Below are 55909 nucleotides of genomic sequence, written 5' to 3'. Positions count from 1 at the left end.
TAGCGCGCCACATCGGCGGTGCCGGTGAGCACGCCGTCCGCAAGCCCCTCGGCCATCGCGCGAATGCCCGCCAGCGGGGTCCGCAGATCGTGACTCACCCAGGCGACGAGTTCGCGGCGGGAGCGTTCGGCCATCCGTTCCTGTTCGCGGATCTGCTTCTCCCAGACAGTTTTTCGGGCCTGTTCCCGCCCGAGCAGCAGGGCGGCGGGTACGGTGACCGCCGCGACCACCGCGAGTACGACGGCGGTGCGCTCCAGTTCGTCGGTGAACATCAACCCGCTGACCCCGATGACGCCCGCCAGCGTGGACAGGGTCGGGATCAGCACCAGCACCGCCATGCTGGTGGTCATGGAACGATTGCTGGTGGCGCGCAGGATCACCGCGCCGACGGCGACGATCGGGAGCGAACAGGCCAGCGCGTAGGCAATCAGTTGGACGGTGTCTTCAGGCACTGGATTCTCCATTCCGGCCCCAGATGTAGCCGCGACCCCACACCGTCTCGATCCGGTGCCGGTCGCCGAGTTTCGCGCGTAACCGCTTGATATGCACAGTGACGGTGGACAAATCGCCGAAATCCCAACCCCACACCTTGGCCAGCAATTCCTCGCGGCTGAACACCTGGTGTGGATGGCGCAGCAGGAAGACGAGCAGATCGTATTCGCGCGCGGTCAGATCCACCGGCACGCCGTCCACCAGCGCCGACTGCGAATCCGGCCGCACCTCGACGGCACCGTCGCGCAGCACCTCCGTGCCCGGCTGCCGAATCGCCTGCGAACGCCGCAGTACCGAGGCGACGCGCAGCGCAAGTTCGCGGGCGCTGAACGGTTTGGTGACATAGTCGTCGGCGCCCGCCTCCAGGCCGAGCACCCGATCGTCCTCGTCGCCGAGCGCGGTGAGCAGGATGATCGGAGTGTCCGGCCGCGGCCCCGAGCGCACCGCGCGGCAGATCTCGATGCCGTCGGGGGCGGGCATCATGACATCGAGGACGGCCAGTTCGACGGGGTCGCCGGTGGGGTCGGTGAGTTGGGCCATGGTCGATGGGCCGTCCGCGGTCTCCACGACGGTCAGCCCGTCACGTTCGAGATAGCGCCGCACCACATCACGGACCAATGGGTCGTCGTCGGCGATCAGAATGCTCATGGCTTACCAATTCGTCAGGATCGTGTGGGCGAGTACCAGGGTGCCGAGCGCTTGGACGAACAGCCAGACTCGGACGGTGGACCGCGGCAGAAACGCGGTCGCGGCCATGAGCCAGATGTCGAACGGCAGCCAGATGCGCTCGGTCTCCGCCTTGCTCAGGCCACTGAGGTCTGCCACCAATATCGCGCACAAACCCGCCGCCACCAAGAGCGCGGTCGGATCGCGTGGTTTGCGCGGGTGCGATAGCGTGCCCGGCAGCCCGGCGGCGGTGGCCAGGCCGACCACACAGACGGTGGCGGCGAGGTTCGCCCACACCCAGTACCCATAGGGACGCTCGGCGGCGATGCCCTGGTAGTAGCGCTCGACCACCAGGTGATATCCGTCGAGCCACCAGAAACCGGCCGCGGTGAAGGCCGCCACGACGAGCAGCGCGCCGAGTAGCGCGGGCAGCAGCGGTCGGGCGGTTCGGCCCGCGATCAGCACCGCGACGGCCGGTACGGCCATGATCACGAGGCCGTAGCTGAGATAGATTCCCAGGCCGAAGAGCACACCGGAAGCTACGGCGATCCACCGGCGTCGCGGCTGCCCGACCGCGATGGCGAGCAGCGCGACCGCCCACGCCGTCACACCGGCGAACACCGCATCGGCGGAGACCGCGATCCATACCGCGGCCGGCGCTATCGTCAAGAACGGCAGAGCCTTTCGGGCCCGATCCTCGGCGCCGAGCGTGCGCAGCGTGACCGCGACCGCGACAATCGCGCTCGATCCGATGAGCAGGCAGGCCAGCCCGGCCCAGCCTCCGCCGCCCAGGCCGATGCGATCGAGCAGTACGAAGAACAGCAGTGCGCCGGGCGGATGCCCGGACACGTGGGTGGTCCACGAATCCGGTTGGAAATCCAGGATGCGGCCGGAGAAGCCGCGCAGCATCGCCGGGATATCGCGGACACCGGGCACCTCGTGCAGATACTCGTGCGAGGTGGTGAGCCGTCCCGCGAATCCACGCTGCCAGCCGTCGATCATGGCCAAGGCGAATGCCCAGGTCACGGAGGTTAGCCAGGACAGGGTCAGCAGGCGACGCCAGGGCAGCCGCCCGGCCAGCACGGGACCGAAACGGATGATCAGTATCGCGATGGCGATGGCCGGTACCGAACCCCAGCCGACGTGCGTCAACCAGTCGCCGAAGAGCGGGGCTGCGCCCGCGTAGAGCTTGCTCCGCCAGTGTTCGCTGGAAATTCGCGGAATAAGGAATGCTGCTAATACAAGCGCAGCGCCGATGCCCGCGCCCACCAGTTCGCTCGGTACCCGGCCACGTGGGCGCGCCACGGCCTCCGTCACGTCATGCACGAACCTCACGATAGGACGGCAGCGCCCGAAAAAGCGGTGCTCGAGCGGTTCCGGGCTTTGATGTCACTGTTTCGTCAGGAGTTTCGCCGCATCGATTCGGCCCTGCTTGGCTTAGCGTCGAAACCATGACCGAGACCTTCCACAACCCGGACGGCGTGACCGTGGTCATCCCGTGCCGAGACGAAGCTGAAGCGTTGCCAGCCGTGCTCGCCGCGATTCCGGCGGGATTCCATGCGCTGGTGGTGGACAACGGCTCGACCGATGCGACGGCCGAGGTCGCGCGCCGGTGCGGTGCTGCCGTGGTATCCGAGGCGCGGCCCGGGTACGGGGCCGCGGTGCAGGCCGGAATCGCCTCCGCCGGTACGGATTTGATCGCCTTTCTGGACGGCGACGGATCGATGGATCCGGGTGAGCTGGCGCCCCTGGTCGACTTGGTGCGTGCGGGTGCGGATCTCGCGGTCGGCCGGCGTAAGCCGGTGCGCCGGGGCGTGTGGCCGTGGCATGCGCGACTGGGCAATCTCGTCATCGCCGGGCGACTGCGCCGCCGCTACGGGCTGCCCGTGCACGATATCGGTGCCATGCGGGTGGCCCGTCGAACCGCGCTGCTCTCCCTCGGCCCGCTGCACAGCCGCTCCGGCTATCCACTGCACCTGCTGATCGGTGCGGCGGGTGCGGGCTGGCGCGTGGTCGAGCGCGATATCGCGTATCGACCACGGGCAGGCGGTGTTTCGAAGGTCTCCGGATCGTGGCTCGGCACCCTGCGTGCCACCCGGGACTTCCTGGCGGTGCTGCGATGAATTACCGCCGCCCGTCGCCCGTGGCAGCGACACTGCTCGTGCTGGCCAAGGCCCCGATTCCCGGACTCGCCAAAACGCGGCTGACACCGCCGCTTTCGCCGCGCGACGCGGCCCGGGTCGCCGCGGCATCGCTGCTGGACACCTTGGCATCGATGTCGCGCAGTCCCGTCGCGCACCATATCGTCGCGTTCACCGGGGCGCTCGCCGACGCCGAATACGCCGATGAAGTGGCAAGGGCGTTGACCGATTTCGAGGTCATTCCGCAGCGCGGCGCATCCTTCGGCGAGCGCCTGGCCAATGCCCACGCCGATGCCGCGCGGCACGGACTGCCGGTACTGCAGATCGGCATGGACACACCGCAGATCGGTTCGGACGTACTGACCTGGGCCGCTCGCGAGCTGGTCCTGCGCGGTGACGCACTGCTCGGCCCCGCCGATGACGGCGGCTGGTGGGCGCTCGGGCTGCCGACGCCGCGGGCGGCTCGCACGTTGGTCGAGGTGCCCATGTCGACCGACCGGACCGGCGAACTCACCCGAGATGCCATGCTGCGCTGCGATCTTCAGGTGCGTGCCCTGCCGCGCTACAACGATGTCGATACCTTTGCCGACGCCCTGGAGGTGGCCGCCGCATCCGATGGCCGGTTCGCCCGGCTGGTCCAGCAACTGCACCGCTCCCTACTGGCATCCCGATGAGCGGCATCGATATCTTCGATCTCGCGCTGACGGGCGAGGACTGCTGGGTGCGCGATACCGATGGCCGACGCCACCGGCTGCGGACCCGGCGCTGGCTGGGTTTCGACGCTGCCGACAGCCGCGCCGATACCGCGCTGACCTGCTGCTGCGACGGACCGACGGTGGACCTGGGATGCGGCCCGGGACGGCTGGTAACGGCACTGCTGCGGCGCGGCGTCATCGCACTCGGGGTCGACATCTCGCCGATGGCCGTCGCGGCCACCAGATTTCGTGGTGCACCGGCATTGCGGCGCGATCTGTTCGAACCGCTGCCCGGGTCCGGCCGCTGGTCCTACGCGATTCTGGCGGACGGCAATATCGGCATCGGTGGCGATCCGGTGCGCATACTGACCCGCGCGGGTGAACTGCTCGCCCGCGATGGCATCGCGGTTGTCGAATTCGCCCGCCCCGGCACCGGTGTGGTGTCGCATCCGATTCGGCTGGAGACGAGAACCCGAGTGGGGGAATGGTTTCCGTGGGCGCGCGTGGGTGTGGATTGCGCGGAGGACCTGGCCGTGGCGGCGGGATTTCGGGTGCTGGCAGCCATGGAGGTGTCCGGTAGGTACATCGGGTGGCTGCGTTGGGGCGGGCATTCGATGTATACGGCGAGCAATCGGTGGGCGTCATGACGAATACACGCGGTGCGATGCTCCGAACCAGTGCGTTGGCCCGCCTGGCACACCGTCTCGCGACTGTGCTGCGGCCGTCGCGAGTTCGCGCGAACGCAGGTATTGCGACCGGTGCGGGGGCACAAGCGATGCGCCCGACATCCGCACGTGGCCCCGAGGTCGCGAGTCGGGTGGGCAGCGCGCTCGGCACCGCGATCCTGGTCTGCTTCCTGACCGGTCTATTGAGTCACTGGATCCAGCATCCGCCGAGCTGGTTCTGGTGGCCCGCCCATCCCGTCTGGCTGTACCGGGTCACCCAGGGCACCCATGTGATCACCGGGGTCGCCGCCATCCCACTGCTGCTGGTGAAGCTGTGGGCGGTGTACCCCAGGCTGTTCCGGCGTCCGATCATCGGTTCGCCATTGCGAATGCTCGAACGCGGTTCCATCGCCCTGCTCGTCGGCGCGACGATCTTCCAACTGTCGACCGGCCTGATCAATATCGCCCAGTACTACCCGTGGAAATTCTTCTTTCCCACCGCGCATTACGCCATGGCCTATATCGCCGTGGGCGCACTCGCGGTGCATGTGGCGGTCAAACTGCCCGTTATCCGCGACGCACTGCAACGCCCGCTGACCGACCCCGAAGTCGAATCGGGCGCCGGGACTCCAGGGCCGGAGACCACACCCCATATCTCGCGGCGCGCAGTGCTGACCGGTGCGGGTCTTGCCGCCGTTGCCGCAGGTTTGGCCGTTGCGGGACAGACCGTCCCCTTCCTCCGCTGGGCCGCCGTGCTCGCGCCGCGCAGTGGGCATGGGCCGCAAGGGGTTCCGGTCAATCGATCGGCCGCGGCGGCGGGCGTCGGTGATCGGGCCCGCGATGCCGGGTACCGGCTGACGGTCACGGTGGGCGATCGGAAGCGCCAGTTCACCCGGGACGAACTGCTATCGCTGCCGCAGACTCGGGCCAGCCTGCCGATCGCCTGCGTCGAGGGCTGGAGTGCGAGTGCCGACTGGTCCGGTGTTCGCCTGCTGGACCTGCTCGCAGCGGTCGGTAACTATCCCGGCGGGGATGTGCGATTCCGCTCTCTGGAGCAGACCGGTATCTACGGCAGTTCCGTGCTCCCACAACGTCATGTCGTCGATGCGAGCACGTTGGTCGCGCTGGCCGTCAATGGCGAAACCCTCGACCTCGATCACGGCTACCCCTGCCGCCTCATCGCCCCCAACCGACCCGGTGTCCTGCAAACCAAATGGCTGTCCGAAATCGAGGTCCTGTCATGACGACGGTCCGCATCCTGCTGCTCGTCGTCGGCCTGTGGTTCGGCTGGTACGGCATCAGCGCGCTATTCGATCTGCCGCCCACCGATCTCGCCTCCGCCGCAATCTGGTTCGCGGGCGGCATTCTGCTGCACGACGCGGTCTTCGCCCCGGTCTGCGCCGCCTTCGGATTGACCGCGCGCCGCCTGCTCCCACCCACTTGGTGGGCGGTCACCGCCTGCGGTGCCATCTGCTCGGTGGCCCTCGTGCTGATCGCCCTTCCGGTGCTGGACCGTCGCAATGCCATGTCGAGCAATCCGACCGTGCTGGACCGCGACTATGCCCTCGGCCTGACGGTCGCCCTGCTCCTCGTTTGGTCCCTGGTCGGCATTGCCCACGCCGTGCGGTACTGGTCCGGCCGACGGCATGCCCGCATCCGGAGAGGGGGCCTTCGGTCTCCACGAGCGGCGAAGACCGGACCGTAGCGGGTGCGCTTCACTTGCGCGGCAGGACGAGCGACGGACCGCAGTGGAGTCGAGTCCGTCGCAGGGACGCGCTCCGTCGCAGGCTCGTTTCCAGGACGCCAGAATCGGGACGGACCGTCGGATTGCCCGACGAGCCAGACGAGCACGGCAGAGGCCGATCCGGTGACGGTGTTGTCGGCAGTGCCGCTGCTGACGCGCTAACGCGCTGAGCGCCCAGGCTCATTTCCAAGAGGGAAGTACCGGGAGCGCTCCGCTCAGATCGGCCCCGTCGGATCGCCCGAGGAGCCAGGCGAGCACATCGGAGGCGGAGCCCGTGATGGTGTGATCAGGGGCCCCCGTGCCGATGGTGGCAGTGAAATCGGTATCGGTGGTGTGCACTTCGAACGCCGGTGCCGGGTCGGATCCGGCGGCATTGGCTTTGGTCAGATCCGCGGTGGCGCGGGGCAGCAGACGGGCGACGAATTCGCTCGGCCAGTCGGCAGGTTGGTAATCGGCGCCCAGGTCGACATGGTGGATCTCCACCTCCTGCAACCGCATCCAGATGACCTCGGTCGCCGGAATGGGCCTGCCCTGCCGGGTGCGCACCGTTGCCGTCCAAGCCTCCGCGGGCGTGGTCTGGGCCAGCGCGAGCCAGCGGTTCGCCGCGGCTTCGTTATCGGCCAACTGCTCGGCGAGCGGCCGCGGCGCACCCGCTTCGATATCCGCGTCCCGAAGGAACATGCTTGCGTACTGCGGAGTTTCGATACCGGTGCGGGCCCACAGCAATAGATTGACCAGACTGTCGGCATTGCGCGCCAGATGCGCCAGCACATGCCCCCGGCTCCAACCGGGCAGCAGCGAGGGCACGCTCACATCGTCTTCGAGACCACGAACCGTTTCGAACAGCCGTGCCGTGGCCTCGGCAACGGTCTCGAGCTGAACCGTGGTCTCTGCAGCGTCGCTGGTCACCCGTCCGACCCTAGCGATTCACCCCCGACCCCGCCCGAGAAACCGCGTCACGGGGCCGTGATGTGCTGCACCCAGGCCGCACAGTTCGAAATCGTGCTGTGCGTCCTCGCGGGAGCCGGGCACCGGCGCTATTCGCCGACGATCGCGTCGGCCTCGATCTCCACCAGCAGTGCGGGGGTGATCAACGCCTTGATCTCGTACATCGACGCGGCCGGCCGGATATCGCCGAATACTTCGGCGTGTGCCTTGGCGACCTCGGGCCAGCGCGAGATATCGGTGACGAAGATCCGGGTCCGAACGACATCGGCCAGACTCGCACCGGCGTCGGTGAGTGCGGAGGCGATGCGGCGCAGGGTTTCCCTGGTCTGTTCGCCGATATCGGCGCCGCCGACCGCATTGCCGCCGGGCAGCGAGGCGGTGGTGCCGCTCACCACGACCGTATTGCCGACGCGGACCGCCCGCGAGTAGCCGACGATGTCCTCGAACTCCGAGCCCGATGCGATATTCACACGATCACCCATGGCGACAGCATGACATCAACTGGTCATTCGGCCGTAGGGCTTTTGTCGGATGTACAAGGTAGGCAGACACGGTGAAAGCGCACACCCGTATTACCGCCGTCGCCGTCCTCGCCATCGGCGTGCTGGCCGCAGGCTGCTCGTCCTCGGACGGTAAGGCCGATTTCACCGTGGCCAAGGATCAGCCGCTGGTGATCTCCCTCGACGATCTGCTGGCCGCCACGGGTAGCAGCGCCGCCGTGACAATCGCCGATCCGGAACACGGCACGCTGACCCGCCGCCTCGACGGCGCACTCGTCTACCAGCCGAAGGCGGGCTACACCGGTACCGACGAACTGAAGGTCGGCACCACCGACGCGGTTCGCCTGTACACCACCGATATTCCGCCGCTCGGCGAATTCGGCGGCACAACCGTGCAGGCCAGCGGTTACGGCTCCGCGTGGACGCCGGTCCCCGGCGCACCGGGCGAGTTCTACGGCCTCACCGACCGCGGCCCCAATGTGGACGGCCCCGGCAAGAACGAGAAGCTGACGCCGACTCCGGGTTTCGTGCCCAAGATCGGCCGGTTCAAACTGGTCGGCAATCGCGCGGTGCTGCAATCCACCATCGAGTTGCACACCGCCAACGGCACCCCGTTCAACGGGCAGGTCGATACCGCGGCCAGCACCGGCGAGACCATCAAGGACCTCGCCGGAAATGTGCTGCCGCCCACCGATCACGGCCTCGACCCCGAGGGGCTGGTCGCCCTGGCCGACGGCACCTTCTGGGTCTCCGACGAATACGGCCCGTTCCTGGTGCATTTCGACGCCAAGGGTGCCGAACTCGAACGCCTCGGTCCGGGATCCGGTCTGCCCAAGGAACTTTCACTGCGCACCCCGAACCAGGGCATGGAGGGGCTGACCATCACCCCGGACGGCGGCACCCTCGTCGGCGTGGTGCAGAGCGGTCTGAAAACCCCCGACCTGGACGGTTCGGCCAAGGATGTGCCGATGACGCGCATCGTGACCGTCGACCTGAAGACCAGGGCGGTCAAGGAATTCGTGCTCCCGCTGCAGGATCCGAAGAGCACCAAGGTCGCCGACTCCGAGATCACCGCGCTCAGCGCCACCACCTTCCTGGTCGACGAGCGCGACGGCAACCTGCCCCCGAAGGCCGATAAGAAGCTGTGGACCGTCGATATCTCCGGCGCCACCGATGTCGGCCCGGAGTCGAAGGTCACGGGCGCGCACTACGATCCGGAACGCGGCGGGCTCCAGATCGCTGGCAAGCCGCTGGAGACGCTGGTCGGCACGGTCTCGACGAATGACGGCGTCGCGGCATTGCGGAAGGCGGGCATCACTCCCGTCGCCAAGACCGCGAACCTGGACTTCATCGGGCTGATCACCGGCCTGAACGCGGACGGCAAGTTCTACGGCCACGACAAGATCGAGGGCGTCGCCACTCTGGACGGCGGTAAGACCCTCTACATCGCCAACGACAGCGATTTCGGCCTCGCCGCCAGCAAGGGTGAGCAGCCGCCCTTCGGCCTGAAGCCCAAAACGCTGCCCAACGGTCTGCAGGACTCCGGCGAAATCCTCGAGATCGACACCACCAAACTGCCCGCGAAGGTCGACTCACACACCGTACGGATCAAGGTCGGCTAACCGGGAACACCTTCGACCCATTCGCGGCCTTCCAGAATCACCGCCGCCGCCAACGTGATCAACCACAGCGACATCGATCCGACCTGGATCCGCTGGGCGATCCCGAGCGCGTAATTGCCGGTCAGGTTGTCGGCGACCAGCATCCAGATGGTCGCCGCCGACCCGATCACCAGCACCACCAGACCGACCTCGCGCAGGATCCGCCAGCGGTGATAGCGGAAGGCGGCCAGGCTGAAAGCGAAGGTCGCGATGGCGATCGCGGTAACCGCGATGGTGCTGGTCAGTGCGTGCGGCTGATGTAACTGCGGGAACAGTTCGCTGCCACCGCCGCCGCATTCGGCGTTGTTCTCCGGGGTGCAATCGCGCAGCGGCAGCAGTACGTCGCCGACGGTCGCGGCGCCGAAGCAGAACAGCGCGATCCAGCCGATGGTGGTGAATCTGCGGCGCGGAAATAACAGCAGCCCGGCGATCGCCGCTGGCATCAGCAGCAGGCCGACGATCTTGTCGGCGGTGGCGAATACTTCGCGGTGCGGTTTGCCCTCGGCATCGAGTTCACTGAGGAACGAGTTCACCGGATCGACATCGATCTTCAGTACGAACTCGAGCAACCAGGAGGAATAGCAGAATCCGGCGATCGCGATCGCCGCCGCGATCAGCCCGCAGGCCACCAGGACGTGTCGTTCGGCGATCCTCCGGCGATCAATCACTGGACCATTCTCCGCCTCCTCGCTGGTCCGGTGTTCAACAGTAGGTCAGTGTGTCCTAACCGACAGCTCTTTCGCACACCTCATTACCAACCCGGGCACAGCGTTCTGTCAGGTCCGTTCGTGATGCTGGACATACCTAAGGAGGTTCCCATGATCGGATTCGCGACGGCCGTCGCCGGGTTGATGGTGCTGGCGGTAATGGCGGTGTCGGGCTACCTGGCCGCGCACGCACCGCGCACGCTGGTGCGGGTACCGCAGCGCCGCTAGCGACTGCTTGCCGGTGTCAGTTGGCCCGCTCGGCCAGCTTGGCCTGGACCCGGTCCGCCGCCGCGGCCGCGTCCTCGTGTTCCCATACCCGCACCACCTGCCACCCCGCCGCGGCCAGCGCCGCATCGGTGGCCCGGTCACGGGCGACATTGCCGCTCAACTTGTCCGCCCACCACTGCGAGTTGTGCTTCGGATCGGTCGCGTGCTGCGGACAGCGATGCCAGAAACACCCGTCGACATAGACCGCGACCCGCAGCCGGGGAAATACCAGATCCGCGCGCCGTCGCTGCCCGCGCAGCGGCGCGCGGTCGACGAAATAGCGCAAGCCGCGCCGGTGCAGTTCCCGGCGCAGCGCGAGTTCGGGGCCGGTTCCGGTGCGCCGCTGGCGGGCCATCCGGGCACTCGTCGCGGCATCGGTCGGTGGCCGCCGATTCGTACTCATGACCGTCCGAACCTCATGCCGCCCAGCCGCCCATTCGATCGAGATGACTCTCCACATCGGCCAGAAATCCGGGCGGGAACCGTAGGTTGCCCATTCCGGTGCGGCGCAGGAATCCGGCGGTCGCACGGGCGGAGAGCAGCCGCGCATCGGTGAGGAAGTGGTGCAGATCCTCATACGGCTCGTGCACCGGCCAGGTCGAGACCGGCACCCGATAGGCCGCGCCCGCCCGGCCCCACGCGGCGACCGGCCACGGCCGCCCCGGCGGCAGCGGCTCATCGCCGGAAATCGGCTCGCGCGGTGCGGCCAGCCGGGCGCCGACCCAGGACGCCATCCGCACACTCACGGCATTGCCGATCAGCTTCCACCGGTGTCCGTGCCGGATGCCCGGCACCGAGGTCGCCGGTTCGGTCCAGTCGGCAGCGAAGCCCTGCAGCCGCTCACCGTCCACGATGCCCGGCGTGACGATCTCGCCCGAGGGCAACCGCACCGCGGGCGGACTCGCGATGCCCAGCGCCGAACCGCCCTTGAGAGTCGGGATCGCGTTCACCGCCCAGCCGAGTCCGCGCACGCCCTCGGTCCAGTAGAAGCCGCACGGATCCTGTTCCGGGTCACCGAGATCGAGCGATCCGGCATCATCGCCGAACAGCACCCGGCGCGGATCCTCGGTGCGCGAGGCCAGCATCAGCACCCGCTGGCGGCGCTGTGGCAGCCCGAAGGCCCGCGCGTCGACCACCCGGTATGCCCAGGTGTAGCCGAGTTCCTCCAGCGCGCCGGTGATATGCCGCATGGCCGCACCGCGACCCAGCTGCAGCATGAACGGCACATTCTCGATCAGCAGCCAGCGCGGCCCGCGCTGTCGGCGCACCAGCCGGAACACCTCGTCCACGAGTCCGGAGCGTTTTCCGGTGATGCCAGCGGTGCGCCCGGCCTGGGAGAGGTCCTGACACGGAAATCCGGCGGCGACCAGTTCGGTACCGGCGGGCAGGGCGCGCAGCCGAGTGATGTCGGCGTGCAAGGGAATTCCGGGAAAGCGTGTCGCGAGCACCGCCTGCGCACCGGGATCGATCTCGCAGAGCAGCTCGGTGTGCCAGCCATGGTTGCCGAGGCCGAGCTCCAGCCCGCCGATACCGGCGAACAGCCCGACCATCCGCCCGCCCGTCACAGTCTTCCCTTCTCACGGTTGCTCGCGGATCGCTCGGAACCACCAGCGCTGCGTCTCCGCTGAGCAGGTTACTCGAGCGGTCACGGCCACGACCTGGCGACAGCCACGGTAGTGTGTCGTGCACTCGGTCCGATCGGTTGCCCCGGTAGTGCTCACGGTCGAATCGCGTATGCACGGCCGTTCGACGGCAGCAGGCATACTTCGAGCTTCCGCTCCTGCTGACCCCTCCGGCGCTCCAGCGTCGACGCGCAGTTCCCGGTTTATCCCAAAGTGTGACGCCAGGAAAGTGAGCGAAATGCAGATTCCGTTTACCAAGAACGGGAACTATCCCGATGTGGTCGTGACCAGTCTGGCGGCGACCACCTCGATAGCTGGTGATGTCGACTCCACCTGGAAGGGGTTGCTCAATGGCGAGAGCGGCATCGATGTCCTCGAGGACAGCTTCATCGAGCAGTTCGAACTACCGGTGCGCATCGGCGGACACCTGAAGGTCAAACCGTCGCAGAACCTCACCCGGCAGGAGACACAGAACCTGTCGTATGTGGAACAGATGGCCCTGATGCTGGCGCGCGAGGTCTGGCGCAATGCGGGCAGCCCCGAGGTGGACAGGAACCGGCTCGGTGTCGCCATCGGCACGGGACTCGGTGGGGGCGAATACATCACCGACGCGCGGGACCGGCTGCAGAACGGCGGCTACCGCAAGGTGCCGCCGCTGACGGTGCAGCGCATCATGCCCAACGGTTCGGCCGCCTGTGTCGGCATGGAACTCGGCGCACGCGCGGGCGCGATCACCCCGGTCTCGGCCTGCTCGTCGGGTTCGGAGGCGATCGCCAAGGCCTGGCAGATGATCGTCATGGGCGATGCCGACATGGTGGTCGCCGGTGGTGTCGAGGGCTCCATTCAGGCGGTGCCGATCGCGGCGTTCACCATGATGCGCGCGATGAGCACCCGCAATGAGGACCCGAGGGCCGCCTCGCGACCGTTCGACAAGGACCGCGATGGATTCGTCTTCGGCGAGGCGGGCGCGATGATGGTCATCGAGACCGAAGAGCACGCCAAGGCGCGCGGCGCGACCATTCACGCACGCTTGCTGGGCGCCGGAATCACTTCTGACGCTTTCCATCTGGTCGCACCGGATATCGATGGCAAGGGTGCCGCGCGGGCGATGACCAGGGCCATGCAGAAGGCCGGAATCTCCAAGCGCGATGTCACCCATGTCAACGCGCACGCGACCGCCACTCCGATCGGCGATACCGCCGAGGCGCAGGCCATCAATGCCGCCGTCGGCGACCATGCGTCGGTCTACGCGCCCAAATCCGCGCTCGGCCATTCGATCGGCGCGGTCGGGGCGCTCGAATCGGTGCTCACCGTGCTCACCGTGCGCGACGGCATCGTTCCGCCGACGCTGAATCTGGACAACCAGGATCCGGAGATCTATCTCGACGTGGTCAAGGGGCGGGCCCGACCCGGCCGGATCGATTACGCCGTCAACAACTCGTTCGGTTTCGGCGGGCACAACGTGGCGATCGCCTTCGGACGGTACTGAGCACCGTCGGTCGGCGCACCTGCTAGCCTTCCCGACGCTTCGTTATCGACCTGTGTTCGGTGTAACCGCATGGCCTGAGTGCCTGCGTTGGCAAAAGGATAAGGCGATGATCGACGAAACCTTCGACGACTATTTGGACGATCAGGGCAATATCAAGATCCGTGGCGACAAGACCCTGATCGACTTCGTCGACAAGCACAGCGCGGAGAACGGCGATGAGCTCGCCTACCGCTATATCGACTACTCGCGGGAACGCGACGGCGAGTACGTCGATCTCACCTGGCACGAATTCGGCATTCGGCTGCGTGCCGTCGCGGCCCGGCTGCAGCAGGTGACACAGCCGGGCGATCGGGTGGCCATCCTCGCCCCACAGGGGCTGGACTATGTCGTCTCGATATTCGCGGCGGTCTACGCGGGCAATATCGCGGTCCCGCTGTTCGATCCGGAGGAGCAGGGCCATACCGATCGACTGCGCGCGGTGCTCGGTGACTGCACGCCAGCGGCCATTCTCACCGTCGGCTCGGCCGCGGCGGGCGTGCGGAACTTCTTCCGGCATCTCCCGGCGGCACAACGGCCGCGCATTATCGCCGTCGACGCCATTCCGGACAGTGTCGGATCGAGCTGGGTGCGGCCGGAGATCAATATCGATAGTGTCGCCTACCTGCAGTACACCTCGGGGTCCACGCGGACACCGGCCGGTGTCGAGATCACCCACCGCGCGGTCGGCACCAATCTCTTGCAAATGATCGATGCCATTGGTGTAGAAGAGAATTCACGTGGTGTCACCTGGCTGCCGCTATTTCACGATATGGGTCTGCTATCGGTGATCCTGCCGACAATCGGCGGTGGATTCATCACCATCATGTCGCCGAGTGCGTTCGTGCGGCGACCCTATCGCTGGATCAAGGAATTGGCCGCCGCCTCCGATGGCGCCGGAACCTTCGCCGCCGCACCGAATTTCGCGTATGAGCATGCCGCCGCCCGCGGTAAGCCGAAAGCCGATGAGGAACTCGATCTTTCGAATGTGATCGGATTGATCAACGGCAGTGAGCCGGTGTCGGTGTCGTCGATGCAGAAGTTCAATGCGGCGTTCGCGCCGTACGGTCTGCCCGCGACCGCGATCAAGCCCTGCTACGGCATGGCCGAGGCGACGCTGTTCGTCTCGGCGACCAAGGCCGAGGACGAGGCCAAGGTCGTCTACGTCGATCGCAATGAGCTCAATGCGGGCCGCATGGTCGAAGTGCCAAGGGGCACCGAGAATTCGATCGCGCAGGTGTCGTGTGGCTTTGTCGCACTATCGCAGTGGGCGGTGATCGTCGATCCGGAGACCGGTATCGAGCGCGAAAACGGCGAGGTCGGCGAGATCTGGCTGCACGGCGACAATATGGGCATCGGGTATTGGGGTCGGCCGCAGGAGACCGCGGCGACCTTCCAGAACACCCTGGCGCGCCGACTGCCGGAGGACAGTCACGCGCAGGGCACCGATCCGGACGCCCAGTGGATGCGCACCGGCGATTTCGGCGTCTATCTCGACGGCGAGCTGTACATCACCGGCCGGGTGAAGGATCTGGTGATCGTCGACGGGCGCAACCACTATCCGCAGGATCTGGAGTTCTCGGCCCAGGAAGCCAGCACCGCGCTGCGGCCCGGATTCATCGCGGCGTTCTCGGTGCCCGCGAATCAGTTGCCCGCGTTGGTCTTCGAACAGGGCAGTCGTTCGGGGCTCACCTTCGACGCCGATAACACCTCGGAGCAACTGGTCATCGTGGCCGAGCGTGGCACCGGTGCGGCGAAACTGGATCCGGAGCCGATCGTGGACATTGTGCGCGCGGCCATCGCGCAGCGCCACGGCGTGACCGTGCGCGATATCCTGCTGGTCCCGGCCGGTTCGATCCCGCGCACCTCCAGCGGCAAGATCGCCCGACGGGCCTGCCGCGCCGCATATCTGGCGGGCACGCTGCGCGGGGGCTATCAACAGCAGGACTTTCCGGATGCGCCGACGGAGCAGGAGCACACGAGCGTCCGAGTTCGGTGACTGCGGCCCGTACCATCGAAGTAGCGCATATCGGCGCCCGGAATCCGGGCGCCGATGCCGTCTGCGGGTGGTGCTGATCGGGGATTGCCGGAGGGGCTTGACCTCGAGGTCACTCGAGGTTGTTGGCTGTGGGCGTGGCGGAAAATCGGTTGGCCGATCTCGGGACTGATGCCACCCTGAAATGTCGGACCCCGGTGCGAACATCACTGGGAGATCCGTTCGCGACTCCAGCCAAACCACGGGACCACGAGGGGGAGCTTTGTCCGTCACGCTCGATACGCGGTCGGCCGATACGGAGGTCGACAGACCTGAGCGACCTGCCGCCGCGGCGTCGGGTCGCCTGCATTCGCTGCGCCGGTTCCTGCCGTATCTGCGGCCGCATCGGACTGCACTGCTCGGCGCGACCGGGCTCGCGGCGGTCGCCGCCTTGACCGCGATCATGATCCCGCTGGTCATCGCGCGGATCATCGACGGTCCGATTCAGCGGCGCGATTTCGCGGGTGTCGTGCTGCCGGTGCTGGCCGTGTTGCTGCTCGGTCTGGTCGAGGCGTTCGGGGTGTGGGGACGCCGGTGGCTCATCGCGAAACCGGCGGCCCAGTTCGAGATCGCCATGCGCGCCAAGATCTTCCGCAAGCTGCAGACCTTGTCGATCGGACGCCACGATGCCTGGGAGTCCGGGCAGCTGCTGTCCCGGGCGATCGACGATATGAGCACCATGAAGCGGTTCGTGGCGTTCGCGGGGCCGTTCCTGATCATCCACTGCATTGTGATCCCGGTCGGTCTGCTCGTGCTGTTCGCGCTGAGCTGGCAGGTCGGGCTGATGTTCGCGATTGTCGCGCTGCCGCTGACCTATGTCTGCCTGCGGTTCGAGCGCCGCTACGCGGTCGCCTCGCGGCGTTCCCAGGATCAGTCCGGCGATCTGGCCACCACCGCCGAGGAGTCGGCGCAGGGCATCCGGGTGCTCAAGGCATTCGGTCGCGGTGGATTCTTCGGTGGGCGGTTCACCGCACAGTCACGTGCGCTGCAACAGACCGAACTGTTCAAGGTGCGGCTGGACGCCACGCTGTGGTCGGCAATGGTGAGCCTGCCGCAGTTGGCCATCGCCTTCGCGCTCGGCTACGGCGGATACGCCGTCGCGCACCACACCATGACACTGGGCACCCTGGTCGCTGGCATCACCCTGGCGACCTTCCTGCAGTGGCCGATCATCTGGACCGGCTTCCTGCTCGCCGAATGGAACGACGCGCGCACCGCGGCCGACCGCTTCTGGGAGATCATCGACACCCCGGTCGATATCACCGATCCCGCGGATCCGGTCGCGCTGCCCGAGCGAATCGTTGGCGAATTGGCTCTGCACGGTGTGCGTTTCGCCTTTCCCGAAGCAAAAGGTGAAGTACTGCACGATATTTCGCTGAAGGTGCGGCCCGGTGAGACGGTGGCACTGGTCGGCGCGACCGGTAGCGGAAAGACGGCGCTGCTCAATCTGATTCCGCGGCTCTACGATGTGACCGGCGGCGCCATCACCATCGACGGCATCGATATCGCCTCGATGCGGGTCGCCGATCTGCGCTCGCTGGTCTCGGTGGCATTCGAGGAGCCGGTGCTCTTCTCGGCGAGTGTGCGGGAAAACGCCGCGCTCGGCGATCCGGAGGCCGGTGATGACGATGTGTGGCGCGCGCTCGATGTCGCCCAGGCCACCGACTTCGTGCAGGACCTGCCGTGGGGCCTGGATACCAGGATCGGCGAGCAGGGGCTGAGTCTGTCCGGAGGTCAGCGCCAGCGGCTGGCACTGGCCCGCGCGGTGCTCGCGCGCGCAGGTACGGGCGAGCGGACTCGGATCATGGTGCTCGACGACCCGCTCTCCGCACTCGATGTGGAGACCGAGGAGCGCGTGCAGGAACGGTTGCGCACGGTGCTGGCCGGTGCCACCACGCTGCTCGTGGCGCACCGGCCCTCGACCGCGGCACTCGCCGACCGGGTGGCGCTGCTCGCCGACGGCCGGATCATCGCCGAGGGTGCCCACGATCAACTGTTGAAGACCAGCAGTCGCTATCGCGAACTGATGGGAGGTGAATCATGACCACAACCGAAACCGCTGTCCCCGCCGACGATTCGGCCCAGCGCGACGAGGTCGCCGATTGGCGCGGCATCGCCAATGAGGACAAAGAGGTGACCGAGACCGGAAATCTGGTGCTGGCCGGTCGATCCCGGCGGCTACTGCTGAGCCTGGTCCGGCCGTATCGCAAGCTCGCGATCCTGGCCATGGTGCTGATCGTGCTCGATAACGCCGCGATGGTCTCGGCGCCGCTGTTCGTCGCGCACGGGCTCGACACCGGCATCGCCAAGGGGGCCGAGGGGGACTGGGTGCCGCTGGCGCTCACCGTGGCCGGTTATCTGGGTGCGATCGGGCTCGGCGTATGCACCACCTTCGTGTTCCTGCGGATCTCCGGAAAGCTCAGCCAGAGCGTGCTTTTCGATCTGCGGGTCCGGCTGTTCGCGCATATGCAGCGGCTCAGCGTCGCCTTCCACGAGCAGTACACCTCCGGCAAGGTCGTGGCCCGGCTGACCGGCGATATCGAGACGCTGCAGCAGCTGCTGGAGAGTGCGCTGAATCAGGCACTGAGCGCCATCCTTTCGGTGCTGACCATCGCGGTGCTGCTGATCTACCTCGATCAGACGCTCGCCGCCATCGTGCTGCTCGGATTCGTGCCATTGGTGCTGGTCACCCGCTGGGCCCAGCGCAGGCAGCGGGCCGGATACCGGCGCACCCGCGGCGCCATTGCGAAGGTGGTCGTGCAGTTCGTCGAGTCGATGGGCGGCATGCGCGCGGTGCAGACCTTCCGGCGCGAGGCCCGCAATGAATCGGTGCTGGCCGCCGAGGACGCCGAATACTTGCAGGCGACCACCGCCGCCATGCGCGGTATGGGCGACTACGCCGGACTCACCCGCCTGCTCGGCAATCTGACCAGGGTGATCGTCATCGTGGTCGGCGCCTGGCTGGTGATCGAGGGCAACCTCGCCGTCGGCGTCCTCGCCGCATACCTGCTGTACCTCAACGATTTCTACGGCCCCCTCGACGAACTGGCCCAGGTCTTCAACGCCTACCAATCCGCGGCCGCCGCTCTGGAAAAGATCTCCGGCGTGCTGGAGGAGGAACCCTCGGTCGAGGAACCGAGCGCCCCGATCGCATTGGCCAAGGCAACCGGCGCCGTGCGCATGAACCACGTGTGGTTCGGCTACGGATCCCCGGCCGGTGACCCGGAGGCGCCATCGGATTCCGATGCCGTACTCGAGCTGTCGGATTCGGCTGCGCGCACTGTCGCGGAAGCCGTGTCCGAGGGCTCGGGTGCAGTGCTGCCCAACGTGGCTGTCGCGAGCGCTGTGTCGGAGAGCCCTGGTGCGGTGCAGTCGAGTGTGGTTGGGCCGATCCTGGGCGACGCGGCGGTCGCGGAGCTCGAAGTCGTTGTGCCGCAAGCCGAGCAGCGCGGTCGGGCGCGTCCGGTGTTGCCGGAGTTCTCGCTGGACATCCCGGCCGGGCAGGTGATCGCGCTGGTCGGTGCGACCGGTGCGGGCAAGTCCACGCTGGCCAAGTTGCTGACGCGGTTCTATGACCCCTCCGGTGGCACGGTGAGTTTGGATGGCATCGACCTGCGACAGCTGTCCGATGTGGATCTGCGGCGCAATGTCGTGATGGTTACCCAGGAGTCGTATTTGTTCTCCGGATCGGTGGCCGACAATATCCGGCTCGGGCGGCCGGAGGCCAGCGATGCGGAGGTGTTCGCCGCGGCGCGCGCGGTCGGTCTGTACGACTTCGTGACCGCACTGCCGGAGGGTTTCGACACCGACGTGCGCAAGCGCGGCGGGCGCTTGTCGGCGGGCCAACGTCAGCTGGTGGCGTTCGCCAGGGTATTCCTCGCCGATCCCGCGGTGATCGTGCTGGACGAGGCGACCTCGAGCCTGGACATTCCGAGCGAGCGGCTGATCCAGCGGGCACTGGAAACGGTGCTGCGCGATCGCACCGCCGTGATCATCGCGCACCGGCTGTCCACGGTCGCGATCGCCGACCGGGTCCTGGTGCTGGAGTCCGGCCGGATCGTCGAGGACGGCACACCGAGCGAGCTCATCGCGGGCACCGGCCGGTTCGCCAGCCTGCACGCCGCGTGGCGCGAGTCGCTGGTGTAATGCCGGTCCACGGTCCGCGTCGCTTACGGTAGATACGTGACGAACCCAGCCCTCGGCTCCGACAGCCAACCGGCGGCATCCCGGTGGCCGGCGATCCTCACCTGGCGCGCGCACAACGGGTCGCGGATGGAGTCCGTCCGCGTCACCCTCAATGGCAACCGCATCCGCGCCGCCGGTCGCATGATCGGCGGCGCGTGCGCGGAACATCCCGCGTTCAGCGCCTCATATGACCTGGTCACCGATGAGAACGGTGTCACAAAGCGGCTATCCCTGCGCAGCACCACCGCCGCCGGGGAACGTCAGGCCTCCATCGCCAGGGACGAGGAGAACTACTGGCTCGTCGACGCGGGCGGCGGCCATGTCCGCTCCACCTTCGCGGGCGCCCTCGATGTCGACGTCGTACTCAGCCCGTTTTTCAACACCCTCCCCATCCGCCGCTTCGCCCTGCAGAACGCCGTCGACGACATCCAGGTCCCGGTCGTCTACGTCCGCCTGCCCGACCTCCTCGTCCAGGAGGCCAGCCTCACCTACAGCAGCGGCGCCACCGGCATCAGCGTCCTGTCCCCGGTCTCCAGCGCCACCGTCACTGTCGACGCCGACGGCTTCCTCCTCGACTACCCCGGCCTCGCCGAACGCATCTGACCACCCGGATCAGTCCAGCTCGGTGATCACCCCACCGCGCTGGCCTGCGTCGCGCAAGGCTTCGAGCCAGTTGTGGTCGCCGGGATGGATATCGGTGATTTCCCAGCGCTGTGTGGTTTCGTAGCGTTCGCGGGCGTCGTGCCCGGCTTCGACGAGGTCGACGAGGGTGCCTTCCGTGCGCAGGCTGTCGCGGGCCGCGCTCAGTATGGTCAGCGATTCCTCGAGCACGTCCAGCAGGGCTGCGGCATTGGGCTCGCAGATGGCGCGGACGAGGTCGGGGGCGGTTGCGGCGACGCGGGTGCCGTCGCGGAACGAACCAGCGGCGAGTCCGAGCGCCAGGTCACCGCCCGCCGCACCGGATACGGCCAGCGCCTCCGCGAGCACATGGGGCAGATGGGAGATCCGGGCCACCGCGCGGTCGTGCTCGTCCGCGACCACCGGGGTGACCACCGCGCCACAGGCCAGCGCCAGCCGCACCACTCGTCGCCACGGCTCGGGGTGGGTGCCCGCATCCACCCCGACGGCCCACACCGCATCCTGGAACAGGCCGGAATGGGTAGCCGCCCAACCGGATTCAGAGGTACCGGCCATCGGATGCCCGCCGACATAGCGGGCCGCGAGCCCGTGCCGGTGTACCGCCGCGGCCACCGGCGCCTTGACGCTCACCACATCGGTGAGCGGGCAGTGCGGCCCGAAGCTCGCCACCTCGGCGAGGATGTGATCCACCGCGGGCATCGGCACCGCGACGACGATCAGCGCATCGGTATCGGCGGCCCGGGTCAGCACCCCGAGCAGATCACCCGTGACGTCGAAGCCGTCGGCGCGTGCGGCCCGCGCACCCCCCTCTGACCTGTTGTAACCCCAGGCGTCGTAGCCCGCGCCGACGGCCGCGCGCAGCAGCGAGCCGCCGATCAAGCCCGTCCCGAGGACACACACCGGTGCTTTCTGGTCAGGAGTCATCGGAACAGATTCGCATACGACTTCAACATTTCGGCTCGAGCCGACTACCGTTGCGGCCATGGCAGCACAGCGCTCGGGCACGAACAAGGCTGCGTCGGATGATTTCGACGACGTGGAGGGGTTCGCAGTGGCGGTTGTCCGCGAAGAAGGACAGTGGCGGTGTAGTCCGTTGAGTCAGGCCGCGCTCACCGATTTGGCCGCGGCGGAAACAGAACTCAAGGCATTGCGTAGTTCCGGTGCGGTGTTCGGATTGCTCGATGTCGACGATGAGTTCTTCATCGTGCTCCGGCCCGCGCCGAGCGGCACCCGGATGCTGGTCTCGGATGCGACGGCCGCGATCGACTACGACATCGCCGCCGACGTGCTCGAGGCCCTCAATGTCGAAATACCCGATATCGACCCCGACGAACTCGACGATATCGAGCCGTGGGAGGAGGGCGATCTCGGCGTGCTCGCCGATCTCGGCCTGCCCGAACCGGTGCTCAGCGTGATCCTCGCCGAAACCGACCTGTATCCGGATGAGCAGCTCGGCATGATCGCCCAGCGGCTCGGCTTCGCCAATGAACTCTCGGCGGTGCTGGACAAGCTGCCCCGCTGACGTGGGTCTGCTCGCCGACGGACTTTCCGACACCGATATGGTCCGCGCCGCGATCGCCGCAGCGGCCGATGCGGGCGCTCGCGACGTACCCGTCGGTGCCGTCGTCTTCGATGCCAACGGACGTGAACTCGCCCGTGCGGCCAATGCCAGGGAGGCCCTGGGCGATCCGACCGCCCACGCGGAGATCCTCGCCCTGCGACGGGCCGCCGCGGTCGTCGGCGATGGCTGGCGTCTGGAGAACACCACGCTCGCGGTGACCCTGGAGCCGTGCACCATGTGCGCCGGTGCCTTGGTGCTCGCCCGCATCGGCCGCCTGGTCTTCGGTGCCTGGGAACCGAAAACCGGTGCCGTCGGTTCGCTCTGGGACGTGGTCCGTGACCGCCGTCTCAATCACCGCCCAGAAGTGCGCGGCGGTGTTCTGGAAGCCGAATGTGTCGCGCTGCTGGACGAATTCTTCCGAGCCCAACGCTGAGGCGCGCACCACCCCCACAGCCTGCCGAGCACCCCTCCGGCCGCCCCTACAGCCGATTTAGCGATCCGCCCCCCGTCCGGTATGGTTGTCGGCGGTGGCGTGTCCGAGCGGCCTAAGGAGCACGCCTCGAAAGCGTGTGAGGGGTAACCCCCCTCCGAGGGTTCAAATCCCTCCGCCACCGCCAAAGCCCCTCATCTGTTCACACAGGTGAGGGGCTTTTTCTATGCGGCTTCGGCGTCCTCATCGGCCGGTTTGGGCACATTTTGGGCACGGTCGGATCCGTACGCCTTGTCCATGGCATCTGCGAGCCTGTCGAGATCATCGTCGAACAGGTCGCTGTAGGTGTTCAGCGTCTCCTTGGCATCCTTGTGCCCCAACAACCTTGCCAGCGCCAGCACATTGGCACCGGCCGAGACGGACAGCGATGCGCAGGTATGGCGCAGGTCGTGCGGCGTGATCGGCTGGACCTGCGCCCGCTTCACCGCACCGGTAAACCAACCGTCGACGGTCTTGGGACGCGGGAGATACTTCGTTGCGTCGTCCGGATGTGGGAACACCAACGCGTCCGGATCGCGGCCCTTGGTGTGTGTGGCCAGCTTGGTGAGGATGAAGCGGGGGACGGGCACACCGCGGCTCTCCTTGCCCTTCGTTGGTCCCTCCGCGTGGTCGACGCCGAGCTGTACAGCGTTGTCCACCACCGTGATTCGCCGACGTGTGAAGTCGATATCGCGCACCCGCAATGCGATCATCTCGCCCCATCGTGGACCGCAGTAGGCAAGGCACGTCACCAGAAGGCTGTGTCTCCCTGCCTCTTTCGCCAGACGCGCTACGTCGTCGGCGGTGAGGTACACATGCCGCTTCGCCGTCTTCTTCGGCAGCATCTCCGAGATGAGCTTGCCGCGGGCGAGTGTGTTGGTGGTCAACAAGGACCGTCACGGCGGTGTGCGCCAGCACTGCCCGCCCGGCCGTGAACCTGTCGCCGGTCGATTTGAGCTGAAACCCAGCACGATTGACGGCCTACTCGAGCCGATAATTCACGCGCCCGCCGACACGGATCGGGTGCCGAGCTTCACGATCGGTGGCGAGGATTCCGCCAACCTCGCTGCCGACGTGGCCGATCTCGACGCACTCGACCCGCCGCCATCGTCGAAACGCGATGTGCAGACGCGGATGAACTGGGGCGGCACGCGCGCCAGTGCCGCGCTGGCCGCCTGGCGCGAGCAGAACGCCGACGTATCGTGACCGGTGTCCGGCCGCGCGCGGTCGGAGAGCTGGGGCTGCTCGCCGACGAGCGTCTCGTGGGCGCGGCGTGCGCGGGTCTGGCACCGATGTTCGACATCGACCCGCTGCCGGGAGAGGACAACGAGCAGCACGCCGAACGGATATCCGATGCCGCACACGTGTGCCGAAACTGCCCGGTGCTTGACTCGTGCCGCATCGTCGCCGCCGAACTCGTCCGCGACGCGATCGGCGTATGGGCCGCAACCGAACACGGCGCCGCTGGTCGCACGGGCCGCCCGAAGAAACGGCGGACATCGTGAGCGCCCGTCACGGGCTGGATATCGCGCTGGCACACTGGCTCGCCGCCCGAGAGATCACCGCCCGCAAGCGCGCCGGCATCCCCGTGCCCGAACGTCTGCGCATCCATGCCGCGACTCTGGCCGGTCTGCTGGAGTCCGCGGCTGGACTCGACGACAACGCGCCCGGCGCATCCTCGAGTTCGTCAAAGCAGGCCATCGACTACCTGACCGCAGCGCAAGCCGGGGCGGTTCTCGGGGTTACGCCCCGGCAGGCTCGGCGACTCGGCGCCCGCATCGGCGGCCAGCTCGTCGCCGGGCGCTGGGTGTTCGACCCCGACGCGCTCACCGAACACACGGAAGGAAAGACACCATGAGGTACACACCGAACCGAGGCGGACAGGCCATAGGGCCAGCCGCGCAGCAACTCAACCCGGGCGGGCGCCCTCCGCTCGATCTGCTGCCCGCAGATCTGGCGAAGCTCATCACCGAGCGCGACACGATCGCCGAACGGGTCAACGCTGCGGACTCCGCGCGCGCCCGCCTGGCCGACGAGCAGTGCGACCGTGACGCCGAACGCGCCGATGCCGAAGCGGCGACCGACGCCGCCCGCGCAGGGAAGGCGATCCCCCCGCCGAAGGCTGTACCGAAGCTCGCCGCCGACCGCGAGAAAGCTGCCCGCGAGCTGGAAGCCCACAAGGCCGCGCTCATCACCGTCACCAGCGAATGCGAAAACGCCAAGTCGAAAGCCTGGTTCGCCAGCGAAGACCCGCGCCCCGACCTCCTCGCCGCGCTGCTGCCCAAGGCCGAAGCACTCGCAGCCGAACTCGAAGCGGCCGTCACACAGTTCGCAGCACGCGACTGGCTCGGCGGATACGGCTACTTCACCGCTGCCAAGGTCTGGGCCGTCGCCATCGACACCGACCTACAGCGCCACGGCATCGACATCGACCGAACCAACCCGGTCGATGCCCGCGCACTCATCGTCGGCGCGGTCACCCAAGCACTCACCAACGAGGAGGACTGAGCCATGTCCGAACCCGAGAAGGTCACCAGCCGCCAGCGCGACGCAGTCGCCAGGATCGCGGCGATGCAGGCCGCGCACAACGTCCGGGTCGACAACCAGGGCAAGCCGCTCGAACCGCTGAAGCCCCAGACCTACGACCACCGCGGCCACATGATCGCCCCGGCCGACAGCGCACCCGAGCCGCCTGACGCGGCATAGGCCGATGGTCGTCTTCCTGAACGCCCACCCCGGAGGCGCTTTGGTCTGGCGCTCGAATGAGCATCCGGGCCACCACATCACCATCACATCGCATTGGCTGAAAGACCCTGTGCGAGAACAGTTCTACAGCAAGTGTGAGTGTGGGTGGGACGAGTGGAACATCGCGCCCAACCTGGGCATCCTGCTCGCTGCCCGCCACGCCTTCAACGCGTCGAGGTGAGGGCGTGGCGTAAGTGGGCGCTGTGCCATGCATGTCACCAGGTCAAGACCGCGGCCGAAGCAGCCGCGGGCCGAGCGCGGCGCAGTCGGATGCGTGCTGTTCACGCCTGCACACGGTCGATTTGTCACATGTTCGATTCGGCACATGTTCCATTCGGCACATGACGTTGTAAGGTTGTATCAGATACACCACCCCGTGGTGTATCTGGAAGATCCTCTTCGGGGGACTGGCTGTCGTCCTACCGACAACGAGTCCCCCTCCGAGGTCAGAGGCTCAGCAGCTCAATTACGAGCAGCATCACCAGCCGAATGCAAACGAACACAAGGACTCCGGGACTTCCATGCAACTGGACCGGGGTCCTTGTTCGTTTCCGGTGCTTCTTCCGCGCTTTCGGCACCGCCATCACCTCCTCCCTCAAGATGCGGCGTCGGGCCACCCCTGTGGTGTACCGAATTCGCCGCGTCCCCCAGTGAGGATGTGAGTCCCCGGTCCCACTGTTGAGCGGGGAACCGGTTCGGGCACAAGCCTATCCGATGGGTATGCCAACACTGCACCTCCAACGCCAGCATTAGTGGGTAGTTCAGCCGTCCGAACGCAGGACGCTCCACCGCTACGGGTGCATGTCGCGAATCTGCGGTAAGTCGTTGCTGGTCTGGCCAATTCGTAGACCGGCTCGCCGACGTTCGCCAGTACGAAGTTTTACAACGAGCTTCACGCTTTTCGGTGAGATTCGCGTCCTCGGTGCGTACCAGGGGCCGGTACCCCTCCCCCTCGGCCGAGCCCCGGGCGGATGGCATAGCGACTGCCAGCCCGTACGGGTTCCGGGGTCGCAGGTACCCCGCGCGGAGGAGGTGAACCGATGCCCGGACCGGCGCCGCGCAAACCGAAGGCACATCGGCTACATGCCGGATCACTGTGGACGGCAAGGTGAAAGACGAGACGACCGCTACCGGCAAGTACGCCGTGGTGAACTGCACCGGCACGATCTGAGCGCGTAACCTCGCTGAGAGCCCGATCCGGTCCCTTCAGGATCGGGCTTTCGCGTACTCGGTCAGCTCGCGTTCGCGTGTACGGCCTTAACGCCCTTGATCAGGTCGCGTGCGCGGTCTCCGAAAACGGCAGACTCGGTCAACAGCGCGAAGGTTCGTTCGTAGGTTGCGATCTCCGAGGGTCGGGTGATCGTCAGTTCAGCGCTGGGAGTTTCGACCATCACCATTGCGCGATCGAACAGGATGAACCCTCGTGCCGGGCACCAGTAGCGCGCCGTAAGTTCGATGACTCCGAGGCTGATTCGTGGGTTTCGGCTTGCTTCGATCAGCGCGTCCATCTGCTCGGCCATCACCTCAGGGCTGCCGACCGTGCGATACAGCGCGCCCGCCTCGATCAGGAAGGTGAAGCGGCGAGCACCGTTGCGCAACACCTTCTGTCGTTCCATCCGGGCGGCGACCGCGTCGTCGAGATCATCACGACCTCCGGTCATGTCGATGCAGGCGCGCAGAATGCCGCGGGCGTAGTCGGCGGATTGCAGCAGGCCGGGGATCACGTTGACTTCGTGCCAGCGGATCAGCTTGGTCGCGGACTCTATATCGATCGAACGCCGTTGGCGTGGCGCGTGGCCGCCCGCGGTTACCCGTCGCCACTCCAGATACATCGACCGCAGATTGCGAAGGGTGGCAACGAGATCGTCGTAGACGAGTTCGTTGTCGACCGCATGGCACCATGCCTCTAGGTCGTCCTCGCTCGGTTGCTGCCTGCCCAGCTCCAGCCGCGAGACCTTCGAGGGGTGCCAATCGCAGGCGGTAGCGAGGTCCCTGCCGGATAGGCGGGCATCCCTGCGGAGTTCACGTAACCGTGCTCCCAGGGCTGCCCTTGCCTGCCCTACTGTGCTCACCTTCCGGCGTACTCCGATTCGATGTAGCGAGCGTGATCTACGCCGTGTGACCAGAGCCGATCAGATATCTCGGTGCATACCGACACGATCACCGGGTCGCTGGTGACGGCGAGCCCAGTCGTGGCGCCGGTGGGATCGGTTGTATTGAATGCCACCGTTGTTCGATCGAACAACCAGAAATCGTCAAGCGGTACGTGTCCGGACTCCTCGGCCAGATGCCGAGGTAGCCAACGGATCTGTTCACCATTGGCGATAGCGCCGTGCTCGGTCACCGAGATTAGCCAACTCGTGTACGTCGAATGCGGCACCGTGACCACCCGCACCCGTGACACGGCCACACCGCGACCAGTGGTTTCCTGGATCAGGTCGTTCCACGCGTTATGTGTGGCCGGACGCTGTGCGGGCGGCGGCTCCCCAGCGGCGAACCGGGCTAAGGCTTCCGCCTCGGTATCGACCACGTAAGAGTCCTTGGTCTCGACGTGGAACGCTGATGTTGTTGCGGCACGAAAGAATTCGTCGAAGATACCCGGACCGGATAACGCCCTCACGCCGTGACCACCACCGCGGTTTCGTCGGATGCGAGAGTGAGCCGTGCACGTACGTCATCGGTGACGGGCACACCCTCGACCAGCAGCATGCCAGGCGTGTCGGTGGTCTGTACCGAGATCGTGGTGCCGGGTTCTGCCCAGTCGAGCAGCACGTGCGGCACCAGCACCGCCGCACCGCTGTGAGTAGCTATGCCTTGCACGACCAGCCTGTCGTGATCGGCTGCGTATAGGGCGGGGCACCCGCCGTTTTCTGAGCCGGATCCGAGCAGTCGCAGCGTGGTGGTCATTGGACACTCCTTGCATTGCGATGAGTCCTTGCCTCGCAATCTTCCCAGCCCAGATGCGCTGGCATGGTGGCTTTCGCGCGCAATCCCGCGCAATTTTGATGTGCCATCGCCTGGCCAATCCTTAACGTCCGAGGTGGGCGCTCGGGGCCGTTGCCAGTCGTCACTGACCTCGAGTTGCCCTCACCATCGACGACGGAGGGTGAGAGATGGCGCTCACTGAGCCACAGGCCAAAGTGTTGGCCGCCCTGGCGATTCTGGAACCCGCGCAAGTGCTGACCGTGCGCGAACTGTGTGGCCTCGCTGGTCGCGCCGAGGCTGCCACGCGGGCAGCGGTGCAGGGGCTCGCCGATTCCGGGCTCGCCCAGGGTTCCCGCACGGTCCCGGTCGGGTGGCGGATCACCGACCGCGGCCGGTCACTGATCAACGCACGGCCATACCGAGAATTCCTGCCGCGCAACGGCGCTGCCGCCGAGGGCACGAACGGGGCAAGCCAGTGAGGCCAAAACCTACCGCGATCGGTTACCTGCGCAAAGACATCTCGGGTGTCTCCCGAGACTGGGACGAGATTCAAATCCGCAGCCGCGCAAAACGTCTCGGCTACGACCTCGCCAAGACCGTGACATTCAGTGCCGAGACCATCGACCCCGAGGGACGGCTGGTGAACGTGGTCCAGACCCTCGATGTCGATGCGGTGATCGCGCCCAGCCTCGAACACTTCGGCGGCCAAGTACCGCAACAGCTTGTGCAGCAGTGCGAGCTGAACACCGTCAACCCCCAAGAGACATACGCGCCGCACGCTCCGTTTCGGTTTGCCGACGTAGACGGCGCAGAACCCCCGATGAAAGCAACGACGCTCGAAGGGAGGTGACCAACAGATGATGGCACGAGTGGAGGAACCAGGGCCCGATGGCAACAACCACGACAACTGGAATCAAGACCCGCGCGAAGACCGAGGCGACGACGTGATTCGGCCATGGGGTCGATGACGACGGAACAGCACCATGCGGTACCGAAACAGCAAAAGCGCCCGACCCCTCGGGGGTCGGGCGCTTTCGTTCTACGGAGGCATCACGCCGCGCTCGGGCCGGATGTGCTGAGCTGCCGACGAGTAGTTCGTCCCGGACTATCCGTTCACCGATCGGTGGGCACAAAATGGGCACAACTTGCCGTGAAACAGTGTGATTTGCCGTGAATTACACTGATGTATTTTCGCAGGTAAACGGCTATTTCGACCTCTGACCACGGGGGCGATTAGGGTTCAAATCCCTCCGCCACCGCCAAAGGCTCTGACTTGGTAAGCCAAGTCAGAGCCTTTTTTCGTCGGGGGCGGCGTATGTGATCGCGAGGACGTCCGCGATGTTGAGCTGATTCACCCGAGTTTGTCCAACAGATCGCGATGCTGGCTGATCGCAAAGGCGGTCTCGGTCCGCATCACGTCGCGCTGCTGCCAGCGCGCCACGTACTCGGCGATTGCGTCGTTGATGACGGCGTTCATGTTTCGACCCTCGCGTTCGGCCTGGGCGCGAACGTTCGCTTCGTTCTCGTCGGTCAGTCGAAGGTTCATAGCCACCGCGTGAAGGTACCGTCGCGGCACCACTCGGCGAGCGGGGATTCCGCACAGCGAACTGTGGCGACTGCTGAATCCGCCATGTGGCACAAACGAATCCGGAATGTGGGAGTTCCTGGGTAAGTGGGCCGTTCGCGGGTATACGCCGACTAAGCGAGCGCGGCGAGGTCGCGGTGCGACGATGGCGTCGCGGGACGAGCCGCGCGGGATTGATGCGTGAGAGTCACATGAGAGAGCCCTATTTCCGATTCGGCAGTCTGCTGGTCCTGATCTGGCTGGTGATCGGTGTGGTCGCCGCGGGCCAGCGGCACTATTTCGACAGCGGTCCGATCAACTGTGCTGGCTTCGGCACGATCGCGGTGACGACGCTGGCCGGTCCGCTCAACTATATGGGGGTGAATCCGAAGATCGCGGATTGCAATGTGCCGCAACCCAGTCCGTAGCGGCCACGACTGAGCGCCGAGGATCTGGCCGTCCCCGCGCGCTCAGGGCGTGCTCTGCCGGGCGGCGACATGCCGTGCGGTAGGGCGCGCCCGTGCGTGCGCCCGGTATGTACCGAATGCCCGAGTGCGGGCCGGGCGCGATGCGATAATTCGCCGCATCACCAACCGCGCGAGCACCATCCGCGGGAGAACATATGAGCGAGCCCTCGATGAAACTTGGCACCGTGCTGATCGTGATCTGGTTGGTCATCGGCGTTGTCGCCGCCGGACAGCGCAACTATTTCGACAGCGGTCCGATCAATTGCGCCGGATTCGGCACGATCGCACTCACCGTCCTCGCCGGTCCGCTCAACTATATGGGCGTGAATCCGAAAATCGCCGACTGCAACGTGCCGCAGCCCAGTCCATAACCCCCTAGCCAAGCCCACCACACCAGGCTAGAGTTAACGCTCCGCATCCGGGTACTTCGCCGCTACGCGAGTGCGAAAGGAAGCGATTACGATGCGCGAGCGTGTAACCCAACGGAGGCCTGCGCACCCCGCCGGTACGCGACTCATAGGACTGCTGTTCATGTCCTGGCTGGTGATCGGCATGATCGCCGCCGGACAGCGTCAAAAACTCGACAATCCTCCGATCGACTGCGCTGGTCTCGGCACCGTCGCGGTGACGGCACTCGCCGGTCCACTGAACTATATGGGAGTTAACCCTAAGGTAACTAAGTGTTATCTGCCCGAGCCTAGCCAGTGATGAAATAACCACGCCGCCAACGGAATTCGGGCAAATGTCCGAATTCGATTGACGGCGTGGTGAATTCGAAGCTCAGCAGCCGCGCGCCGGCTGCCGCACCGTATCGGAAACGTATTCGGCCCCGCACCCGAATCCGGGTGCGGGGCCGAGCTGTGGGCTCCGATAAGCCCAGCCGCAGGCTCCGATCAGCTGACGCCGACCGGCACCTTCGCCGTCTCCGCGGACCGCTGCTGCAGCTCACGCAGCTTCGCGCCCTCGACGTCGATATCCGGCAGGATCCGGTCCAGCCACTTCGGAATCCACCAGGACCACTTGCCCATCAGCACGAGCAGCGACGGGATCACGACCATTCGGACGATGAACGCGTCGATCAGCACGCCCGCCGCCAGCGCGAAGCCGAACGACTTCGCGGTGACATCGGTTTCCAGCAGGAAGGAGCCGAACACCGAGATCATGATGACCGCGGCCGAGGTGACGACCCGGGCACCGTGGTGGTAACCGGCGACCATCGCGTCCTTCGGCGACTTGCCGTTGACGAACTCCTCGCGCATCCGGGTCACCAGGAACACCTGGTAGTCCATGGCCAGGCCGAACACCAGACCGATCAGCATGATCGGCAGGAAGCTGACCAGCGGATGCGGATCCTCGATCAGCCCGAGCTTGCCCTGCTGGAAGATCAGCACCGTGGCGCCGAAGGTCGCCGCCATGGACAGCAGGAAGCCGAGGGCGGCGGTGAGCGGCACCAGAATCGAGCGGAACACCAGGATCAGCAACAGGAATGCGGCACCGGCCACGATCGCCAGATACGGCACGATCTTGCTGAGCAGCACGTGGTCGACATCGGCGAAGATCGCCGTGGTGCCGGTGATGCCGTACTCGATGCCGTATTCGGTCTGCATCTGCGCTTCGGCGTCGCGGGCGTCGCTGACCAGATCCTTGGTGGCCTGGTTGTTCGGACCCGACTTGGGCACACCGTCGAGCAGCGCACCCGCCTTGTCCTCACCGCTCCACTTGGGCTCGGTCACGTAATCCATGCCCGAGTAGGACGCGAGCTTGGACCGCAGCGCGTTCACCGCGGCCTCACGGCGCTCGGCGGGCACCTTGGTGAGGTCGACCGCGACGTTCAGCACGCCATTGCTGCCCTCACCGAAGCCCTCGGTGCGCAGCTCGTAGGCCTTGCGGATGGTGGAGGTCTTGGGCTGGCTGTCGTCACCGGGCAGGCCGAGGTTCAGACCGGCGGCAGGTGCGGCGAGCAGGCCGAGGACGACCACGCTGAGCAGCAGGGTCACCGCGGGTGCCCGGCCGATCAGGCGGCCGAACCGCATGCCATTGGTGACCGACTGATCGTCCTCGGGATCGTGCTGGGCAACGATCGGCAGCTTCGGCTTGAACAGGAACCGGCCGAACGCGCCGAGCAGCGCAGGCATCAGGGTGATGGCGGTGAGCACCGCGAATGCGGCGGCGATCGCGCCACCCAGGCCCATGAACGTCATGAACTGCACGCCGACGATGCTGAGGCCGCCGAGTGCGATGATGACGGTGAGACCGGCGAACACCACCGCGGAGCCCGCGGTGCCGAGCGCGGTGCCGGCCGCCTCTTCCGCCGAATCCTGCACTGCCAGTTCATGTTTGTAGCGCGACACGATGAACAGCGCGTAGTCGATCGACAGGGCGATGCCGATCATGGACGCGAGGAAGGTCGTGAAGCTGGGCACCTCGATGATCGAGGTACCGAGGAAGATCAGCGAGGTGGCCGCGCCGAGGCCGATGATCGCGGTGATGATCGGCACGAAGGCGGCCACGATGGCACCGAACGCGATGATCATGACGATCAGCGCGATGCCCATGCCGATCTGCTCGGACTTACCGCTGGGCCCCTCGTTCTTCTGCGCGATCGAGCCGCTCATCTCCACCTGCAGCCCGGCATTTCGGGCGTCGCTGGCAACGTTGTAGGCCGCTTCGCGCTGCGTGTCGGTGACGTCGGTGAACTTCTTGATGGTGAACGGGACGCTGAAGAAGGCGACCGAATCCGGATCGGTCTTGCTCAGCACGTTCAGCGGTGCGCCACTGCACTTGGACGGGTCCGGATCGGCGATGCAACCCGACTTCTCCGCGGCCTCAATGGGATTCATCACCGGCTTGCTGTGGTCGACGATGTCGAGCGTGCCGAGTTTGGCGATGAACGCCTCCAGCGACGCACGGTTCGCCGGATCGGTCAGCTTCTGCCCCTCGGGCGCGGCAATGACATAGGTGCCGGTGACGGCATCGAATTTGAAGGCGTCGGAGGCGCCGGGAAAGTGCTTGTCGAGAATGTCGTTGGCGCGCGCGGATGGCAGCTCCGGCATGCTGAAGTCGTTGGTCATCGGCTCCTTCAGCTGCGCGCCGAGGCCGCCGAGCAGTAGGAAGAGGACAAGCCAGACCGGAAGCACTATCCATTTTCTTCGGAAAGCGAACTTTCCCCATCTATACAGATAAACGGACACGAGAGGTTCTCCTAGCGATGCCTGGGTACGTGCTGGTTCGCGGCGCGTAGACAGCACACGCGGGGTTGCCCTGCTGTACCCCGCCTCCAATTGACGCTTTCTGCCTACCGTGCGGTAGGTAGACTACCTAGGAGCTAAGCGGAGGTACAACCTCAATTCTGATGGCAACGTTAGCTCAGCGCAGAAGTGATGAGAGGATCATCCCATGACCGTTCGTGACGCGGGCGACACTGTTATCGCAGGTGGCGGCACTAAACTGGCAATTCGTGACGCCGCGGTGAAGCTCTTCGGCGCCAAGGGATTCGAGCAGACGAGCCTGCGCGAGGTCGCGGATGCGGTAGGAATCACAAAGGCTTCGCTCTACTATCACTACGCCTCGAAGCTCGATCTACTACTGGCGATCGTAGATCCGATCATCGATCACCTGCGCGCGGTGACCGAGGATATCGATGCGGTCCCGCACGATGCCGAAGGGGTGCGGGCCGTCCTGCGCGCCTATTTGCGCGGCATGATTCGCCATCGCGATGCCGGTGCCCTGTGCGTCCGCGATACCGTCGCGATCATCAATGTGATGGCCGACCGCTACCCGGATCTCATGAATTCCAGTCGGGTGCTGCGCGAATGGCTGGCCGGACCCGATGCCGACGATGTGGCCAAGCTGCGCGCCAGTGCGGCGCTGGAGGTGCTCGGCGTCGCGCTGCTGTCCACCGAACTCGTACCGGGCGTCGCGGATTCGGTGGTGGAGCGCACACTGCTGGATGCGGCCACCTGTGTGCTGACCGGCTGTCACACCGCGTAAGTTCGTTCGGACACCTAGTAGGCCAGGGAGTAGCCGCAGTGCACATCACCGCGAAGGTCGATTACGCGGTGCGGACCTTGTTGGAAATCGCCCGCGCACCGAAGACCGACGATGCCGTGGTCGGCGCGACCGCGGTGCAGGTCGCGCCGGTGGTGAAGGCCGAGGCGATTTCGACCGCGCAGCACATCCCGCCCAAGGTGCTCGAGACCGTACTCGCCGAATTGCGCCGAGCCGATCTGGTGACCAGTAGGCGCGGCCCGGACGGCGGCTATTGGCTGGCCCGCCCGGCCGGCCAGATCTCCATCGCCGATGTGATCCGCGCGATCGAGGGTCCGCTGGCCTCGGTGCGCGGTGAGCGTCCGGAGGATGTGCGCTATCCGGGCGCGGCCGAGCCATTGCAGCGGGTGTGGATCGCGCTGCGCGTGAATATTCGCGCCGTACTGGAGGACGTTTCCATCGACGATATCGCGCGCAATCGGCTCCCCGGATTCATCGAAGCGCTGACCGAGGATCCCGGTGCCTGGGCGCGGCGGTAATTCGAATCGAATCACGCGGGCCGAAAGGTGCGCGGGCAGTTGCGGTTTCCTGCCGCAGCCAAGGGGCCGCAATCCATGGCATCGGTGCTGGTCGGGAAACCCCGCGACGGATATCTCGGTTTCCCGGTAGCCTCCTTTTCATCATGCTGATCAGACTGCTTCGCACCTATCTGGCCCCCTACCGGGCCCAATTGGCGGGGGTCGTCGGCCTACAACTGATCGCCGGCATCGCGATGCTGTACCTGCCGACCTTGAACGCCCATCTGATCGACAATGGCGTCACCAAGGGCGATATCGGCTACATCTGGAGCACCGGACTGCGGATGCTCGCGGTCGCCGGTGTGCAGATCATCGCATCCGCCGGCTCGGTCTACCTCGGTGCGCAGGCCGCCATGGGCGCCGGGCGGGATCTGCGCGGGGCGGTACTGCACCGGGTCGGCACCTTTTCCGCGCGCGAGGTCGGCATGTTCGGCGCGCCATCGCTTATCACCCGCAATACCAACGATATTCAGCAGGTTCAGCTGCTCATCGTGATGTCGGCGACCATCCTGGTAATGGCGCCGATCATGTGTGTCGGCGGCATCTTCATGTCGGTGCGCGAGGACTTCGGGCTGTCCTGGCTGCTGTTGATCGCGGTGCCCGCACTGGCCATCTCGATGGGTGCCATCGTGGCCAAGATGGTGCCCGGCTTCCGCGATATGCAGTACCGGATCGATGGGGTCAATCGCGTACTGCGCGAACAGATCACCGGTATCCGGGTGGTGCGCGCATTCGTGCGCGAGCGCCAGGAGACCTGGCGCTTCGCACTGGCCAACTCCGAACTCACCGACGCCGCACTGCGGGTCGGCCGGTTGATGGCGCTGATGTTCCCGCTGGTAATGCTGATCAGCAATGTCACCGCCGTCGCGGTGATCTGGTTCGGCGGGCATTTGATCAATGACGGCCAGATGCAGATCGGCTTGCTCACCGCGATGCTGTCCTACATCATGCAGATCCTGATGGCCGTCACGATGGCCTCGTTCCTGGCCATGATGGCACCGCGCGCGGCCGTCTCGGCCGACCGGATCGCTGAGGTGCTCGACACCGAGACATCGGTGCAGCCGCCGCGGCTGCCGCAGTCGTTCAAGGGCGATCCGGCGCTGGTCGATCTGCAATTCGCCGAATTCGCCTTCCCCGGTGCGGAGAAACCGGTGCTCTCGGCCATTCGGTTCCAGGTCGAGCCGGGCACGACCACGGCCATTGTCGGCTCCACCGGTGCGGGCAAGACGACGTTGCTCAATCTGATTCCCCGGCTCATCGATGTGACCGACGGGGCGATCTATGTCGGCGGCACCGATGTCCGCCACATCGACCTCGAGCTGCTGCGCGAACAGATCGGCCTGGTGCCGCAGAAGGCTTACCTGTTCTCTGGAACGGTGGCGAGCAATCTGCGCTACGGCAATCCGCACGCAACCGACGAGGAACTGTGGCGCTGTCTGGAGATCGCGCAGGCCGCCGACTTCGTGCGGGATATGCCGCAGGGTCTCGAGACCCCGGTCGCGCAGGGCGGCACCACCGTATCGGGTGGGCAGCGCCAGCGGTTGGCCATCGCTCGGGCGCTGGTGAAGAAGCCGCGGGTCCACCTGTTCGACGACTCGTTCTCCGCACTCGACGTCGCCACCGATGCCCGACTGCGCGCGGCACTGCGGCCCGAGACCAGGGACGCGTCGGTAATCATTGTGGCGCAACGTGTTACCACCGTCCGCGATGCCGATCAGATCGTGGTACTCGAAGACGGCGCGATGGCCGGGATCGGCACCCATGACCAGTTGATGCGCGAGTGCGCGGAGTACCAGGAGATCGTCGCCTCGCAGCTCGGCGCCGATGAGGTCGCCGCGGTCGCCCTCGCCAAGCGCAACGGATCGCCACCCGATCCGAGCGGGGACGGGCATCGGGCCCGGCGGGAGGAGAGCCGATGAGGCCCGGCGCGGTGAATCCCGGTGCGCCGGACGCGAAGGCGAAGTCTTTCGGTCCGTCGCTGAAGAAGCTGTTGCACAGGCTCGCACCCGAGCGCATGTATGTCGGTGCGATCGTCGGGCTGGCGATCGTCTCGGTGACGCTGAATACGCTCGGTCCGTACATCCTGGGCAAGGCCACCAACCTGGTCTTCGACGGTGTGATCGGCCGAGGGCTGCCCAGCGGCATCACCAAGGAGGAGGCGATCCAGCTGAAGCGCGCCGCGGGCGAGAACACCGCGGCCGACATGATCGGCGCGATGGATGTCACCCCGGGTGTCGGTGTCGACTTCGGCGCGGTCGGCCGGATCCTGATGCTGGTATTGCTGCTCTATGTCGGCGCAGCGGTGTTCAGCTGGCTGCAGTCGTTTCTGCTCAATATCGTCATCAACCGCACGGTGAAGCGGCTGCGCAGCGATGTCGAGGACAAGATCCACCGACTTCCCTTGCGCTACTTCGATTCCACGCCGCGCGGTGATCTGCTCAGTCGTGTCACCAACGATGTCGACAATGTCTCGCAGAGCCTGCAGCAGACCATGAGCCAGCTGCTCGTCTCGGTCTTCTCGGTAATCGGCATCCTGGTCATCATGATCTGGATCTCGCCGCTGCTGGCGCTGATCGCCCTGCTCACCGTGCCCGCCGCCGTTCTGGTCAGCGCGCAGATCGCCAAACGCTCCAAACCGCACTTCGTGAACCAGTGGAAGTACACCGGCATGGTGAACGCCCAGGTCGAGGAGGCGTTCACCGGGCACGAGGTGGTTACCGCATTCGGCCGCAACCGCGAGGTCGGCGAGGAATTCGACAAGCGCAACAACGATCTCTACGAGTCGAGCTTCAAGGCGCAGTTCATCTCCGGGCTGATCATGCCCGCGATCATGTTCCTCGGGAATGTGAACTTCGTGCTGGTGGCGCTGGTCGGCGGTCTGCGGGTGGCGACTGGCAATCTGTCACTCGGCGAGGTGCAGGCCTTCATCCAATACTCCCGGCAGTTCAGCCAGCCACTGACCCAGCTCGGCGCCATGGCCAATCTGCTGCAATCCGGTGTCGCCTCGGCCGAGCGGATCTTCGAGATCCTCGACGCCGAGGAGCAGTCGCCGGATCCGGTCATGGAGAACACCCGTCCGGTCGATCGCGGCCGGGTCGAATTCGAGGCGGTCTCCTTCCGCTACGAACCGGAGACGCCGGTCATCGAGCGGCTCTCGCTGGTCGCCGAGCCGGGGCATGTGGTCGCCATTGTCGGCCCGACCGGTGCGGGCAAGACCACACTGGTGAATCTGCTGCTGCGGTTCTACGAACTCGACGCGGGCACCATCACCATCGACGGCGTCGATATCGCCGCGATCACCCGCGATCACCTGCGGTCCAGGATCGGCATGGTGCTGCAGGACACCTGGCTGTTCAAGGGCACCATCCGGGAGAACATCGCCTACGGCAATCCGAATGCGAGCGAGGCGGATATTCTCGACGCCGCTCGTGCCGCCTACGTCGACCGCTTCGTGCACGCCCTGCCGCACGGTTACGACACGATCATCGATGAGGAGGGTTCGGGCGTCAGCGCGGGTGAGAAGCAGCTGATCACCATTGCCCGCGCCTTCCTGGCCAAGCCGTCCATCCTGGTCCTCGACGAGGCGACAAGTTCGGTCGACACCCGCACCGAGGCCCTGGTCCAGCACGCCACCGCGGCCCTGCGCCGCGACCGCACCAGCTTCGTGATCGCGCACCGACTCTCCACCATCCGCGATGCCGATCTGATCGTCGTCATGGAGGCGGGCCGCATCGTCGAGCACGGCACCCACGAGCGTTTACTGGAGGAGCGCGGCGCGTACTACCGCCTCTACAATGCACAATTCGCCGCAGCTGCCGCTGACGCGTGAGTATCGGCTGGGGCGAACTGGGCCGAGCTACCAGTTTGCCGAGGTGCCGACTGATTTCGGAGGAACATGGGTAACTCGTCGGGTACGTCCAGAACTAGCTCCCAACCGACCGTCGGCCCGGAGCGGAACTCGAGTGCTTCCTACGTCCGGCAAAAGGCCCGGGGAGGCGGAGGAGCGTCCGATCCCGAAGCCTTCTCGTTTGCCGTTGGTACCCGTCTCGCGGGGCAGCACGGTCGATCGGGTGTGATCAGCACACCGCACGGCGATATCGCCACGCCCGCATTCATCCCGGTCGGCACCAAGGCGACGGTGAAGGCGGTGCTGCCGGAGACCATGCGGGAACTCGGCGCCCAAGCGCTGCTGGCCAATGCCTACCACCTGTATCTGCAGCCGGGTTCGGACATCGTGGACGAGGCGGGTGGGCTGAGCAAGTTCATGAACTGGCCGGGCCCGACCTTCACCGATAGCGGCGGCTTCCAGGTGATGTCGCTCGGTGTCGGTTTCAAAAAGGTGCTGGCCATGGAGGCGGTCGACGTCCGAAGCGACGATGTGATCGCCGCGGGCAAGGAGCGTCTGGCGGTTGTCGACGATGACGGCGTCACCTTCCGCTCCCATCTGGACGGTTCGAAACACCGGTTCACACCCGAGGTTTCGATGGGCATCCAGCATCGGCTCGGCGCGGACATCATCTTCGCCTTCGATGAGCTGACCACCCTGCTCAATACCCGTGCCTACCAGGAGAAGTCGCTACAGCGCACGCACGAATGGGCGCAGCGCTGCATCGACGAGCACGAACGGCTGACCGCCGCGCGCACGCACCGCCCGTACCAGGCGCTGTTCGCGGTGATCCAGGGCGCACAGTACGAAGACCTGCGCCGCAAGGCATGCCGGGAACTGGAATCGGTCCGGGGCGCTGCCGGAACGGGTTTCGACGGCTACGGCATCGGTGGCGCGCTGGAGAAGCACAACCTCGGCACCATTGTCGGCTGGTGCTGTGACGAACTGCCCGAGGACAAGCCGCGCCATATGCTCGGCATCAGCGAGCCCGAGGACATCTTCGTCGCGGTGGAGAACGGTGCGGACACCTTCGACTGCGTGAACCCGTCCCGGGTTGCCCGCAATGCGGCGATCTATGTCGCCGAAGGTCGATTCAATATCAATACCGCCCGATTCCGCCGCGACTTCACCCCGATCGACGAAACCTGCGACTGCTACACCTGCGCCAACTACACCAGGGCCTATATCCACCACCTGTTCAAGGCCAAGGAGATGCTCGCCTCCACGCTGTGCACGATCCACAACGAGCGCTACACGATTCGGCTCGTCGACCGGATCCGCGAGAGCATCGAGGGCGGCTACTTCGACGAATACAAAGCCGAAACGCTCGGCCGCTGGAAGGGGCGCATTCGGACCCCGTAGATCCGAATGCGCACAACAACTTTCAGTTCAACAGTGCGGTTGTTTCCCGGGGCGCGTAGCTCGGCTCGTGCTTTTTCAGGAAGGCGATCACCCGGTAGGTGATCGGCAGCACGATGACCTCGGCCAGCGTCTTCCAGATGAATCCGACGATCACGTAGTTGACGAACTGTCCCCAGCTATCGATGCCGATGGCGGTGGCCGCGATCGAGCAGAAGATCAGTGTGTCACCGAATTCGCCGACGACGGTGGAGCCGATCAATCGGGCCCACAGATGCTTTTCCTTGGTCTTCTCCTTGATCAGCACCAGCGTCGCGGAATTGAGCATCTCGCCGACGAAGTATCCGGTCAGTCCGGCCGCGACCAGCTGCGGTGTGGTGCCGATCACGGACCGGAAGGCTTCCTGATTGTCGTAGAAGGTCGCCGGGGGCAGCTCGATGGCGATCTTGAAGCAGATGACCGCGAGCAACAGGATGGCGAAACCGTAGTAGATGGCCCGGCGGGCGGCCTTGAAGCCGTACACCTCACTGAGCACATCGCCGATGATGTAGGCCAGGGGGAACAGGAACCACGCGCCATCGGTGGAGATCGGCAGGATCTCGATCGGCCCGAGCTTCACCGAATGGTCGGTGAGGAACTGGACGCCCTTGGTTGCGCAGATATTCGAGATGATCAGCGTCGCGGTGAACAGTGCGACGACGGGGGTGTAGTAGCCCCGCGCGGCGGCGGCGAATGCCGCGTGGGCCGCCGCGGGGCCCCCAGATCCTGGGTGTTCTTCAACTGTTTTGGACTCACTCACGCGCTTCATCCAACCAGGTTGTGGAATAGGCTGTACCAATGACGAATCCCGGCGATTCTTCCGACGAGTGGTGGAAGCAGTACGGTGGCGAAGGTGTGTCGCCGGAAGGTGGCGCCCAGGGGTCGGTACCGCAGTACCCGGCGGCTCCGCCGCCCGGATCGGTTCCACAGTATCCGTCCGCGCCGCAGTACCCGCAGCAGCCAGCGCCGCAGCCGACGCCGCCACCCCAGCAGCAGTATCCGAGCTACCCGCAGCAGCCGGTCGCCGGTGCGCAGCAGCCGTATCCGCAGACTCCGGCCTACCCGAACGCGTATCAGCCGTACGGATACCCGCAGCAGGGGCAGGGCACCAACGGGCTCGCGATCGGTTCGCTCGTCGCCTCATTGGTCGGTCTGTGCACCTGCATCGGCTCGATCGTCGGGATCGTGCTCGGCATCATCGCGCTGAATCAGATCAAGGAACGCGGGCAGGAGGGCCGCGGTCTGGCGCTGGCCGGTATCTGGATCGGTGCCGGTGGCATCGTGCTCGGCATCGTCTGGCTGGTCTTCAATATCGCGCTGTCCTCGACCTGACGGTCGTCGAAAATAGCTGTGCCGCAATAGAACAGGGGCGCTCCCGAACCGGGAGCGCCCCTGTTTTCGCGGTGGGAGCGGATCAGGCCTTGACGACCTGGGTGCCGCCAGCGAACTTATCGTGCCAACCCTGCTTGTTCGGGTCCTGCTCGATGGTCACCGCGATGTAGATCGCCATGCCGATCGCGACCAGGTTCCCGAGGCACGGAATGATGTTGGCGACCAGGTACAGGTTGCGCTTGAGCGAAACTTCCGGGGTGATCTTGGCGGCGCCGCCGGGGGCGACGACGCGCAGACCGAGGATCTTCTTGCCCAGCGTGGTCCCCATATTGGTTTCCATCAGCACGAAGTATGCGATGGGGGCCGCGACGATCACGATGAAACCGAGGATCGAGCCGATGAAGCCGATCTTCGACAGGATGAGGTCGATGATGTACGCCGGGATACCGACGATCAGCCCATCGATGAACCTGGCGCCGAACCGGGGCAGCAGCTCACCCGGCTGGCCCGCACCGGAGCCCTGCTGGCCGTACTCACCGTACTGCTGCGGGTAGGGCTGCTGGCCGTAGGGATCCTGCGGCTGTTGTCCGTATTGGGGCTGCTGGCCATACTGTGGCGGCTGCTGGCCGTACTGTGGCGGCTGCTGGCCGTACTGGGGCGGCTGCTGGCCGTACTGGGGTGGCTGCCCCTGAGGGTACTGCTGGCCGCCCTGCGGGTACTGCTGGCCGTACGGCTGCCCGCCTTGCGGATATTGGTTGGGGTCGTACCCACCGCTTGTCATATCTGTTTCCTCGTCAGTGATCAGTAGATCGGTCGATTGCGTACGTTACGGACATCGCGCGGGTTGCAACAACCCATTCTCGTCGAGTGTCCAAGGTTCGTCGGGCAGATGGGCCGGGTCGAATCCGTCGAGCAGCTCGGCGGGCGACACCGGGGGATAGCCGAGTGAACAGGCCAGCGCCGCCGCCACTTGATCGGGTGTATTCCCAAGGGCGAGTTGGTCGGTGAGTGTCACCGCGCCGTCGCGTTTGGCCAGTCGCTTGCCCTGCGCATTCAATACCAGCGGCACGTGTGCGTACTGCGGAACCGGGAGTTCCAGCAGCGTCGCGAGGTAGGCCTGGCGCGGCGTGGACGGCAGCAGATCGTCGCCGCGGACCACCTGATCGATGCCCTGTTCGGCATCGTCGACGACGACGGCCAGGTTGTATGCCGGAATTCCGTCGCCGCGCCGCAGCACGACATCGTCGACCGGGCCGCGGTAGCGCCCGTGCAATTCGTCGACGAATTCGAATTCGCTCGTCTGCGCGCGCAGACGCAGCGCGGCCGGACGGCCGTCGCCACGATGCGCGGCCCGCTGGGCCTCGGTCAGGTCGCGGCAGGTGCCGGGATAGTGGCCGACCGGTCCGTGCGGTGCGGTCGCGGCCTGCTGGATTTCCCTTCGGGTGCAATAGCACTCGTAGGTGAGTCCGGCGGCGGTGAGCCGATCAATGGCCGAGGCGTAGTGGGATAGTCGGTCGCTCTGCCGAACGACGGGACCGTCCCAGTCCAGTCCGATCGCGGCGAGATCGGCCAGCTGGCGCTGCTCGGCCCCCGGCCGCACCCGATCCAGATCATCGACCCGGATTACGAAGCGTCGTCCGGTCGACCGCGCGAACAACCAGGCAAGCACGGCCGTGCGCAGATTTCCGAGGTGCAGATCGCCGGATGGGCTCGGCGCGTACCTGCCTGCCGGAGTACTGGTGGTTGCGGGCACGTTTGCCATGGTAGGGCTGCGGTCCAGATCACCGGATCCGCAGGTGCGGCATGAGTCGGTCTGCGGGAATCGGGGTGCCGCGCTCCAGCGCGGCCAGCAGTGTCTCGGCGTGCGCGATCAGACCGGCGCTATCGATCCCGTACGGCAGCGGGGTGCCCGGATCCGGCGCGTAGGCGCGCAGCCGCGTCACCGCCCGGGTGAGCAGCGTGCGCGCGCCCTTGGGATTGTCCCGCTGGATATGGGTGAGCCCGACTGCGTATTGTGCGAGTCCCTGCCACAGCATCCTTTCGGCGAACGGCCCGTTCTTCCATGCGGCCTCCAATACCTCGTGTGCGTTGAATGCCAGGCCGTCATCGAGCAGTTGCTGGGCGTATGAAAGGGTTTGCTGGGGTGGCAGATTCAGGTCATCCGGAATTCGCGGCACTCCGGCGCTGCCGACCGGCAGCGGCCGCCCGAACCGGTCGCGCGGGCGAGGATTGCGGGCGCGACCTGCCTCGTCGCGGGGGCGTTCGACCATGCGGCCCATCATCCACGGCCGCTGCCGGGGGCGTCCACACGGATCGGGTCGACCTGGATTTATTGACGGATAACGGAGCAATCACATCCGCAAAATGTTTGCTGCCCAGCAAATATGGGAATGAATGTCATCAACCGGCAATGTTCCCGCAACTCTTCATCTTCGCAAGATTGGCAAATGCGCCGGTTGAATGAGCAAGAGATCGGCAAATTCCCGTTGAACCTGCTAGGGTTTATCGCGCGGGGGCGACCCCGCGAGGGTAAATCGCCTCGAAGTGCAGTGCGATCACGACGCACCGTGAAAGTCGCGCGCTTTGGCAAGGCGCACCGCGGGATTCGGCGTTCCGTGCCGGATGCCGGTGCTAGTTAGAACGATGTCAGAAGAAAACTCTCGTTCTCGACGCAGCAAAGGAGCTAGTGCCGTGGAAGTTGACTTGACGGGAGCTGTGTGGCGCAAGAGCACATACAGTGGCCCCGATGGGAACTGCGTGGAAGTCGCTTTTCTCGTTGACGGCAATGTGGCGGTCCGCGACACCAAGGACAACGGCTATGGTCCGTTGTTGGCGTTCACGCCAGGCGAGTGGGATGCATTCCTAACAGGGGTGTCACAGGGGGAGTTCGGACGCGCCTGAACAACAGTCACGTCTGAACCAATCAGCACGGGCCCCGGGTCGGCACGGACTCGGGGCCTTCGCGGGTCATCAGGGGCCTTTTCCATTGCGGCCCTGGTATTTTCAGTGCAGCCCTATTGTTTCTCAGTGGCCCTGTCCGTCGCTGTTGGCCCCGTCTTGGACCTCGCGTAGGACGGCGAGCTGCTTGCGCTCCTCCGCGTGCTCGATCTCCATATTGCGCCGGGACTCCTGCCACGGATCGGGGCGGAAGAATCCGCCGGTGCCCGGCTGACCCGCCGAACCCAGCTGGTTCATCTTCTTCGGCACCGGTGCGCCCTGATACTCCAACGGAATCGGGTGTCCGTGCTCGTCCACCGGACCCAGCGGCTGGTGGATCTCGATGTACTCACCATCCGGTAGTCGCCGGATAATGCCGGTCTCGATGCCGTGCTCCAGTACCGCGCGGTCGCTGCGCTGCAGGCCCAGGCAGAAGCGATACGCGACGTAGTAGGCCACCGCAGGGAGGGTCACAATGCCGATCCGGCCGACCCAGGTGGTCGCGTTCAGCGAGACCTGGAATTTGTAGGCGATGATGTCGTTCACGCAGGACAGCGTCAGTACTACATAGAAGGTGATCGCCATCGCGCCGATCGCGGTGCGCACCGGTACGTCGCGCGGGCGCTGCAGCAGATTGTGGTGCGCGGTGTCCCTGGTCAGGCGGCGTTCGATCCACGGGTAGGCGATCAGGACCGTGAACACCAGACCCATGATCAGCGCACCCCAGAAGGGGGCGGGCACGGTATAGCGGCCCGGATAGAGCTCCCATGGCGGAATCAGGCGCATCATGCCGTCGGTCCACATCATGTAGAAGTCCGGCTGGGTACCCGCGGAGACCTGAGATGGCTTGTAGGGGCCGAAGGCCCAGATCGGGTTGATCTGCAGCAGGCCGCCGAGAAGTGCGACGACACCGAGCGTGAACGCGAAGAACGCGCCCTGATCCAGGGAGAATACCGGCACGATGCGGGTGCCGATCACATTGCGTTCGGTGCGGCCTGGACCCGGGAACTGGGTGTGCTTTTGATACCAGACCAGCGCGATATGCGCGGCGATCAGCGCGAGCATGATGCCGGGGAACAGCAGCACGTGCGCGATGAACAGGCGCGGAATGATGATTTCGCCCGGATAGTCGCCGCCGAACATCAGCCAGTGCATCCAGGTTCCGATGACCGGAATGCCCAGCGTGATGGACGAGAATGCCGCTCGCAGGCCGGTGCCCGAGAGCAGGTCGTCGGGCAGCGAGTAGCCGAAATACCCCTCGAACATGGCCAGGATCAGCAGCAGCGAGCCGAGCACCCAGTTGGCCTCGCGCGGCTTGCGGAATGCGCCGGTGAAGAAGATCCGGAACAGGTGCACGATGATCGAGGCCGCGAAAAGCAGTGCGGCCCAATGGTGTACCTGGCGCACGAACAGACCGCCGCGGACCTCGAAGGAGATGTTCAGCGATGTCTCGTAGGCGCGAGTCATGTCCACCCCGCGCAGCGGCTGGTAGGCGCCGTTGTAGGTGACCTCGGCCATCGATGGATCGAAGTACAGCGTCAGAAAGGTGCCGGACAGCACCAGGATGATGAAGGTGTACAGCGCGATCTCACCGAGTAGGAACGACCAGTGGGTCGGGAACACCTTATTGATCGACCGCTTGACGAACGCCGCGGCCCGATATCGCTCGTCGAAGGCATTGGCTTGCTCGCTTGCCGTCCGACCTATGTCAATAGTCATAGCCGACACCCCCGCCCTGGGTGAGTGGTGGTATGTGTCCTACTACAGACGGTAGCAAGGGTTCGGGCCGGAATCGATAGCTTTACTCAACGGCAATCTGGAACAAGATCATTCAGTTCTTCCCGGTGCTGCCCGTCGCCCCCGGTCATCGGTGCCATATCGTCGTGTCGTGAGTACGCTGGCGGCCCAGGACGCGACGATGTACTGGCTGTCCAGTCGCACTCGTAATGACCTGTTCTTACTCTATTGCTTCGATGATTCCGGGCGTCCGAGCGCGGAACTGCGCGAGTTCGTGGCGCGCCGCAGTGCGCGCATTGCCGATCTGCGCGTCCGGCTGCGCGAGCTGCCGGGAGATCTGGACTATCCGTCATGGGTTCGGGGCGATTTCCGTGCCGAGCAATTTGTGGAACATTTCCTTCCGGAAGCGAATTGGCCGGGTGTGTGCACAGCACTCGGCAAACTGCTCGGCACCGGTGTGGACGCGGCGGTGCGGCCGTGGCGGCTACACGTGTTCCGCGGGATCGACGGTGCGCCGCGGGACGGGTCGGGACCGGCGATGGTGGTCGTGCTGCAGCTGTCGCATGCGCTGGCCGATGGGCGGCGCGGCGCGGTGATCGCCAGGGCGCTGTTCGCCGAATCCGATCCGGTCGAGCCGGTTGCCGCGGCGAGCGATTCGGTTGCCGGGGCGCCGGGCGTTCGCGGTCGACGAATCGCTACTGCGGCAATGGAATTGGCGCCGTGGGATGCCATACAAGTGCATTCGGCACTGGCGCTGTTGCGGATGCCGCTGCGCTTCGTTCGCACGGTCGGCCTGGGCTATCGGGCTTTCCGGGCACAACGGGAGCTGGCCGAATTGACCACTGCGGGAAGGATTCCGGAGCCCGGACCCGGGTTCCCGCCGAGTCTGGTGAACCGGCCTGGCACGCGCCACGATTCAGACGGCCATCGGGTACGGATGATCGTCTGCGACGTCGAGCGGATGCGGTTCTCGGGTCACACCGTGACCGTGGTCGTGCTGACCGCCGTCTCGATCGCGCTCGATCGCTACCTGTCGGCGCGGGATGAACCGGTGGACCGACTCGGCGCCCAGGTGCCGATGGCGTTGTCCGGCAACCGGATTGCGGCTCGCAATAACTATCGCAGCCTCGGCATCGATCTGTTCATCGATGAGCCGGATCCACTGGTCCGCGCGGATAAGATCGCCGCAGCGCTCGCTGCTCGCCGGATCCGTGCCAACCACCCACTGCTGACCGCGCAGGACCGCGTTACCTCCGTCACTCCCGCCCCGCTGCTGCGCCGCGATGTCGATCGCTATCCGATCGATACCGTCCCCGATTCGATAGCCGGACATACCGTGGTCTCGAGCGTTCATCGCGGCCCGGCCGATCTGACCTTCGGTGGCGCACCCGTCCGGTTCACCGGCGGCTTCCCGGCGATCGGGTCGGTCATGCACCTGACCCATGGTGTGCACGGCCTCGGTGACACTGTCACCGTCTCGGTCCATGCCGACGCCGCCGCCGTGCCGGATATCGACGCCTATACCGAGCTGTTGCGTGCCGCGTTGGACGAGGTATTCGACTGTGCGAGACAGACATCGGGCTGAGTCTGCGGTGGGACGGCGTCGAACGCCCGGCTGGCCATGATCGTCCACGGACCCATCGGTGACCGCATGCGCCGCACATGCCTCCGGCCAGCACAGCGACGGTGCTGCGGTGGTGTCGGCCTCGGCGCGGTGATCGGATCTGAGCGGCGGTACCCGGTCAGGTCAGCGGGGCTGCGTACCGACGCCCGCCGGAATCCGGGTTCCATCCGGCCACCCCGGCGCGCACAATGGATGGGCAACCAATACCGCTCTTGAACGACGGACTATCGGGGAGCCTCGCCGCCAGCACGGTTCGAGAAAGAACCCGATCATGACCCGTTCAACCGCTTCGCCGTCGTCATGCGCGCAAGTGTGGTCGGGCCTGCTGCGACTCCCCGAAACCGGCTCGACATTCCAGCGGCTGGTCACGAAACCCTACAACTGAGTATTTCGACCAGGCATTGACCGCAGCCGGTGAGGAGCGTGCGATGTCCACCGCCAACAACATTCGAACGCCGACGGTGCTCATTCTGGGAGCCGGGTTCGGCGGGCTGGAGCTGGCTGCCTGCCTGTCCGAGTCACTGCCCGGCGAGGTCCGGGTCCTGCTCATCGACCGGAATGACGGTTTCACCTTCGGTTTCGCGAAACTGGACATCCTGTTTCGCGACCGGACGCCGGAATCCGTACGCATCCGCTACGACGAACTCGCCCGCCCCGGGGTCGAGTTCCGGCAGGAACAGGTCGTATCGATCGATCCGCGGACCCGACGCGTGGTCACCGACGCCGCCGACTACGACCCGGATTTCCTCGTGGTCGCGCTGGGTGCCGAATACGACCCGGCTGCCACACCCGGCTTCGTCGAGGACGGTCACGAGTACTACTCGATCGACGGAGCGTGCCGACTGCGCGATCGGCTGGCCCGATTCGACGGCGGAACCATTCTGATCGCGGTGTTGAGCGTGCCGTTCAAATGCCCGCCCGCACCCTACGAGGGCGCGATGCTGCTGCACGAGCTGCTGAGCCGTCGCGGCATCCGCGACCGCACCCGCATGCACGTGCTCTCCCCGATGGACGCACCGATCCCCGTTTCCGCGGACACCTCCGCCGCGCTCGTCGCGGCCCTCGCGCAACGCGGGATCGAATACTCTCCGGGGCGGCGGGTCCGCGCTCTCGATCGGGAGAAACATATCGCGACCACTCGCGCGGGCGATCTCGAATATGACCTGTTCATCGGCATCCCGACCCACTGTGTCCCGCCCGTGGTCGCGGCCTCCGGGCTGACCGTCGATGGCGGCGATGGCTGGATCCACGTCGATCCGCGCACGCTCGCCACGCCGTATCCGGGCGTCTATGCCGTTGGCGACTGCGCGGACGCGCCGGTGCCGCGGGCCGGTGTGTTCGCCGAGAACGCCGCCCGCACGGTCGCGGCGCACATTATCGCGCAGCTGCACGAGACACCCGCGCCCGGAAAGTATCTCGGCCAGGGTTCCTGCTATATCGAATTCGGGGGCGGCCTCGTCGGCAAGGTCGACGCCGACTTCCTCTCCGGGCCAACGCCGGTCGCACCGTTCATCGGGCCCTCTGTCGAACTCGCCAGGGAGAAGGCCGAATTCGCCGCCACACGAATTCGGCGCTGGTTCAAGCCTTGAAAGCCCGGTTCGTGTGCGCCTGCACTTCGGAGCCGCGAACACGCGTGTCTGCCATGCCGAAGGTTCGAGGTACCTCGCTTGGCGGTGGATGCCCGGACCTCCCTCGCCCGGTGACGTCACAACCTGGTCGACATCGCCGAGCGAGTTCGATTCCTATTGCGCGATATACGGATTCGTTCGGTCAGTCGCTACCGAACCAGCCTTTGGGGAAGAAGTTGTTCCAGCCCCAGCCCTTGGGAAACAGATTGTTCGAACCCCAGCCTTGGTTCCAGCCGTGGCACCCGTCGTCGTACCGACGATCGCCCTGCCAACCATCCTCGCCCCAACCATTGCTGCCCCACCGGCAACGAATGGTGCCCGGACATGCCTCGCTCGGCGCCGTCACAACCTGGTCTACATCGCCGAGCGAACTCGATTCCTATAGCGCGATACGCGGATTCGTGCGGTCAGTCACTGCCCCAGCCTTTGGGAAAGAAATTGTTCGAGCCCCAGCCTGGGGGGATGCCCCAGCCTGGCGGGAAGAAGCCCCAACCTGGCGGGAAGAGATGTTTCACGCCCCAGCCGCCGCATTTGTCGGTGTCCCAACGATCACTCTGCCAGCGATCGATGCCCCCAAGGTCGTAACTGTCGTCACAGCCATAGTCATGATCAGTGCGCACTACACCGGGTGTGGGCGCCGGTCCCGCCATGGCGGGAACCGACACCATCGGAATCGTCATCGCGGCCCCGACCAGCGCGACCGTCGCGAGCCGCCGACCGGTATCGGCGGCGGTCTTTTTGGTAATCATCGTGCCTTCTTCCGGCGAGTTCATCGCACGGGTCCGACTCGCCGATTCGTCGAGCTATCCATCCCCCGACGCATCTGATCCTAGGCGCGGGGCGCCGGTCGCCACCAGCATCCCGACAGCCTGAAACCACCCGAAATGCGCGCGAACCGCCGCGCCGAGTCGATGCTCCGGTTGTCGCTGTGCCGCCGCGCTGACCCAAAGGGGACCGATCTCCTGCGGATCCCCTGGGTCACTACACGAACACACCGATGAACCGTGGATTCTCTGCTACGAGGATTTGAGTGCTCAGCCAAATCCATTGCGTTTCAGGCTGTTTCGGCGCATCTCACGATTCAATTGTTAGGGCCGCGTGTTGACGTCGTCAACGCCGATCCCGAGTCGATCGTCCTCGCCCGACGTGCTGAGGTACTGGCCGAGAGTATGGCGATGGCCATGGCGAGAGTCCAGACATCCAGCGCGAAGGCCGCGACACGTTCCTGGCCACCCATTCCGATTCCCGTGTCGACCTGACCGAAGAACAGCAACGCCCCCGCCACCGCGGCGGCGGCTATGGCGAGGGTGATGGGGCGCAGTCTGCCGAACGGAGAATCCCGGCGGACGAATCCGGCACAGCAGAGGCCGATATTTCCCAATCCCATGATGAACAGCGCGCCCAGTAGATGAAGGTTCTCGTCGACGTCCGCGGGAACAAGGCCGACCAAGACCCATCCGGCCGCATTGATGGCAAAGAGAATTCGAGAACCCACCGATATCCGGCCGCGGCCCCAGCAGGCACCGGTCAGCAGCATACCGGCGAGCAGCAATACGCCATGGAGGACGAAAGAGGCGTTCATCGCGTCGTGCAACGGTGAGCACACATATCGAGGTCGAGAGGGATCCGCGATCTGGCAGTAGACGTTGCCGAGATCGCTGATGTTGTTGTCCGCCCAGCTGTACGGCGTGCGCCAGCCGGATTGCACGATCAGTTGGACGACGAGGAACTGCACGGCGGCGACGATCCATGTGACCGCACCGACCCGTACTGCCACGGAGGTGCGGATTTCGGAGTGAGCCGCGGGTTTGGATTTCACGATTTCCTTCCTGGCCCCGAATCGAGCCGGTTTTCTTTTCGTGAACGTTCGCAGTTGAGCGGGTCCCTGCACATCGCTGCGAATGGGGAAATCGGAATCCCCGCGTAGCGGGAGTCGGTGCTGGCTCTTTCGGGGGAGGTGCGCCGAACGGCTCGCCGGTAGGGTCCGGACGGTGAGTGCGGTGATTCGTTCGCTTTTCGGCAGAGTCATGTATCGGGCTTGGCTATATGCGGCTATCGGCGCTGTCGTAAGCCTGCCTCCGATGGTCTCGGCCGTCGTCGCGTCGTCGCCGAAGTGGCCGGTGGCGCTGCGGGTCGTGGGATTCACTGTCGCGCTGTGCGCGGTAGTCGTGATGATGGGCGCTCCGCGGGCGGTGCGTCGGGGGTGCGTCGGACTGGCCAACCAGCTGCTGGGTACCGATCTGTCCGCCCCGCTGGAATCACCGATGTCCCCCTGGGGTGATCGGCTCCGGACATCGGCGTACCTGGCCGCACACATGGCGATCGGTGCGATGGTGACCGCGGCGACCTGGTTGTCGGTGTTCGCGGCCGTGGTGTTCGTCGCGGTCTGGTCGAGTGGTGGCGGTCCGGTGGCGAGCTTCGGATGGACCATCGACGTGCGGCACGGGTGGCAGGGCCTGTGGACGCTGCTCGTATCCGCCGGATGTCTGACGGTCGCGGCTTGCGTCGCCGTCGGCGGCGCGCTGATTATGCGCTCGTTCGCCCAATTCCTGCTCGGCATAACGGCCGCCGAGCGACTCGCCTCCGTGGAGGAGCAGTTGGATCGGCTGGCCCAGCGCAACCGCTTGGCCCAGGAGCTGCACGACTCGATCGGGCACACCTTGACGGCCTCGACCATCCAGGCCGCTGTCGCGGGGGAACTGATGGACAGCGATCCGCAGGCGGCCCGACGCGCGCTCAGCAGCATCGAGGAGACGTCCCGCGCGGCGATGGACGATCTCGACCATGTGCTCGGCGTGCTGCGGGAAGGGAGGTCGCCCACCGCGCCGCAGCACACGCTCGCCGACCTCGGGCCCTTGACGGAGCGGGTCCGGCAGGCCGGCGCCGGGCTGCGTGTGGTGACGTTCGGAGACCTCACCCAGGTCCAGGCCACCGTGTCGCGAGAGGCTTACCGGATCATTCAGGAGGGCCTGACCAACGCCTTGCGGCACAGTGAAATGACCGAGATCAGCCTGCGGGTAGCAGTGCAGGACGGCTGCCTGGAAGTGGAGCTCATCAACCCGCTCGATGCCAACGTGCCCTTCCGCCCGGACCGGGAGCAGGGACACGGGCTGACCGGGATCGCCGAACGGGTGCGGCTGCTGCGTGGCGAGGTGTCCGCTGGGCGTACGGGAGAGCGGGGCACGCATTGGCGGCTGATCGTACGGATACCGCTACGGTCGGTGCCATGAACGCAAGCGGTGGCCCCGACCCTGGCCCGCGGGTCACCGTCCTCATCGTGGACGACGAGGAGCTCACCCGCACCGGCCTGCGGGCCTTACTCTCGGCCAAACCCGACCTGGACGTCGTCGGCGAGGCAGCGGACGGCGCCGATGTGCTTCCCATGGTCGAGCGGCTCCGCCCCGACGTCGTCCTGATGGACGTGCGGATGCCGGGTGTGGACGGCATCGAGGCGACCCGGCGGCTGCGGTCCACGCTGCCCGACCCGCCGAAGGTCATCGTGATCACCACCTTCGAGAACGACGAATACGTCTATGACGCCCTGCGGGTCGGCGCAAGTGGGTTTATCCGAAAGCGAGCGCCCGTACAGCAGATCGCGCACGCCATCCGGCTGGTGGCCACGGGCGACTCCGTGCTCTTCCCGGATGCCGTTCGCCGCTTGGCGGCAGGCAGGCCGATACGTCGGCATGCCGCCACCGGTAGGGCGACCGCGCTGACCGGCCGCGAGACCGAGACGCTGCGGCTCATGGCGAAGGGGCAGTCCAATCCAGAAGTCGCCGAACAACTGCAGGTGAGCCTGGAGACTGTGAAAACGCACGTGGGCAATGTGCTGGCCAAGCTGGGCGCGAGCAATCGCACCCAGGCCGTCGTCTTCGCCTACGAAGCGGGTCTGGTGGGCTTGGGGGCAGACGACGACTAGTGACGAGGTATCGGTATCTCCGATACCTCGGCCCCTTTGACTTGTCACAAACCGACAGGCCAAAGGGGCCGCGTGCCGCAGCCGATATATCCACGGGTCCATTTCAGGCGGTATCGCGACCTGTTCGACAGAGTGGAACGTCTGTCAATCGGTCACGGATTGGACTGTGGCGTCCTCAGCTGGGCCGAGGGCTCGTGGGGGTGCGGTGAGGGCCTGCATTGCGCCTAGACCTGCGCCGATTCCCGCGCCGATGGCGGCGAGCGGTGCCGCCATGATGGCCGCGCCGTATGTGGCGCCGATGGGCCCCGCGGCGAGACCGATCGGTGCGAACGGCAAGCCGATCGCCAGCCCGAGTGCACCGCCGACACCTGCGCCGATCAGCGCGAACGGGCTCGCCACCGTTGCGCCTGCGGCAGCACCGAGCGCCGCGGAGCCGACGGTCTGACTCGCAATACGATCGGAGCGAGTGCGTTCCATGCCGAGCGAGTCGAAGAACGTTGCGAGATCCGCCTCGGTGACCGCCGCGGCGTCGTTGAGTTGGATGGCGGGCTCCCGTGGCAGCCAATCCGGCGCCTCGACCTGCACGTTGCCGAAACGCAACATGCCCGGCGGCGGCGCGATCGGCGGCACCGGCTCGACCGGGACCGGGCCGTGCAGGAACTCGACCGGCGACAGATACTCGCTTTTCGGTACCGGCCGCGCCCACTGCAGTGAACTGCGCGTGTCGTCCGGGATTCGCGTTCCCCGGTACGGGCGCACATTCGGCGCTTGGGCGGAGGGCCAGTCCCGGGACTGTCTCGGCTGCTCTGCCTGCACGGCGGGGGTCCCCTCGTCGGCATCCGTGTCGTCGGCGACGAAGGCAACATCGCCGCCGTGCTCGGTCTGGCTCACCGGAACGTACCGGCCGGGCTCGGCATTGGCGGTACCGCTGCTACCCACCAGAGTGAGAACAACGGGAACCGCTCCAGCCACCACCATCGACCCCACCTTCTGCTGACGCAAACTGACTTTCCTGTGCTTGCCTGTGCCCATCTATTACCTTTCACAGTGCAGAGACCTTGTTGATTCGCATTCGGATCACAGGGCGTCTTGGATGGTCGAGCATGCCGTGACAGGTTCGAACCTGGGCCATCACCAGGAGTTTTCGGCTGTCGAGCACCCTGGATCGCGGGTGAACATGCCCACCATCAACCAGCTGCGCCGCAATAGGGCACATGACTCGGTCGGACTTGCCGAGCAGTCGGTGCTGGATCCCGGGGGTGTCCCATGTCTTTAGTCAAGCGGCGGCACGGTTTCGGTGGCTTTTACCGACCTGCAGGCTCTCGACGATGTGCAGGTTGCCCGTCAACAAAAACAGCAGGTCAGGGCAATGAATACTGCCCTGACCTGCTGTTTGTGGCGGAGGATAGGGGATTTGAACCCCTGAGGGCGTTAACCCAACCCGCGTTCCAGGCGAGCGCCATAGGCCACTAGGCGAATCCTCCGTGCAGCAGCATACCGGGTGCACCCGGTCGGTCACCAAATTGGGGCTGGTGGAGGCGAGAAGTCCCAGTTCGGTCCCGTTTCGACGCGGTACGGTCCACCCCCGTGGTGATCGTTGTCGGATCTGCCCGCTACACTTGCGAACGGATCCCGCGCGGCGCGCATCCTGTGAACTCCCCCAGGGCCGGAAGGCAGTAAGGGTCAACGGGCTCTGCCGGGTGCGCGGGGTCCCCTATATTCTCTCCAATTCGGAGCAACCGCCGGGTAACGTGAACACGGTCCGCCGGACGTCCAACGCGCTCGGCCGGATCAGCCGTCCGACCGCGGCACATCGGTTCGGACGTCAATCACCCCTTAGCTGCTTCGAAAGGCTGCCCAGGATGCCCCGGCAAACGCAGATCGGTTTGATGAGCAATCCGGAGCTCGTGTCCGAACACGAGATCCAGACCGCGAATTACGCGAGGCTCAAGACCGAGAAGCTCACGCTGGACCTCACCCGGGGAAAACCTTCGCCGGAACAACTCGACCTCTCCGCGGAACTGCTCTCGCTGCCCGGTGCGGGCGATTTCAAGGATGGCACCGGCACCGACTGCCGCAACTACGGTGGGCTGCACGGTCTCCCGGAGCTGCGCGCGATCTTCGGTGAGCTACTCGGCATTCCGGTCGAGAACCTGATCGCGGGCAATAACGCCAGCCTCGAGCTGATGCACGATGTGATCACCTACGCAATGCTGTACGGCACCCCGGATTCCGAGCGGCGCTGGGTGGCCGAGCCCACCTTGAAGTTCCTGTGCCCCAGTCCGGGCTATGACCGGCACTTCGCCATAACCGAGGCGCTCGGCTTCGAGATGATTCCGATTCCGATCCGTCACGACGGTCCGGATGCGCACGCCATTGCCGAGCTGGTGGCGAACGATCCACAGATCAAGGGACTGTGGGCGGTGCCGAACTACTCCAACCCGACCGGTGTCATCTTCTCCGAAGACATTGTCCGGGAACTGGTTTCGATGCCGACCGCAGCGCCGGACTTCCGGCTGATCTGGGACAACGCCTATGCGGTGCACCCGCTGACCGATACCGCCGCAATAACGTCGCCTTCTTTAGACCAAACCTCAACGACCATGGCTTTTGATAAATATGCTTCTTCTAAAATTTCAGGTAATTTATGTATGTTATGC

The 55909-nt window shown here is 65.8% G+C and carries 58 protein-coding genes, 2 tRNA genes, 1 other RNA gene and 2 pseudogenes (1 of these 63 cut by a window edge); 39 read left to right on the top strand and 24 right to left on the bottom strand.

Annotation, left to right across the window (positions count from 1 at the left end; translation table 11 throughout):
* The 3 genes in view from ABZW16_RS13250 to ABZW16_RS13240 are tightly spaced (at most 3 nt apart) and all read right to left on the bottom strand, a layout consistent with a single transcriptional unit that may run on beyond the window.
* A protein-coding gene (locus ABZW16_RS13250; protein WP_354955410.1) for a HAMP domain-containing sensor histidine kinase crosses the window boundary here: on the bottom strand, positions 1 to 452 show its start. Its footprint begins 574 nt before the window's first position; only the first 452 of its 1026 coding nucleotides appear in the window; the start codon lies at positions 450 to 452; the stop codon falls past the left edge of the window.
* Positions 445 to 1140 (bottom strand): response regulator transcription factor, encoded by a 696-nt coding sequence (locus ABZW16_RS13245; RefSeq protein WP_354955408.1) that lies wholly within the window; start codon positions 1138 to 1140, stop codon positions 445 to 447. Before ABZW16_RS13245 ends, ABZW16_RS13250 begins: the two co-directional genes overlap by 8 nt.
* Before the next feature lie 3 nt (positions 1141 to 1143).
* A complete protein-coding gene (locus ABZW16_RS13240; protein WP_354955438.1) occupies positions 1144 to 2475 on the bottom strand; it encodes a hypothetical protein in 1332 nt (443 codons plus the stop codon).
* A 134-nt stretch (positions 2476 to 2609) separates the two neighbouring features.
* On the opposite strand from ABZW16_RS13240, the gene ABZW16_RS13235 reads away from it, so the two are divergent.
* The 5 genes from ABZW16_RS13235 to ABZW16_RS13215 all read left to right on the top strand — a co-directional run bounded on the left by ABZW16_RS13235 (position 2610) and on the right by ABZW16_RS13215 (position 6364).
* Positions 2610 to 3281: a glycosyltransferase family 2 protein gene (locus ABZW16_RS13235; RefSeq protein ID WP_354955406.1), complete on the top strand. Its 672-nt coding sequence runs from the start codon at positions 2610 to 2612 to the stop codon at positions 3279 to 3281.
* The gene (locus ABZW16_RS13230; RefSeq protein WP_354955404.1) at positions 3278 to 3973 is read left to right on the top strand and encodes a DUF2064 domain-containing protein; all 696 of its coding nucleotides are present in this window, start codon (positions 3278 to 3280) and stop codon (positions 3971 to 3973) included. The genes ABZW16_RS13235 and ABZW16_RS13230 overlap by 4 nt, the downstream gene beginning before the upstream one ends.
* On the top strand, positions 3970 to 4641 hold the full coding sequence (locus ABZW16_RS13225; RefSeq protein ID WP_354955402.1) for a class I SAM-dependent methyltransferase: 672 nt from the start codon (positions 3970 to 3972) through the stop codon (positions 4639 to 4641). The genes ABZW16_RS13230 and ABZW16_RS13225 overlap by 4 nt, the downstream gene beginning before the upstream one ends.
* Positions 4642 to 4769: 128 nt before the next feature.
* The gene (locus ABZW16_RS13220; protein WP_354955436.1) at positions 4770 to 5903 is read left to right on the top strand and encodes a molybdopterin-dependent oxidoreductase; all 1134 of its coding nucleotides are present in this window, start codon (positions 4770 to 4772) and stop codon (positions 5901 to 5903) included.
* The gene (locus ABZW16_RS13215) at positions 5900 to 6364 is read left to right on the top strand and encodes a hypothetical protein (RefSeq protein ID WP_354955400.1); all 465 of its coding nucleotides are present in this window, start codon (positions 5900 to 5902) and stop codon (positions 6362 to 6364) included. The genes ABZW16_RS13220 and ABZW16_RS13215 overlap by 4 nt, the downstream gene beginning before the upstream one ends.
* Positions 6365 to 6583: 219 nt before the next feature.
* Here the strand turns inward: ABZW16_RS13215 and ABZW16_RS13210 are convergent, their stop codons facing one another.
* Positions 6584 to 7312: a maleylpyruvate isomerase family mycothiol-dependent enzyme gene (locus ABZW16_RS13210; protein ID WP_354955398.1), complete on the bottom strand. Its 729-nt coding sequence runs from the start codon at positions 7310 to 7312 to the stop codon at positions 6584 to 6586.
* A 128-nt stretch (positions 7313 to 7440) separates the two neighbouring features.
* Positions 7441 to 7833, bottom strand: a complete 393-nt coding sequence (locus tag ABZW16_RS13205) for a RidA family protein (RefSeq protein ID WP_354955396.1) — start codon at positions 7831 to 7833, stop codon at positions 7441 to 7443.
* Between the two features lie 71 nt (positions 7834 to 7904).
* Here ABZW16_RS13205 and ABZW16_RS13200 point away from each other — a divergent pair, with 71 nt between their 5' ends.
* Positions 7905 to 9473 (top strand): esterase-like activity of phytase family protein, encoded by a 1569-nt coding sequence (locus tag ABZW16_RS13200; protein ID WP_354955394.1) that lies wholly within the window; start codon positions 7905 to 7907, stop codon positions 9471 to 9473.
* Here ABZW16_RS13200 and ABZW16_RS13195 read toward each other — a convergent pair.
* The 3 genes from ABZW16_RS13195 to dcm form a co-directional block, all read right to left on the bottom strand.
* The gene (locus ABZW16_RS13195; protein WP_354955392.1) at positions 9470 to 10180 is read right to left on the bottom strand and encodes a DUF998 domain-containing protein; all 711 of its coding nucleotides are present in this window, start codon (positions 10178 to 10180) and stop codon (positions 9470 to 9472) included. The genes ABZW16_RS13200 and ABZW16_RS13195 overlap by 4 nt on opposite strands.
* Positions 10181 to 10463: 283 nt before the next feature.
* Positions 10464 to 10889: a DNA mismatch endonuclease Vsr gene (gene vsr / locus ABZW16_RS13190; RefSeq protein WP_354955390.1), complete on the bottom strand. Its 426-nt coding sequence runs from the start codon at positions 10887 to 10889 to the stop codon at positions 10464 to 10466.
* Between the two features lie 13 nt (positions 10890 to 10902).
* Positions 10903 to 12036: a DNA (cytosine-5-)-methyltransferase gene (dcm, locus tag ABZW16_RS13185; RefSeq protein WP_354955434.1), complete on the bottom strand. Its 1134-nt coding sequence runs from the start codon at positions 12034 to 12036 to the stop codon at positions 10903 to 10905.
* Between the two features lie 310 nt (positions 12037 to 12346).
* Here dcm and ABZW16_RS13180 point away from each other — a divergent pair, with 310 nt between their 5' ends.
* From ABZW16_RS13180 to ABZW16_RS13160, 5 genes are all read left to right on the top strand, one after another.
* Positions 12347 to 13597: a KasA/KasB family beta-ketoacyl-ACP synthase gene (locus ABZW16_RS13180; protein WP_354955388.1), complete on the top strand. Its 1251-nt coding sequence runs from the start codon at positions 12347 to 12349 to the stop codon at positions 13595 to 13597.
* A 109-nt stretch (positions 13598 to 13706) separates the two neighbouring features.
* Complete coding sequence (gene fadD32, locus ABZW16_RS13175; RefSeq protein WP_354955432.1) at positions 13707 to 15632, top strand: long-chain-fatty-acid--AMP ligase FadD32; 1926 nt, start codon at positions 13707 to 13709, stop codon at positions 15630 to 15632.
* A 259-nt stretch (positions 15633 to 15891) separates the two neighbouring features.
* On the top strand, positions 15892 to 17712 hold the full coding sequence (locus tag ABZW16_RS13170) for an ABC transporter ATP-binding protein (protein ID WP_354955386.1): 1821 nt from the start codon (positions 15892 to 15894) through the stop codon (positions 17710 to 17712).
* Positions 17709 to 19814, top strand: a complete 2106-nt coding sequence (locus tag ABZW16_RS13165; protein ID WP_354955384.1) for an ABC transporter ATP-binding protein — start codon at positions 17709 to 17711, stop codon at positions 19812 to 19814. The genes ABZW16_RS13170 and ABZW16_RS13165 overlap by 4 nt, the downstream gene beginning before the upstream one ends.
* 36 nt (positions 19815 to 19850) lie before the next feature.
* Positions 19851 to 20456: a putative glycolipid-binding domain-containing protein gene (locus tag ABZW16_RS13160; RefSeq protein ID WP_354955382.1), complete on the top strand. Its 606-nt coding sequence runs from the start codon at positions 19851 to 19853 to the stop codon at positions 20454 to 20456.
* A 9-nt stretch (positions 20457 to 20465) separates the two neighbouring features.
* Here ABZW16_RS13160 and ABZW16_RS13155 read toward each other — a convergent pair whose 3' ends face one another.
* A complete protein-coding gene (locus ABZW16_RS13155) occupies positions 20466 to 21416 on the bottom strand; it encodes a prephenate dehydrogenase (RefSeq protein WP_354955380.1) in 951 nt (316 codons plus the stop codon).
* Between the two features lie 58 nt (positions 21417 to 21474).
* Here ABZW16_RS13155 and ABZW16_RS13150 point away from each other — a divergent pair, with 58 nt between their 5' ends.
* From ABZW16_RS13150 to ABZW16_RS13140, 3 genes are all read left to right on the top strand, one after another.
* Positions 21475 to 22014 carry a tRNA adenosine deaminase-associated protein gene (locus ABZW16_RS13150; RefSeq protein WP_354955378.1) on the top strand — a complete coding sequence of 180 codons (540 nt, stop codon included), beginning with the start codon at positions 21475 to 21477 and terminating at the stop codon, positions 22012 to 22014.
* Between the two features lie 37 nt (positions 22015 to 22051).
* On the top strand, positions 22052 to 22486 hold the full coding sequence (locus ABZW16_RS13145; protein WP_354955430.1) for a nucleoside deaminase: 435 nt from the start codon (positions 22052 to 22054) through the stop codon (positions 22484 to 22486).
* Between the two features lie 93 nt (positions 22487 to 22579).
* Positions 22580 to 22670, top strand: a tRNA-Ser gene (locus ABZW16_RS13140).
* A 37-nt stretch (positions 22671 to 22707) separates the two neighbouring features.
* Here ABZW16_RS13140 and ABZW16_RS13135 read toward each other — a convergent pair.
* Positions 22708 to 23409, bottom strand: coding sequence for a site-specific integrase (locus ABZW16_RS13135; RefSeq protein ID WP_354955376.1), 702 nt, complete (start codon positions 23407 to 23409; stop codon positions 22708 to 22710).
* On the opposite strand from ABZW16_RS13135, the gene ABZW16_RS13130 reads away from it, so the two are divergent.
* The 7 genes and pseudogenes from ABZW16_RS13130 to ABZW16_RS13100 form a co-directional block, all read left to right on the top strand.
* Entirely contained in the window at positions 23375 to 23728 is a 354-nt protein-coding gene (locus tag ABZW16_RS13130; protein ID WP_354955375.1) for a hypothetical protein, read from the top strand. The two genes, ABZW16_RS13135 and ABZW16_RS13130, sit on opposite strands and share 35 nt — an antisense overlap.
* On the top strand, positions 23725 to 24027 hold the full coding sequence (locus ABZW16_RS13125; protein WP_354955373.1) for a WhiB family transcriptional regulator: 303 nt from the start codon (positions 23725 to 23727) through the stop codon (positions 24025 to 24027). Before ABZW16_RS13130 ends, ABZW16_RS13125 begins: the two co-directional genes overlap by 4 nt.
* Positions 24024 to 24380, top strand: a complete 357-nt coding sequence (locus ABZW16_RS13120; RefSeq protein ID WP_354955371.1) for a hypothetical protein — start codon at positions 24024 to 24026, stop codon at positions 24378 to 24380. The genes ABZW16_RS13125 and ABZW16_RS13120 overlap by 4 nt, the downstream gene beginning before the upstream one ends.
* Positions 24377 to 25030 (top strand): hypothetical protein, encoded by a 654-nt coding sequence (locus ABZW16_RS13115; protein WP_354955369.1) that lies wholly within the window; start codon positions 24377 to 24379, stop codon positions 25028 to 25030. The genes ABZW16_RS13120 and ABZW16_RS13115 overlap by 4 nt, the downstream gene beginning before the upstream one ends.
* A 3-nt stretch (positions 25031 to 25033) precedes the next feature.
* Positions 25034 to 25228, top strand: coding sequence for a hypothetical protein (locus ABZW16_RS13110; RefSeq protein ID WP_354955367.1), 195 nt, complete (start codon positions 25034 to 25036; stop codon positions 25226 to 25228).
* A gap of 4 nt (positions 25229 to 25232) precedes the next feature.
* Positions 25233 to 25448, top strand: a complete 216-nt coding sequence (locus tag ABZW16_RS13105; RefSeq protein WP_354955365.1) for a hypothetical protein — start codon at positions 25233 to 25235, stop codon at positions 25446 to 25448.
* 888 nt (positions 25449 to 26336) lie between these two features.
* Positions 26337 to 26438 (top strand): annotated as a pseudogene (locus tag ABZW16_RS13100) (MmpS family transport accessory protein); the annotation flags it as partial.
* A 61-nt stretch (positions 26439 to 26499) separates the two neighbouring features.
* On the opposite strand, the gene ABZW16_RS13095 reads toward ABZW16_RS13100, so the two are convergent.
* Genes ABZW16_RS13095 through ABZW16_RS13085 form a run of 3 tightly spaced genes read right to left on the bottom strand, consistent with a single transcriptional unit; the run spans position 26500 to position 28174 of the window.
* Positions 26500 to 27339: a helix-turn-helix transcriptional regulator gene (locus tag ABZW16_RS13095; RefSeq protein ID WP_354955363.1), complete on the bottom strand. Its 840-nt coding sequence runs from the start codon at positions 27337 to 27339 to the stop codon at positions 26500 to 26502.
* Positions 27336 to 27887, bottom strand: a complete 552-nt coding sequence (locus ABZW16_RS13090) for a DUF6879 family protein (protein WP_354955361.1) — start codon at positions 27885 to 27887, stop codon at positions 27336 to 27338. Before ABZW16_RS13090 ends, ABZW16_RS13095 begins: the two co-directional genes overlap by 4 nt.
* A complete protein-coding gene (locus ABZW16_RS13085; RefSeq protein WP_354955359.1) occupies positions 27884 to 28174 on the bottom strand; it encodes a hypothetical protein in 291 nt (96 codons plus the stop codon). The genes ABZW16_RS13090 and ABZW16_RS13085 overlap by 4 nt, the downstream gene beginning before the upstream one ends.
* Positions 28175 to 28380: 206 nt before the next feature.
* On the opposite strand from ABZW16_RS13085, the gene ABZW16_RS13080 reads away from it, so the two are divergent.
* Both ABZW16_RS13080 and ABZW16_RS13075 read left to right on the top strand, forming a co-directional pair.
* Entirely contained in the window at positions 28381 to 28671 is a 291-nt protein-coding gene (locus ABZW16_RS13080) for a hypothetical protein (protein WP_354955357.1), read from the top strand.
* Complete coding sequence (locus ABZW16_RS13075; protein WP_354955355.1) at positions 28668 to 29042, top strand: hypothetical protein; 375 nt, start codon at positions 28668 to 28670, stop codon at positions 29040 to 29042. Before ABZW16_RS13080 ends, ABZW16_RS13075 begins: the two co-directional genes overlap by 4 nt.
* Positions 29043 to 29543: 501 nt before the next feature.
* Here the strand turns inward: ABZW16_RS13075 and ABZW16_RS13070 are convergent.
* Positions 29544 to 29744 (bottom strand): hypothetical protein, encoded by a 201-nt coding sequence (locus tag ABZW16_RS13070; protein WP_354955353.1) that lies wholly within the window; start codon positions 29742 to 29744, stop codon positions 29544 to 29546.
* Between the two features lie 224 nt (positions 29745 to 29968).
* On the opposite strand from ABZW16_RS13070, the gene ABZW16_RS13065 reads away from it, so the two are divergent.
* From ABZW16_RS13065 to ABZW16_RS13055, 3 genes are all read left to right on the top strand, one after another.
* Complete coding sequence (locus tag ABZW16_RS13065) at positions 29969 to 30184, top strand: hypothetical protein (RefSeq protein WP_354955351.1); 216 nt, start codon at positions 29969 to 29971, stop codon at positions 30182 to 30184.
* 209 nt (positions 30185 to 30393) lie between these two features.
* Positions 30394 to 30594: a hypothetical protein gene (locus ABZW16_RS13060; protein ID WP_354955428.1), complete on the top strand. Its 201-nt coding sequence runs from the start codon at positions 30394 to 30396 to the stop codon at positions 30592 to 30594.
* Between the two features lie 91 nt (positions 30595 to 30685).
* The gene (locus ABZW16_RS13055) at positions 30686 to 30931 is read left to right on the top strand and encodes a hypothetical protein (RefSeq protein ID WP_354955349.1); all 246 of its coding nucleotides are present in this window, start codon (positions 30686 to 30688) and stop codon (positions 30929 to 30931) included.
* Between the two features lie 185 nt (positions 30932 to 31116).
* Here the strand turns inward: ABZW16_RS13055 and ABZW16_RS13050 are convergent, their stop codons facing one another.
* On the bottom strand, positions 31117 to 33414 hold the full coding sequence (locus tag ABZW16_RS13050; protein ID WP_354955347.1) for an MMPL family transporter: 2298 nt from the start codon (positions 33412 to 33414) through the stop codon (positions 31117 to 31119).
* A gap of 205 nt (positions 33415 to 33619) precedes the next feature.
* On the opposite strand from ABZW16_RS13050, the gene ABZW16_RS13045 reads away from it, so the two are divergent.
* The 5 genes and pseudogenes from ABZW16_RS13045 to tgt form a co-directional block, all read left to right on the top strand.
* The gene (locus tag ABZW16_RS13045) at positions 33620 to 34213 is read left to right on the top strand and encodes a TetR/AcrR family transcriptional regulator (protein ID WP_354955345.1); all 594 of its coding nucleotides are present in this window, start codon (positions 33620 to 33622) and stop codon (positions 34211 to 34213) included.
* 38 nt (positions 34214 to 34251) lie between these two features.
* Positions 34252 to 34749: an Rrf2 family transcriptional regulator gene (locus ABZW16_RS13040; protein WP_354955343.1), complete on the top strand. Its 498-nt coding sequence runs from the start codon at positions 34252 to 34254 to the stop codon at positions 34747 to 34749.
* A 143-nt stretch (positions 34750 to 34892) separates the two neighbouring features.
* Positions 34893 to 36707, top strand: coding sequence for an ABC transporter ATP-binding protein (locus ABZW16_RS13035; protein WP_354955341.1), 1815 nt, complete (start codon positions 34893 to 34895; stop codon positions 36705 to 36707).
* Entirely contained in the window at positions 36704 to 38617 is a 1914-nt protein-coding gene (locus tag ABZW16_RS13030) for an ABC transporter ATP-binding protein (protein ID WP_354955339.1), read from the top strand. Before ABZW16_RS13035 ends, ABZW16_RS13030 begins: the two co-directional genes overlap by 4 nt.
* A gap of 177 nt (positions 38618 to 38794) precedes the next feature.
* Positions 38795 to 40036 (top strand): annotated as a pseudogene (gene tgt / locus ABZW16_RS13025) (tRNA guanosine(34) transglycosylase Tgt); the annotation flags it as partial.
* A gap of 22 nt (positions 40037 to 40058) precedes the next feature.
* Here the strand turns inward: tgt and ABZW16_RS13020 are convergent.
* Positions 40059 to 40841, bottom strand: coding sequence for a queuosine precursor transporter (locus ABZW16_RS13020; protein ID WP_354955337.1), 783 nt, complete (start codon positions 40839 to 40841; stop codon positions 40059 to 40061).
* 29 nt (positions 40842 to 40870) lie between these two features.
* Here ABZW16_RS13020 and ABZW16_RS13015 point away from each other — a divergent pair, with 29 nt between their 5' ends.
* A complete protein-coding gene (locus tag ABZW16_RS13015; protein WP_354955335.1) occupies positions 40871 to 41404 on the top strand; it encodes a DUF4190 domain-containing protein in 534 nt (177 codons plus the stop codon).
* An 82-nt stretch (positions 41405 to 41486) separates the two neighbouring features.
* Here the strand turns inward: ABZW16_RS13015 and ABZW16_RS13010 are convergent, their stop codons facing one another.
* The 3 genes from ABZW16_RS13010 to ABZW16_RS13000 are packed head-to-tail and all read right to left on the bottom strand — an operon-like array spanning position 41487 to position 43674.
* Positions 41487 to 42185, bottom strand: coding sequence for an RDD family protein (locus ABZW16_RS13010; protein ID WP_354955333.1), 699 nt, complete (start codon positions 42183 to 42185; stop codon positions 41487 to 41489).
* 45 nt (positions 42186 to 42230) lie between these two features.
* Positions 42231 to 43166, bottom strand: coding sequence for a tRNA glutamyl-Q(34) synthetase GluQRS (gene gluQRS / locus ABZW16_RS13005; RefSeq protein WP_354955331.1), 936 nt, complete (start codon positions 43164 to 43166; stop codon positions 42231 to 42233).
* A gap of 19 nt (positions 43167 to 43185) precedes the next feature.
* Complete coding sequence (locus ABZW16_RS13000; RefSeq protein WP_354955329.1) at positions 43186 to 43674, bottom strand: DUF309 domain-containing protein; 489 nt, start codon at positions 43672 to 43674, stop codon at positions 43186 to 43188.
* Positions 43675 to 44095: 421 nt separating this feature from the next.
* On the opposite strand from ABZW16_RS13000, the gene ABZW16_RS12995 reads away from it, so the two are divergent.
* Entirely contained in the window at positions 44096 to 44305 is a 210-nt protein-coding gene (locus ABZW16_RS12995) for a DUF397 domain-containing protein (protein ID WP_354955327.1), read from the top strand.
* A 123-nt stretch (positions 44306 to 44428) separates the two neighbouring features.
* On the opposite strand, the gene ABZW16_RS12990 is transcribed toward ABZW16_RS12995, so the two are convergent.
* Positions 44429 to 46060, bottom strand: coding sequence for a cytochrome bc complex cytochrome b subunit (locus ABZW16_RS12990; RefSeq protein WP_354955325.1), 1632 nt, complete (start codon positions 46058 to 46060; stop codon positions 44429 to 44431).
* A gap of 169 nt (positions 46061 to 46229) precedes the next feature.
* Between ABZW16_RS12990 and ABZW16_RS12985 the strand changes: the two genes are divergently transcribed.
* Positions 46230 to 47663, top strand: coding sequence for a WS/DGAT domain-containing protein (locus ABZW16_RS12985; RefSeq protein WP_354955323.1), 1434 nt, complete (start codon positions 46230 to 46232; stop codon positions 47661 to 47663).
* Between the two features lie 467 nt (positions 47664 to 48130).
* The gene (locus ABZW16_RS12980) at positions 48131 to 49291 is read left to right on the top strand and encodes an FAD-dependent oxidoreductase (RefSeq protein WP_354955321.1); all 1161 of its coding nucleotides are present in this window, start codon (positions 48131 to 48133) and stop codon (positions 49289 to 49291) included.
* 446 nt (positions 49292 to 49737) lie between these two features.
* Here the strand turns inward: ABZW16_RS12980 and ABZW16_RS12975 are convergent, their stop codons facing one another.
* The gene (locus tag ABZW16_RS12975) at positions 49738 to 50103 is read right to left on the bottom strand and encodes a hypothetical protein (RefSeq protein WP_354955319.1); all 366 of its coding nucleotides are present in this window, start codon (positions 50101 to 50103) and stop codon (positions 49738 to 49740) included.
* A gap of 308 nt (positions 50104 to 50411) precedes the next feature.
* A complete protein-coding gene (locus ABZW16_RS12970) occupies positions 50412 to 51149 on the bottom strand; it encodes a DUF998 domain-containing protein (protein WP_354955317.1) in 738 nt (245 codons plus the stop codon).
* A gap of 262 nt (positions 51150 to 51411) precedes the next feature.
* On the opposite strand from ABZW16_RS12970, the gene ABZW16_RS12965 reads away from it, so the two are divergent.
* Both ABZW16_RS12965 and ABZW16_RS12960 read left to right on the top strand, forming a co-directional pair.
* Positions 51412 to 52560: a histidine kinase gene (locus ABZW16_RS12965; protein WP_354955315.1), complete on the top strand. Its 1149-nt coding sequence runs from the start codon at positions 51412 to 51414 to the stop codon at positions 52558 to 52560.
* Positions 52557 to 53249, top strand: a complete 693-nt coding sequence (locus ABZW16_RS12960; RefSeq protein ID WP_354955313.1) for a response regulator transcription factor — start codon at positions 52557 to 52559, stop codon at positions 53247 to 53249. Before ABZW16_RS12965 ends, ABZW16_RS12960 begins: the two co-directional genes overlap by 4 nt.
* 144 nt (positions 53250 to 53393) lie before the next feature.
* On the opposite strand, the gene ABZW16_RS12955 is transcribed toward ABZW16_RS12960, so the two are convergent.
* Complete coding sequence (locus ABZW16_RS12955) at positions 53394 to 54227, bottom strand: hypothetical protein (protein ID WP_354955311.1); 834 nt, start codon at positions 54225 to 54227, stop codon at positions 53394 to 53396.
* A gap of 418 nt (positions 54228 to 54645) precedes the next feature.
* Positions 54646 to 54733: transfer RNA gene (locus ABZW16_RS12950), tRNA-Ser, on the bottom strand.
* A gap of 140 nt (positions 54734 to 54873) precedes the next feature.
* Here ABZW16_RS12950 and ffs point away from each other — a divergent pair.
* Positions 54874 to 54968: signal recognition particle sRNA small type (gene ffs / locus ABZW16_RS12945), an RNA gene on the top strand.
* 143 nt (positions 54969 to 55111) lie between these two features.
* The coding region (locus ABZW16_RS12940) for an aminotransferase class I/II-fold pyridoxal phosphate-dependent enzyme (protein ID WP_354955309.1) at positions 55112 to 55909 on the top strand (798 nt) is incomplete at its 3' end.

Origin of the sequence: Nocardia sp. NPDC004604 (genome assembly GCF_040609795.1) — a bacterium.
In the GTDB taxonomy this organism is placed as follows: domain Bacteria; phylum Actinomycetota; class Actinomycetes; order Mycobacteriales; family Mycobacteriaceae; genus Nocardia.
The sequence above is the reverse complement of the archived record's forward strand: the minus strand, read 5'-3'. Positions and strand labels throughout refer to the sequence as shown.

Bases quoted from the DNA above. Each gene is read 5' to 3' on its own strand.
- ABZW16_RS13230 (WP_354955404.1), top strand. From the start codon at position 3,278: ATGAATTACCGCCGCCCGTCGCCCGTGGCAGCGACACTGCTCGTGCTG.
- ABZW16_RS13215 (WP_354955400.1), top strand. From the start codon at position 5,900: ATGACGACGGTCCGCATCCTGCTGCTCGTCGTCGGCCTGTGGTTCGGC.
- ABZW16_RS12975 (WP_354955319.1), bottom strand. From the start codon at position 50,103: ATGAACTCGCCGGAAGAAGGCACGATGATTACCAAAAAGACCGCCGCC.
- ABZW16_RS12955 (WP_354955311.1), bottom strand. From the start codon at position 54,227: ATGGTGGTGGCTGGAGCGGTTCCCGTTGTTCTCACTCTGGTGGGTAGC.
- ABZW16_RS13220 (WP_354955436.1), top strand. From the start codon at position 4,770: ATGCGCCCGACATCCGCACGTGGCCCCGAGGTCGCGAGTCGGGTGGGC.
- ABZW16_RS13015 (WP_354955335.1), top strand. From the start codon at position 40,871: ATGACGAATCCCGGCGATTCTTCCGACGAGTGGTGGAAGCAGTACGGT.
- ABZW16_RS13115 (WP_354955369.1), top strand. From the start codon at position 24,377: ATGAGGTACACACCGAACCGAGGCGGACAGGCCATAGGGCCAGCCGCG.
- ABZW16_RS13055 (WP_354955349.1), top strand. From the start codon at position 30,686: ATGCGCGAGCGTGTAACCCAACGGAGGCCTGCGCACCCCGCCGGTACG.
- ABZW16_RS13155 (WP_354955380.1), bottom strand. From the start codon at position 21,416: ATGACTCCTGACCAGAAAGCACCGGTGTGTGTCCTCGGGACGGGCTTG.
- ABZW16_RS13060 (WP_354955428.1), top strand. From the start codon at position 30,394: ATGAAACTTGGCACCGTGCTGATCGTGATCTGGTTGGTCATCGGCGTT.
- ABZW16_RS13030 (WP_354955339.1), top strand. From the start codon at position 36,704: ATGAGGCCCGGCGCGGTGAATCCCGGTGCGCCGGACGCGAAGGCGAAG.
- ABZW16_RS13035 (WP_354955341.1), top strand. From the start codon at position 34,893: ATGCTGATCAGACTGCTTCGCACCTATCTGGCCCCCTACCGGGCCCAA.
- ABZW16_RS13080 (WP_354955357.1), top strand. From the start codon at position 28,381: ATGGCGCTCACTGAGCCACAGGCCAAAGTGTTGGCCGCCCTGGCGATT.
- vsr (WP_354955390.1), bottom strand. From the start codon at position 10,889: ATGAGTACGAATCGGCGGCCACCGACCGATGCCGCGACGAGTGCCCGG.
- ABZW16_RS13000 (WP_354955329.1), bottom strand. From the start codon at position 43,674: ATGGTCGAACGCCCCCGCGACGAGGCAGGTCGCGCCCGCAATCCTCGC.
- ABZW16_RS13105 (WP_354955365.1), top strand. From the start codon at position 25,233: ATGGTCGTCTTCCTGAACGCCCACCCCGGAGGCGCTTTGGTCTGGCGC.
- ABZW16_RS12960 (WP_354955313.1), top strand. From the start codon at position 52,557: ATGAACGCAAGCGGTGGCCCCGACCCTGGCCCGCGGGTCACCGTCCTC.
- ABZW16_RS12965 (WP_354955315.1), top strand. From the start codon at position 51,412: ATGGTCTCGGCCGTCGTCGCGTCGTCGCCGAAGTGGCCGGTGGCGCTG.
- ABZW16_RS13225 (WP_354955402.1), top strand. From the start codon at position 3,970: ATGAGCGGCATCGATATCTTCGATCTCGCGCTGACGGGCGAGGACTGC.
- ABZW16_RS13150 (WP_354955378.1), top strand. From the start codon at position 21,475: ATGGCAGCACAGCGCTCGGGCACGAACAAGGCTGCGTCGGATGATTTC.
- ABZW16_RS13145 (WP_354955430.1), top strand. From the start codon at position 22,052: ATGGTCCGCGCCGCGATCGCCGCAGCGGCCGATGCGGGCGCTCGCGAC.
- ABZW16_RS13110 (WP_354955367.1), top strand. From the start codon at position 25,034: ATGTCCGAACCCGAGAAGGTCACCAGCCGCCAGCGCGACGCAGTCGCC.
- ABZW16_RS13165 (WP_354955384.1), top strand. From the start codon at position 17,709: ATGACCACAACCGAAACCGCTGTCCCCGCCGACGATTCGGCCCAGCGC.
- ABZW16_RS12990 (WP_354955325.1), bottom strand. From the start codon at position 46,060: ATGACTATTGACATAGGTCGGACGGCAAGCGAGCAAGCCAATGCCTTC.
- ABZW16_RS13010 (WP_354955333.1), bottom strand. From the start codon at position 42,185: ATGACAAGCGGTGGGTACGACCCCAACCAATATCCGCAAGGCGGGCAG.
- ABZW16_RS13130 (WP_354955375.1), top strand. From the start codon at position 23,375: ATGAGCTTGCCGCGGGCGAGTGTGTTGGTGGTCAACAAGGACCGTCAC.
- ABZW16_RS13085 (WP_354955359.1), bottom strand. From the start codon at position 28,174: ATGACCACCACGCTGCGACTGCTCGGATCCGGCTCAGAAAACGGCGGG.
- ABZW16_RS13020 (WP_354955337.1), bottom strand. From the start codon at position 40,841: ATGAAGCGCGTGAGTGAGTCCAAAACAGTTGAAGAACACCCAGGATCT.
- ABZW16_RS13180 (WP_354955388.1), top strand. From the start codon at position 12,347: ATGCAGATTCCGTTTACCAAGAACGGGAACTATCCCGATGTGGTCGTG.
- ABZW16_RS13065 (WP_354955351.1), top strand. From the start codon at position 29,969: ATGAGAGAGCCCTATTTCCGATTCGGCAGTCTGCTGGTCCTGATCTGG.
- ABZW16_RS13245 (WP_354955408.1), bottom strand. From the start codon at position 1,140: ATGAGCATTCTGATCGCCGACGACGACCCATTGGTCCGTGATGTGGTG.
- gluQRS (WP_354955331.1), bottom strand. From the start codon at position 43,166: ATGGCAAACGTGCCCGCAACCACCAGTACTCCGGCAGGCAGGTACGCG.
- ABZW16_RS13205 (WP_354955396.1), bottom strand. From the start codon at position 7,833: ATGGGTGATCGTGTGAATATCGCATCGGGCTCGGAGTTCGAGGACATC.
- ABZW16_RS12980 (WP_354955321.1), top strand. From the start codon at position 48,131: ATGTCCACCGCCAACAACATTCGAACGCCGACGGTGCTCATTCTGGGA.
- ABZW16_RS13045 (WP_354955345.1), top strand. From the start codon at position 33,620: ATGACCGTTCGTGACGCGGGCGACACTGTTATCGCAGGTGGCGGCACT.
- ABZW16_RS13235 (WP_354955406.1), top strand. From the start codon at position 2,610: ATGACCGAGACCTTCCACAACCCGGACGGCGTGACCGTGGTCATCCCG.
- dcm (WP_354955434.1), bottom strand. From the start codon at position 12,036: ATGGTCGGGCTGTTCGCCGGTATCGGCGGGCTGGAGCTCGGCCTCGGC.